Source organism: Longimicrobium sp., from assembly GCA_036387335.1.
GTDB lineage: Bacteria > Gemmatimonadota > Gemmatimonadetes > Longimicrobiales > Longimicrobiaceae > Longimicrobium.
Genome location: DASVTZ010000048.1, coordinates 1 through 46,031 on the forward strand (window position 1 = coordinate 1; position 46,031 = coordinate 46,031).

The following is a 46,031-nucleotide window of genomic DNA, read 5'->3' on the forward strand; positions in this document are numbered from 1 at the left end:
AGGGGCAGCCCCGCGTGGCTGCCCGTGCCCGCCCCCGCACCACCCTGCGCGGCCGACGCGGATGCACGCGAACTGCCCCTCCCCCGGCATTCGGGGGAGGGGCAGCGAAGCAACGAGCGGGGAGGAGGCCCTTAGAACGGAAGCCCGAGCTTCACGTACGCCTTCCAGCCGTCCTCACCGCGGGCGGCGATGATGGTGCCCGTGTAGGCGCGGTCCAGCATCGAGAAGTACAGGCCGCCGCCGTAGGTGGGGTGCCAGCCGCCGTCGGAACGGCCGTCGAAGTACACGCGGCCCGCGTCGGCAAGGACGATGGCGCCCAGGTTGCCGCGCGTCACCGCCAGGTTGGCCGTGCCCAGCGAGGCCCGCAGCTCCGCGTTGCCCCACACCGCGGCGTCACCGGCGAAGCGGTTGCGGGAGAAGCCGCGCAGCGACTCGCCGCCGCCCAGGAAGGCCGCTTCCTGCACCGGGAACTCGCCCCACACCCGCTCGCCGCCGGCACGCATCGCCAGCACGGTGCCGCGCGCCACCGGCAGGTACCCGGCGCCCTCGCCGCGCGCCCGGCCAAAGCCGCCCACGTCGCCGCTCATCCCGCGGTGCCCCTCGGCCGTCACCCGCGCCCAGCCGCCGCGCGTGGGGAAGGCCGCCGCGTCGCGCCCGTCCCACTCCATGGTGGAGCGCAGGCCGGCGGTGGTGTAGGCGTCCGTGCCCAGCGGCGCCACGATGAAGAACGGGGTGTCCTCGTCCGCGCTGGCGCTGCGGTAGCGCACCACCGGGCCCACGCCCAGCCGCAGCCCCGAGCCCAGCTCCTTCCCGACCTCCGACTCCAGCGTGACCACCGTCTGGTCCACCAGGTAGCGGTCGCGCGGGCCGTCGTTGGCGGTCTCGTTGCCGTAGCCGTGGAAGCGGAAGGGGTCGATCTGCGAGGCGCGGGCGTGCACCAGGAGCGAGGTGCCGTCGATGCCGCGGCCGATGTGCTGCACGTCGAGCGCGAAGCCGGTCTGCATCGGCGCGAACTCGGCGCGGATCCGCTGGCGCTGCGCGAAGCCCTCGCGGCGGAAGCCGCGGGTCGTCCAGGTCATGGAGCCGCCCACGATGGGGCCGGCGTCCGCCGTGTAGCCCAGGTGCGGGCCGAAGGCGCGGGTGGTGCCGCGGTCCTGCTCCGCCTCAGGGTTGTCGAAGGTGCGGGCGCGGACCGGCTTCGTGTACGACCGCGTGTCCACTCGGGCGCCGGTCCCCGCCTCGATGGCGTTGTTGCCCTCGCTGTCGTGGAACACGGTCCGGCGCCCCGCCTCGGCCGGCGACTCGTCGCGCAGGGTGTCGTCGCCGGCGCCGCCGATGATGCGCACCAGCGGAGTGATGGGGGCCGCGCCGGTCACGATGGCCGCGTCGTCGCCGCCGGCCAGGTGGATGCGGATCTCGCGCGTCTCGCCGTGGGCGAAGCGGCGGCTGAAGGTGGGCTCGCCGCCGGCGCGCGGGGCGATCTTCACCAGCACGGCGCCGTCGGCCATGCGCTCCACCGTCACGCGCTCCGAGGCGTCGGTGGCGTGCACGTCCACCACGTCGGCGAGCTGGCGGTAGAAGGCGTCGGCCACGGCCGGCAGCTGGTCGCGGCGGGCGCGCAGGGTGTGCGCCAGTGTGGCGCCGGCCTGCGAGTAGTGCTCGCCCGGAAGGCGGCGCACCGCCTCGTCGATGGCGTCGTTGGTCAGGCGCGCCTGGAGCGAGCGGACCGTCGCGTCCCACGTCTCCTTGGAGAGCCCGGAGAGAAGCTGCCGGTCGAGGTGCTGCGCGTTGTCGGTGAGGCCGCGCAGCCCCGCCATCGTGCTGTCGAAGGTCACCAGCTTCGGCATCATGCCGCGGCCAAAGGTGGCCACCAGGCCGCCGTGGCGCGAGAAGGCGTTGTCACGGTCGCGGGCGATCGGCGTCCAGACCTGCGTGCCGCCGCGGTCGAAGCGGGCCCAGCGCCACTGGCCGTCGTGGCGGTCCCAGTCACCCATCACCAGGTCGAGCAGGCGGGCGTTGAGGTAGGCCTCGGCGTCCACGCGGTGGGCGGGGCCGCTGGCGAGCGCAGCCAGCATCTCCTCCGTCGCTTCCACGGCAGCGGCGCCGCCGAAGTTGTCGCCCGGCCGCTCCTCGATCGTCCCCAGACGCCCCGCGAACTCGGCGCGGAAGGCGCCCAGCGCCGCGTCGTCCGGCAGCACCACGAGGCGCGGCGGCGCGTGCTGCACCCCGGCGGCCGTCTGCAGGGCGGAGGCGACGAGCACTGCGCCCGGAAGCGCCACGCTCACCTGGTCCTGCACCACGCGGTCCACCATCGTGTTCTTGAGGTGGGGGTGGAGCCCCTGCGTCACGTCCTTGTCCACCGGGCGGAAGACGTACTCCAGCCCGTCCGCGCCGCGGAAGCGGAGCGAGCGGGTGCTGAAGTCGCCGCCGGTGCGGGTGGGGGTCAGGCCGCCGGCGTAGCTCGCCACGTCCAGCACTTCGACGGAAGCGGGCGTCGCCCAGAGGGAGCGGTACCCGGTCCCCAGCACCATCCGCTGCACGCGGCCGGCGCGGTAGGCGGCGCCCGGCACGGCCTCGGTGGTCAGCGTGGCGCGGGGGGCGGGGGAGCTCGTTCCACCGTTTTCCGTCATGGCGATGCTCTGCGCCGCGAGACCGGCGGGAGCGATGGCGGCCAGCAGGCCGAGGCGAGCCGAGCGGGCGAACGAGGTGGGAGACATGGTCCGCGTCCTTTTCGAGGGTCGAGAATGGGGGTGCGGGGTGCACCGGCCGTTCGTGCCCCAAGATTGTTCGGAAGCGCCCGCGCCACACGGGTAGTTTGACCGGGGTCAGATGACCCGGGTCGGGCGACCCCGGTCATTCGACCGATTCAGGAGGGGGTGGTGCGGCGTACTCTTTCGTCACCTCGCGGGCAGGGTGCCCGGTGAGCGCTGACCAACCGCACAACGGAAGCGAACCATGCGAAACTCTTCCTGGACCACACTGGCCTCCGCGGCGCTCCTCCTTTCCGCCGCCGCGTGCACCTCGGAGGGCGACGCCCGCGAGAGCGCCCCGGCCGTCCGCGCCACCGCCAACGTGGTGACGATCACGGCATCCGACTTCGCTTTCCAGGCGCCGGCCAGCATCCCCGCCGGCCTCACCACCATCAACTTGGTCAACCGCGGCCCCGAGCTTCACCACGTGCAGCTCGTCAGGATCGCCGAGGGGCACACGGTGCAGGAGCTGATGGAGGGGATGAAGCACCACGAGGGGCCGCCGCCGCCGTGGGTGAGCTTCGTGGGCGGGCCCAACACGCCGGTGCCGGGCGGCCAGGCGCAGGCGACGGTGGAGCTCGCCCCCGGCAGCTACGCGCTCCTCTGCTTCATCCCCTCGAGCGACGGGGTGCCGCACCTGATGAAGGGGATGGTGAAGCCGCTGACGGTGACGGCCTCCTCCAACCAGGCGCCCGCCGCGGCGCCGGACGCGCGGATCACGCTGCGCGACTACTCGTACGAGGTCACGCCGGGGATCGCGGCGGGCAAGCGCACCATCCGCGTGGAGAACGCCGCCGCGCAGCCGCACGAGCTGATCCTGGTGCGCCTGGCGCCCGGCAAGAGCGCCGCCGACATGGTCGCGTGGCTGGAGAAGATGCAGGGGCCCCCTCCGGGCGCGCCGGTGGGCGGTGCCACCCTGCTCAGCCACGGCGCCTCCAACGACGTGACCGCCGACTTCACGGCCGGCGAGTACGCGCTCCTCTGCATGGTCCCCGACGCGGGCGACGGCAAGCCGCACGTGGCGCACGGAATGGTGCAGCAGATCACGGTTCGCTGAACATCGAACCACGTGGGCGGCCAACGACGGCCGCCCCGGCACACACGAGAAGGTTCGGAGAGCTGGCCCGCGCGAGCCAGCCAGCCACCGAAACGGCGAAGCCCCGGGAGAGCATCCCCGGGGCTTCGTTCATCGTGGCGGTGCGGAAGGCTATTGCTGCTGCGCTGACACCGCGCCGTCGAAGGCTTCCACGCAGAGGCGGCTGTTGAGGGCGGGGACCCCCGCCCGGCCGCACGCGCGCCGAAAGGAGGTGCGGTTCTCGATTCCCAGGTAGTGCTCCACCTCGCAGCGCTTGACGCCTTCCTGTCGCAGCAGGATCCACGTGGCGCAGCGCAGCGCCGTGAAGAGGTGCTCGGCGCGTGAGAATCCGGTGGAGCGCACCAGCTCCTGCGCACCCTCGCGCGAGAGCGGGGCGAGCGCGCGGCGCAGGTCCGTGAGGCGCGTCATCCGCGCGGGGTCAGCCAGGAATGCCGCCACCAGGCGGCGCGGCACCCGGTTCAGACGCGCGATGTGCAGGATCTGCTCGGCCACACACTCCGCGTCGCTTCCGCTGGTGGCCGAGACCACGGCGCGCAGCAGCGAGGTGGGGGTCAGCCCTTCCAGCTGCAGCGTGCTCGTGTGGAGGCTCTGGATGCGCAGCACCGCCCGGTCCGTGAGCTGCGCTCCGCTCAGGAGCACCACCACGGGGCCGGGAACCTCCGCCGGAACGTCCGAGGCGAGGCGCGAGCCCAGGCAGTACACCGCGCCCGGGGGCCCGGCGAGCAGGTCCGGCACGCGCGGGGGGAATATGCGGTACGGAAAGCACAGCGCGTCCAGGCCGGCGGCGACACGGCGGACGGCCTGAGGCTCCTCGGCCGCGATGATGGCGCGGATGACGCCGGAGGTTTGCGGGGCGGTTGCGGGCACTGCGGAACTCCTTCCAGAAAGCCGAAAGGTTTCGAATCTCCAGACCGCCCGCCGGGCGCCACCCTCAGAGAGATCGGGCGGAGTTGCGGCGCACGGTGAACTGACCTGCGGGATCAGGGCACGCGGGGTACCGGGTGGCCGCCGCGACCGATCGCGGGGTTCCCGTAGGTGCATGGAAAAACCGGCCGGAAGCCGCCGGCGTGCCGTCGCACGCCCGCGGACCCGTTCAAGCTCAGGCGCGCTTCTCCAGCACGCCCGCCATCGAATCGTACGCGTAGATCCGTTCCAGGCCGCCTACCGCCTCCTCGAGGTCTCCATCGGAGATCTCGAGCGCGGCCAGGAGCTCATCGGACTGCTGCTGCGGCGGTTGAGGCGGCGCCGCGGTGCGCGCCGGGCCCGGAGCCCAGCCACGCAAAAGGTTGAAGATGGACACGGCGCTTCCTCTTGGAGGAGGGTGGATCACCACGGCGCGGGGGGCGGCGACGGCGGCGGATCGTCCTCGCCGCCGGCGGCGGCGTCCAGCTGGTCGTCGTCCAGCTCCACCTGGCCGTTCTCCAGGTCCGGGAGCACGATCAGGGTGTCCACGTCCGCGGGCTTCTCGATGAAGCGCAGCCGGTGCGACGAGGGGAGCCGCACGCCGAATGCGTCATAGATCGCCTGCTCCGGCTGGGTGAGAAGACGCTTGCGGAACACCTCGTCGGTGGCGGCGCGAAGCGATGCATCCCGCAACAGTCTGTCGTTGCCTGGATCGGACATGATGACACTCACTGCAAGGGGTGAGGAGCCAGGAACCCACGCGAACAACGTGCAATACACATGCCCGATACAGGCGCAAAACACCTACGTTGGAGGGCCTAACACGAGCTTAATTCGCTCTCCTCGGCACGTTTCAGGTCGCATGCGGAGAGGCATGGGTCATGCTGGGCTGCGCCATGCCGGTTTTACGGCGCACCGCCTGCCTCCATTCCGCCAGCAGGTATCCCTTCGCCTCCGGTACGCGCCCGGGTTCATGCACCAGCTTGATGCAATTGAGCCGGCGGAGCATCACACTTTGCCACAATTCGTGGCGAAGCGTGGCGACGGTATGACCGGACCATTGCGTGAGCCCCGCGCGGCGTTGCGGCGCGCAGAGCCCGAGCGCCACCAGATGGTCGAGGAAGCCGGTTTCCACTACCGTTCCGCGAAGCTGCTCGGGGCGGCGCAGCGTGTACTCCACGCCCACGCGCGGAAGGACTTCGCCGTCCAGGTCCAGGTGCGCCATCCCAACCTCCGGCGCCTCCCCCGCCGCGGCGACGCGGGCCAGGAGCTCTTCCAGCTCGTGCGCGGCGCCGCGCCACCCCGCCCGCCCCAGCACCGAGGGGAGCGCGCCCGCCCCCACGCCGGCCAGGTAGAGGCGCACCGGCTGCACCGCGCGTCCCAGCATGAAGCCCAGGTAGGGGATGCGCGCGCCGGCCGGGCGCTCCGCGATCGCGCGCTGCAGGGTCCGCCGCGTGTCCGCCGAGCCGGGGCCCAGCAGCGCCATCAGCCGGCCCACGAATCCCTCCCACTCGCCCGCGGTGAAGGAGCGGACCACGCGCTCGTCCGTGGAGACGAAGACGGAGGGCTCCGGGACGGCCGGGCCGCCGGGCGCGAGGTCGAACTCCAGCCAGAGGTTGGCGACCGCGCGGCGCAGCCCCGGCTCGTCGGTCCACGCGGCGCAGAAGCGCGCGATCCGCGCCCACACGGGCGACGAGGCCAGCGGCTCCGGCAGGCGGATGCGGGGGTTGCGGCCGGCCAGGATCTCGCGCCCCGCCTCCTCCACCCGTACGATCCAGTCCACCGGCGCGGGCTCCGCGCGCAGGCGGCACTCCAGGTAGAAGGCCTGCGGAAGCGCCGCGGGAAGGTGGCCGCCGAGGGTGCGCACCGCCCGCCACGCCTCCGCGTCCACCAGGCCGGTGGGGACGGCGTCCCGCACCACCTCCATCGTGTCCGCCACCGTGTACTTCATCGCGCTCCCGTGGCGTGTGCCCGCCCGTCCCGAGCCCTTTCCGACACCTCCCGGAGACCCGCCCCGTGACCCCAGCAGCGCTCGCCGCCGACCTGCGGCGCATCGTCCGCGGCACCGTGACCGACGCCGGGGAGGAGCTGGAAGCCCGCTCCTCCGACTACGGCCGCGTGGTCCGGCGCCGTGCCGCCGTCATCGTGCGTCCCACCGACTCCGGGGATGTCGCGAGCGTGGTGCGTTTCGCCGCGCGGCACGGCGTGGCCGTGACGACACAGGCCGCGGGGCACACGCAGGCGGGGCAGTCGCTTTCCGACGGCGGCGTGCTGCTGGACATGCACGGCTTCGGCGCGGTGGAGGAGGTGGACCCCGCGCGCGCACTGGCGACGGTGGGCGCGGGGGTCGTGTGGCGCGACCTGGTGGACCGGACGCTGGATCACGGCCTCGTCCCGCCCGTGCTGACCAACAACCTCTTCACCACCGTGGGCGGCACCGCCGCGGTGGGCGGCGTGGGCTACTCGTCGTTCCGCCACGGGGTGCAGCTGGACAACCACACCGCCCTGGAGGTGGTCACCGGCACGGGCGACGTCGTGTGGTGCTCGGCGGAGGAGAACCCCGACCTCTTTCTGCACGCGCTGGGCGGGCTGGGGCAGTTCGGCGTGGTCACCCGCGCGCGACACCGGCTGCGCCGCCCCGGCACGGAGGTGTCCAGCTCCACCCTCCTTTACGCCGACCCGCAGGAGCTGCTGGACGACGCGCGGCTGCTGGCCGGGGCCGGCGCGGCGGAGCACCTTCGCGGGTGGGCGGCGCACCGCGGCGGGCGCTGGATCTACGCCCTGTCGCTGGACTGCGAGGATGCATCCGCCCCGCTGCCGCACGGGCTCCGCTTCGTGCGCCGCGGCGGGGAGCGCCGCCAGCCCTACCGCGACTTCGTGCTGGCGAACTCCACGCTCGGGCGGCCCGGCTGGAGCCGCGACCGCGCCACCGTAGCGCCCGGGGTGGACGTGATCCTTCCGCGCGAGGCGGGGGGCGCGTTCATCGCCGAGGTGCTGGAGTGGTTTCCGCCCGGCCTGCGCGCCGCCTCCACCATCCTGATGCTCCTGTTGGACCGGGCGTCGCTCACGCGCCCCATGTTCGTGACGCCGGACGCGGAGTCGCTGGTCCTCTTCACCATCGAGCCGGAGGCGGGCGCCGCCGAAAGCGACGCGGTGATCGGACTGCTGGAGCGGATCGACGCGCGCGGCCGCGAGCTGGGCGGCAAGCGCTACGTGCCGGGGTGGCTGCGCTACGGGCCACGGGAGTGGCGCGAGCATTTTGGCAGCCGCTGGCCGCAAGTGGTCCGCATGAAGGAGCGCTTCGACCCGGCGCGCGTCCTCGTCTCCGGCGGCGTACACTTCGCGGACGGCGGATGATCCCTTTCCGCCACACTCCCGCGCGGTCCCGGAGACGGCGGGCCGGGAGTGGTGCACTCCGCATCCTTCTCCTGTATGATGTACGGCGCGGGCAAAAGGTTGTCTTTCGCCTTCCGGCGCCGCGCCCCCAACGCATTGTAATCTGCGGAGGCCCATTGAAAAAGGTTTATCTTTTCGCGGCACTTGCCGTCGCGGGCGGCGCGTGCTCGGCGCCCGCCCGCTCCCCCGCGCCGGCGCCCGTGGCCGGCGCCGCGGCGTGCGTGCGCGACGTGGATTCGGCGGCGGCGGTGGTGCGGCACGACTACGCCGGCTTCGCGGACAAGGCGCGCGGAAAGGAGGGCGCCCTGGCGGCGCTCACCGACAGCGTCCGCGCCGACGCGCGCGCCGCGGCGGATGCGGAGGCGTGCACCGCCGCCCTGCGGCGCTGGGCCGGCTTTTTCGGCGACCGGCACATGTCCGTGCTCGCCTCCGCGCCGGCCCAGCGCCCCGCCGCCCCGGGGCCGCCCGCGCCGCCGGAGGGTCCCTCGGTGCGCTACCCGGACGACAGCACGGCGGTGCTGCGGCTTCCGGACTTCGGGCAGCGCCACAAGCCTGCGATCGACTCGGTGGTGGCGGCGCACCGGGCGCGCATCCTGGCCAGGCCGTACCTGGTGGTGGACGTGCGGGGGAACGGCGGCGGCTGGACCGATTCGTACGCATCCGTCCTGCCGCTCCTCTACACCGGCCCCATCCGCGTCCCCGGGATCTCCGTGTGGGCTTCGGCCGGGAACACGGAGTACCTGCGCGGCATGTCCACCTCGCCCAACCTGCCGGAGGCGATCCGGACGCGGATGGCCGCCCTGGTACCCGCGATGGAGGCGAACCGGGGCGGCTTCGTGCCGATCGACGCGGATCGCGAGATCCGCTTCGACACGGTGCATCCCCTTCCGCGCGCCGTCGCGGTGCTGGTGGACCGCCGCTGCGCCAGCTCGTGCGAGCAGTTCGCGCTGGACGTGCGCCAGAGCCGCAAGGTGGTTCTGCTGGGCGCCGAGAACACGCGCGGCATGCTGGACTACGGCAACCTGCGGACGGTGGCGCTTCCTTCGGGCGAGCGGCGCATCCAGTTTCCCGTGGCGCGCTCTCATCGCCTCCCCGCGGAGCCGCTGGACGCGACGGGCGTAGCTCCCGCGGTGCGCGTTCCGCCGGGCGCGGACGCGGTGGAGTTCGCGCGGAGGTACCTGGCGGGGGCGCGGTAGAGGAGCGAGCCCCCACCCGGCCCCCTCCCCCGCTCGTTCCTCGCGGCCCCTCCCCCAAAACAGCCTGGGGGAGGGGCGTTTCGCGTGTGTCAGTCCGATAATCGGAGACCGCGAGGTGGCTGGTCTCCGGTGGTGAGGCATTCAGTTCAGCCGCGCCAGGATGCGGGGCGCGCCTTCGTCGCTCGCGAGCTCTTCCAGGGTGCAGCAGGCGAGGGCGGACATCAGGCGCGCGCGGCCGGCAGGGGTGCGGGCGGCGGCGGGGAGCGCGGAGTCGGCGGTCTCCAGGTTGAGCGCGGCGCGGCGTACCAGCGACTGGAGCACCGTGACGGCGGCCTCCGACAGCGAGTACGGCGCGCAGTAGTTCTCCAGGCGGCCGCCGGCGCGGTAGGCGGTGGGGTGCTCCAGGCCCATGAAGCGGAGGAACCAGTCCGCCCTGAAGCGGCCCGCCGCGGTGGAGATGCCGGCGTAGTCGGCGATCACCTCGTCCAGCAGGCGGCTGCGCATGGAGCCGAAGACGCGGCGCGTGAAGTAGTGCGCGCACTCGTGCTCCAGCCGGATCACGCGCGAGACGTCGAGCCACTCCTCCTCGCCCAGCCCCATCTCCGCCGCGCCCACGCCGCTGTACGGGCCGCGGCTGAGGAGGACGAAGCGGTCCTGGTACAGCTCCTTTCGGTCGCGCATCCGCTGGAACGCCTCCGGCCAGGGAAGGCCGCGGCACTCCTCCATCTCGCCGCGCTCGTGGGCCGCGCGCAGGCGCGCCACCCGGTCCCAGTTGACGTAGCCGGCCACCATCGCCGCGCCCTGCGACGGCGGGATGTAGGCCGGCTCGTTGCGCCGGGTGAGGGCGCGCACCACCGCCACGAAGTCGGGCCGGTGCTCCACCAGCACCACCGGAATGCGCCCCGCCGCCGTCGGATGCAGAAAGAGCCGGATGCGCTCCGGCGCCTCCAGCTCCAGCCCGGGCACGTCCGCCGGGGGCGCGATGCCGCGGCGGGTGGCCGCGGTGTACTCCGGCGTCGCGCTGATCCCCTCCGCGATGGGAAAGCGGAGCTGGACGAGGCGGTCGCGGAGGGCGGCGGCCGGGGCGGTGGCGTACTCCTCCCACACGGCCACGAAGGGCTCGTCCGGCAACGGGAGCGGACCCGCGGCGCCAGCGGCGAACTCGCTCTCGTTGTAGGCGAGCACTTCGGCCGCCGTGCCCGCGTCGGCGCCGTGGGCGCGCAGCACCTCCAGGCGCGCGGCGGCCTCCACGGTCAGCGCGGCGCCGCGGTCTCGTCCAGGTGGTGGAACGCGCCGTTCCTCACCACCACCTTGCGGATCGGCATGTCCACCAGGCTCCCGCTCTGGTCGAAGGTGAACTTCCCCGTCACCCCCTCCCAGCCGCGCGTGCCGTGGAGGGCCTCCGCCACCTTGTCCGGCGAGGAGGTGCCGGCGGTGCGCATGGCGTTGGCCAGCACGTTCACGGCGTCGTAGCCCAGCGCCGCGCCCGCGTCCGGATCCTTTTGGTAGCGCGCGCGGAAGGCGGAGGTGAAGCGGCGCACCGGCGGCGACGGCGCGTCGGTGTGGAAGGGGCTGGCGATCACCGTCCCCTCGGCGGCGGCCCCGGCGGTGCGCACGTAGGTGGGCGTGGCGAGGGCGTCGCTTCCCAGGATGGCCGCGTTCATCCCGCGGCGGCGCAGCTCGGTCACCAGCACTGCGGCCTGCTCGCTCTGCCCGGCGATGAAGACGGCGTCCGGGTTCAGGTCCTTCCACCCCTCCACCGTCTGCTGCACGTCGCTGAGGTTGTGGGAGAGGCTGGGATCGTACGACTGGCGGTCCAGCACGCGCACCTTCTGCGCGGCGGCGCGCTCCTCGAAGGCGTTGGCCAGCCCGCGCCCGTACTCGTCGCGCGCGTAGTAGACCACCACCCGCTGGTAGCCCCGCTGCACCGCGTAGTCGGCCATCTGCTTCCCCACGTCCACGTCCGAGAAGATGGTGCGGAAGACGCGGCGGTATCCGCGCGCGGTCAGCTCCGAGGTGGTGGCGGTGGAGGAGACGAGGAGGAGGCCGGAGAGGTCGTAGATGGCGGCGGCGGGCACCGTGACGTACGACTGCAGGTGGCCGATGACCGCCACCACGTCCGGGTTCTTGCCGAACTCCTGCGCGATGAGGCGCCCCTTCTCCACGTCCTCGCCGTCGTCGGCGCGCAGGATGCGGATGCGGCGGCCGTTGATCCCCCCCTTGCCGTTGATCTCGGACTCGGCGAGCTCGATGCCCTGCCAGTAGAGCACGTCCTTGTGTGCTTCCCAGGGCCACGCGGCCCCGATCACGATCTCGCCGCGCCCGCTGGCCGCGCGCTTGAGGCGCTCGGCGGAGGGGTCTCCCGCGCCCCCGCACGACGCCAGCGACACGAGCGCCAGCAGGCAGAGGATGGGGCGGATGGGTTGCGTGCGGTGCATGGGACTCCGTGGGAGGGAAGTGCGTTAGTGCGTTAGTGCGTTAGTGCGTTTACGAGTGCAAAGTGCCAAGTGCAAAGTGCCAAGTGCCAAGTGCCGAACCGCGGGCGCCCCCCGCTTTTTGTCATCCTGAGCGAAGCGCCTCTCAGGCCCAGCCCGTGCTCCGACCTCCGGCGCGAAGCGAAGGATCTACTGCGCGTGACGCGGGGCCCGTACGCGACCCACCATGCTCTTGCCTCACCGGCTAGATCCTTCGCTCGCCGCCGGAGTGAAGGTGCGCCGCACGCATCGCGGAGGCGGCTCTCTCAGGATGACAGGACGTGAGTGAACGGCGATCCCGCCGGCCGCCGTCTACCCCCAGCGCACTCACGCACTAACGCACTCACGCACTTTCCGGTCAGACCAGCTGCCGGCGCGCGAGCTCGGCGAACAGTCCGTCGCGGGCGAAGAGCTCGTCGTAGGTGCCGTGCTCCGCCACGCTGCCGTTCTGGATCACGTAGATGCGGTCGGCGTTGCGGATGGTGCTCAGGCGGTGCGCCACCACCACGCGCGTCACCTTGAGCGTGTCCAGGCTGTGGCTCACGATCTCCTGCGTGCGGTTGTCGAGCGCGCTGGTGGCTTCGTCGAAGAAGAGGATGCGCGGGCGGTGCACCAGGGCCCGCGCGATCATCAGGCGCTGCCGCTGCCCGCCGGACAGGGTGCCGCCGCCCGTGTTGATGACGGTGTACATCCCCATCGGCATCTGCTTGATGTCCTCGTCCAGACCCGCCATGCGCGCCGCCTCCCACGCATCGTCCATGGTGGCGGTGGTGGGACCGGTGATGTTGGTGAAGATGTCGCCCGACATCAGCCCCGAGTTCTGCACCACCACGCCGATCTGCCGCCGCACGGCAAGCAGGTCCAGCCCGCTCAGCTCCTGCTCGTCGAACGTGACCGAGCCCGTTTCCGGCGTCTCGAAGCCGAGCAGCATGCGCACGATGGTCGACTTGCCGGAGCCCGACGAGCCCACCAGCGCCACGAACTCGCCCGGCTGCACGCGGATCGACACGTCCTGGAGGACGGTGGGGCCGTCGCCGTGGTAGCGGAAGGTGACGTGCTGCAGCTCCACCGCGCCGGAAAGCTCGCCGGGGTCGTGCTTGCCCGCGTGCACCTCCGGGGTGGCGCGCAGGATGGGGGCGACCTGCTCGAACAGGGGGATGACGACCAGCGCCCCGATCAGCGCGGTGCTGCTGGAGAGCATGGCGCCCAGCGAGAAGTTGAACGCCGCCACGAAGGCCAGGAAGTCGCCCGTGGCGAGCGCATCGGGGACCGGCGCGCCGCCCGCCCCAGGTCCGCCGGGTCCGGCCGGCGCGGCGGACCAGAAGAGGACCAGCGTGGCCAGCACCGGGAAGGCCGCGTTGAACACCGAAAGGAGGTTGCCCAGCGTGCGCGCCCGGTACTGCTGCACGCGCTGGTCGCTGAAGAGCCGCGCCCACAGCGCGAACGCCTGTGGCTCCGCGCCCACCAGCCGCAGCTTGGAGAGCCCGGTGAGCAGCTGCAGGACGAGGCCTGAGTTCTTGGCGCGCAGCTGCAGGATGGCGCGCTGGCTGCGGAGCTGCGCGTAGCTCACCACCCCCGTGGTGAGCACCGCCAGGGCGATGAGGAAGGCCGCCAGCTTCGCCAGGTGCGGGCTGTAGTAGAAGAGGAGCCCGAAGTTGGCGAGCGAGAAGAGCCCGCCCAGCAGCACGGTGACCACCGCGCCGGAGAGGATGCGCCGCATCTCCTCGATCGCCATGGCGCGGTCCGCCAGGTCGCCCGCCGCGTAGTCGCGAAAGAACGGCAGGGGGAGCGAGAGGAGCCGGTCCAGCACCGCCGCCTGCAGGCGCGGCCCCACCTTGCTCTCGATGCGCAGCAGCGCGAAGCCGCGCGCCACCTGGAAGAGGACCGAGGCGAGCGCCGCGATCACCAGCCCGATGGTGAGCTGAAGGAGCTGCGCGCGGTCGGCGCCGGGAATGACCACGTCGTACAGCATCCCGATCGCCATGGGCGTCACCAGCCCCAGCAGGGCGACCCCGGCGCCCGCCAGGATGGCCGTGGTGCGGTCGCGCCGGATGTTGTGCTGGCCGAAGCGCCACAGATCGCGCGCGTTCAGCGGGTCGGGCGCAAAGGGCGAGTACAGCGTGAAGGCGAAGTGCCCGATCGTCTCCGCCACCTTGTCGTCCACGCGCGTCTCGGTGCGCGCGAAAGGGTCCACCAGGTTGTAGCCGCCGTCCGGAAGGGGAAAGAGCGCCACCGCGCGCGACCGCTCCGCCAGCCGCCCCAGGAGGGGGCCGTTGTCGCGCTTCCACCACTCGCCGCGCAGCGTGACGCGGCGGGTGCGCACCCGGTACGCGCGCGCCACCGCCTGGATGGGGTCGCTGGACTGGAGGAGCTCGTGCCCCCTGGGAAGGTGCCCCACCTCGATCCCCTCCGCCGCGGCGACCAGGCGGAAGGCGGCGAGGAGCGACTCCTCCTCCTTCTCGTCGCCGGTGGGGCGGGCGCGGAGCAGGGCGCGCTTCACCGGCTTCTGCATGGTGAGGGCGAGGCGCGCCACGGCCGAGGTCATGGCGTCCTGGCTGGCCTTCTTCTGCTTGCGCGCCCGCTCGCGCTGCTCGTGCTCGGCCGCCACCAGCCGGTCGGCCACGCGCTCCAGCACGCGAAGCTGAAGGTGGTCGAGGGCGTCCCACGCGGCGGCGGGGTCCCATCCGTCCTCGCCGGAGAGGAGCTCTTCGGTGCTCACCAGGCGCAGGGTGGCGGGGCCGGCCGCCTGCACCCACGCGCGCCGGGTGATGGGGAGGAGCTCGCCCTCGCCGAGCGCCACTTCGGCGCCGCCGGCCAGCGACACGCTCCCCGCGGTGGGCTGGATCCACGAGAGCTGCGGGGTGGGGCGCACGCAGGCGCCGGCCTCCACTTCCAGCATCGAACCCGGGTCGAGCGTGCGGTGGCGGGGGATGCGCCCTTCCAGCGCGAGCGTGTCGTACAGCCGCTCCACCCACCCGTGCAGCGCCTTCGCAAGCCGCGGGCGCGCGGCGGCGTCGGGGGCGCGGTCGCGGTAGGGCGCCAGGTCCACCTCCAGCAGCGTGGTTCCCGGCGCGCCCACGCCCAGCAGCGCCATTCCCGCGGCCTCGCCGGTGCCCACCATGGACTCGCCGGCTGCCACGCGGAAGAGGTGGGTGCGGCTCCCGGAGGGCTCGCCTCCCTCCATGCGCGTGGCGAAGACGTCGATCCGCCCCGTCTGTACGAGCCAGGCGCGCCCGTGCTCCAGCAGGAGCGGATGGGCGTTGGTGGCCTCGCGCACCGCCGTGCCGGCGGCGGCCCTCTGGAGCGGCGTTGAGTTGCTCATCTGGCCTTTGTGGTGCGTGGTGCGGGGGGCCCTCACCCCCGCTCGTTCCTCGCTGCCCCCTCTCCCGATAACGGGAGAGGGGGCGGTACCGAATCCCGCGGCCTTACTCCATCGCGATCAGCTGGCTGTAGGCGCCGCCGCGAGCCTTGAGCTCGTCGTGGGTGCCGCGCTCCACGATGCGGCCGCGGTCCAGGACGACGATCTCGTCGCAGTCGCGGATGGTGCTCAGGCGGTGCGCCACGATCAGGCACATGCAGCCGCGGCGGCGCAGGTTGTCGTCGATCTCCTTTTCGGTGATCGGGTCCAGGGCGCTCGTGGCTTCGTCCAGCACCAGCAGGGTGGGGTTGTTCACCAGGGCGCGCGCGATCTCCAGCCGCTGGCGCTGCCCGCCGCTGAAGTTGCGGCCGCCCTCCTCCACCTTCCCCGAATAGCCGCCGGTGCGCGCGCTGATCTCGTCGTGGATGCACGCGTCGCGGGCCGCCTGCACCAGGTCCGCGTCGGAGACGGTGTCGTCCCACATCGTCAGGTTCTCGCGGATCGTTCCCTCGAAGAGGAAGATGTCCTGGTCCACCACCGCCAGGCTGCTGATGAGGGTGCGGCGCGCGTGCCCGGCGCGCGGGAGCCCGTCCAGCAGCACCTGCCCGGCCCACGGGTCGTAGAGGCCGCTCACCACCCGCGCCACGGTGGACTTGCCGCTCCCCGAGCCCCCCACCAGCGCCACCCGGCTCCCGGGCTTGAGGGTGAGGTTGAAGTCCTGGATGAGCGCGGGCTCCAGCCGGCTGTAGCCAAAGGACATCCGCTGGATCTCCAGGTGCCCGTCGAGCTTGGTGCGGTGCGCCTCCTCGTCGGGCGCCTCGTGGGTGTAGCGCACCTCGGCGCGCAGCACGTCGTCCAGCCGGTTCAGATCGCTCCCCACCTCGTGCAGGGTGCTCCCCAGCGCCACCAGCCGGTTGACCGGGGTGAGGAAGGCGAGCATCAGCGCCTGGAACGCCACCAGCATCCCCATGCTCATCTCGCCGTCCATCACCCGCTGCCCGCCCAGCCCCAGCACCAGCGTGCTGCTGAGCGCCATCAGCAGGGTGGGGAGCACGGAAAGGAGCTGCGTCTGCCCGCCCAGCTCCTGCTTGGCGTTCACCACCTTGGCGTACTGCCCCGCCCAGCGCGCGAAGAAGTCGCTCTCCGAGCCGGTGCTCTTGAGCGTTTCGATGTTCATCAGCCCGCCCATGGTGGTGCCCACGGAGCGGCCGTAGTCCTTGGCCAGGCGGTAGCTGAGGTCGGTGCGCCTGCGCGACACCGCCACGAGCGCCACGATGTTGAGGGCGGCGGTCGCCACCACCACGGCCGTCATCCACAGGTCGTAGCCGGACATGAGCACGGCGTAGAACGCCACCACCACGATGCTGAGCAGCGTCGTCGCCAGCTCGCCCGAAAGGACGTGCGCGGCGCGGTCGTTGAGCCCCACGCGCGACGCGATCTCGCCCGGAAAGCGCTGCGAGAGGAACTGCATGGGAAGGTGCAGGACGTGCCAGAAGAAGCGGGTGGAGGCCGTGAGCGACAGCTTCGTCTCCAGCCGCAGCAGGTAGAGCTGCTGCAGCCAGGTGAGCGCGGCCATGAAGAGCGCGGTGACCCCCATGGCCGCCAGGAGCGGCGTCACCCAGTCGCTCAGCCCGCGGATGAGCACGGCGTCCACGTACACGCGTGAGAAGGTGGGCACCACCAGCCCCGGCACCACCAGCGCCAGCCCCGCGAGCACGATGAAGGCGAGCGCGGCGTGCGAGCGCGGCAGGCGGCGACGCAGCGCGCTCACCAGCGAGCGCCCTTCGCCGCCGGGCTTGAACTCGGGCCCCGGCTCCATGACCAGCGCCACGCCCGTGAACGACTCGTCCAGCTCCTTGTCCGACACGACGCGAGGGCCGTACGCCGGGTCGTTGAGGAAGACCCGCCCCCTGGACCCGAACCCCTCCAGCACCAGGAAGTGGTTGAAGTTCCAGTGCACGATCATGGGGAGCGGCATGCGGCGCAGCGCCGCGGGCTCCAGCTTGTACCCCTTGGAGGTGAGCCCGAAGGTGCGGGCCGCGCGCACGATGTTGCTGGCCTTGCTCCCGTCGCGCGAGATGCCGCAGGCGATGCGCAGCTCCTCCAGCGGCACGTAGCGCCCATGGTGGGCCAGGATCATGGCGAGCGAGGCGCCCCCGCACTCCACCGCCTCCATCTGGAGCACGGTGGGCACGCGGCGGCGCCGGGGCGAGGGTGGGGCGTCCTCGCCGCCGGCGCGGCCCCGCGCGCGTTCCAGGAGCGCGGTCATCGCCCGGCTCGCGACGCGAGGTCGGCCGGCCCGGCGGCGCCGATCCCCAGGAAGCGGCGGAGCTGCGGCACCACCAGCAGGATGGGCCGGCGGCGCTCCACCACGATGTTGGCGTCGGCCAGCGTGCCGCTCTGGATGCGGATGGGCGGGCCGCTGGACGACGACCAGCGGTACTGCGTGGCGCTGGCCGCGTCGGGAATCAGGTCGGCGTGCACCTCGTAGGGCGCGTCCTGCCCTGAGAGCGCCGTCACCAGTTGAGCGTTCTTGAGCACGCGCTGCATCCCCTGCGGCGTGCTGGGGAAGTCGGAGGCGTACGTCACCCGACCCAGCAGGTAGCCGTACTCCTCCTTCTTGACCGTGGAGGGGACGATCTGGATCTCCATCCCCGGCTTGATCTTCTTGCCGTGCAGCGAGGGGACGTAGACCACCGCCTCCAGGTTCTTGACCGCCTTGCCGGCCAGGCTCACCGTCATGATGGGCTCGCCGCGGTCCACCAGACCGCCCTGCTCGGCCATCACCTCCAGCACGCGCCCCGTGTACGGCGAGGTCACCTCGGACTGCAGGCGCAGGTCGTTCTCCAGCTTTTCCAGGTTGCGCTCGGCCTCGTGCAGCTGGTTGCGGCTGGCGAGGAGCTCCTGCTCCTTCTGGTTGCCGGCCTGCAGGCTCTCCACGTTCAGCTGCACCAGCTGGCTGCGGTCCGCGCGGATGCGCTCCTTCACCGTCTCGTGCTCCTGGCGGGAGCGGAGGAGGTTCTGCCGCGTCATCAGCCCCTGCTGCACCAGCCGCTCCTCGTTGGCGATGCGCTCGGTGAGCGCCGCCAGCGTGGCCTCGGAGGCCTGGATCGACTGTTCCAGGTTGGTGCGGCGCTGCGCCTGCGAGGCGGCCTGCAGCTGCCGGTCGCGGTCCACGAACGACCCCACGCGGCGGTACTGCCCCTCCAGCTCGGCCACGCGCGAGCGGGCGTTCCTCACCTGCTCGCTCAGCTCCGGCTGCGACAGGCGGGCGATGACCTGCCCCTCGCGGATGGTGTCGCCCACGCGGATGGAGAGGTCGGATACGAGGCCGCCGCTCTGGGCGACCACCTCGTACACGCCGCCGCTGCGCAGCAGGATGGCCTGCGCCGCGATGCGCTCGGGGATGCTCCCCACCACGCTCCACGCGATGGCGACCACCAGGAGCGCCGCCAGCCCCGTGAGCGCCAGCCACCCCTTGGGCGTGGCCACCTGCATGAGCTCGTCGAGCTGGTCGGGCGAACCCAGGCGGTCGAGCGCGACCTTTCGGAAGATGTCCGGCTTGGCCATAACACCGTTCGTGGGCTGATGGTGAGCGGGTGCGCTACTGCCGCGGAGCGGCGGGCGCCCACGACGTGATGCGTTCCGGGTCCGCGGCGGCCTCTCCGTCGCCGTCGCCCAGCAGGGCGCCGGTGTGGAAGCGCAGCTGGGCGACCGCCACCGCGTAGCGCCGCCGGGTGCCGATCCAGCCGAGGAGCGCGCCGGTGCGCCCGTCCTCCACCTGGATGACCTCCAGGAGGGTGGAGGTGCCCAGCTTGAACTTCTCGTTCTCGCTCTCCACCGAAAGCCGGTGCAGCCGCACCGCCTCGCGCGAGATCTCCAGCTCCTCAACGGCGCGGCGCAGCGATTCGGCCGCGAGCGCCGCGTCCAGCGCGATCTGCCGCGTGAGCTCGTCCAGGAAGAGGGATGCGCGCCGGTCCGCGGCGGTGCTCCGCATCACCTGCCCCGCCGCCACGTTGCGCGTCAGCGGCAGCGCGTACGACAGCGCCACCTGCGCGTTGAAGCCGTGCGTGCTGGCGTAGAAGGGCGAGAAGAGCCGCTCGAACTGCGCCCCGCTCTCCAGCCCGGTGTAGCCCACGCCCACGCTCAGGTCCACGCGCGGCGCCGCCTCGCTGCGGCTTCCGCGCAACGACGCGCGCGCGGCGGCCACGCGGCTGCGCGCAGCATCCAGGTCCGCGCGCCGCTGCAGCGCCTCGGCCACGCTCGCCTCCTCGGCGGGGACGGCGGCGGCACCGCCCGGCGGCGCGATGGGGAGCGAGTCGGCCGGGAGCGGCAGCGTGGCGAAGCTCTCCGCGCCGAGCCCCACCGCCCGCACCAGCGCCTGCCGCGCGGACGACACCGACCCCTCGCCGCCCAGCCGCGCGGCGCGCTTGGAGGCCAGGCTGGCCTGCACGGCGAGCCGGTCCGACGCGGGGCGGGCGTCGGCCGCGATCAGCGTCTCCGTCTGCCCGACCAGCGTGCGGGCCCGCTCTTCGGACTCACGCAGCACGTCCAGCGACTGGAGGGCGGCCACGTAGCCCCAGTACGCCGTGACCGCGTCCAGCACGCGCAGCGCCTGCAGCTGGCGAAGCTCGCCGCGGCTGGCGTCGAGCGAGGCGGAGGCGGCGCGCTCGCCGGCGCGCAGCCCTCCCCCGCCCCGCCCCCGCCCCAGCGGCACCAGCAGGTCCAGCCGCGCCACCCCGGTGTTGCGCGTGGGCGCCCCCTCCGCGTCGATCCCCTGGCGGTTGTAGGAGAGGCTGGGCGAGAGCACGAGCCCCGGCCGCAGGCGCCAGTCCACCCCCGCCGTGTAGTCCAGCCCGCGGCTCTGTGTGGTGGAAGGCCCCGTCTCCGCGTTGCCGAGCGAGGGGTTCCCCGCGCGCTCGCTGGTGACGCTGGCGAGCGCCTGCGGGTCGAAAGCGCCCCTGGCCTGGCGGAGCGTGCCCTCCTGCGCGTGCACGTCCCACTGCCCCAGCGCGATGTCCGCGTTGCGGGCCAGGGTGGCGCGGACCACTTCGGCCAGGGTGAGGCGCGGGCCGGGCGGGGCCTGCTGCGCGCGCAGGGGCGCGCTCCCGGCGCCCAGGGCCAGGAGGAGGATGCCGAACCGGCTCGCCGCGTTGCTCATCTCGCACCTGCCCGGAGCTGGGGTATCTTCGTCGGCGGGCATCCCCGTCCGATTCGCCGCATCATCGTTCACCCTCGCGGAGCGGGCGAAGGCCACTGAGCCGCGCGAGATCCGCCCTCGGGTGCATCCCTCGACCGCCTTTCCGTCGTCCCGACGCGCCACTTCGTGGCGGCCGCGCCGCCTCACGCGAGCGGAGCCAGCGCCGGCCGTACGCGCGGGGCGAGCTGGTGCCAGGCCAGCGGGAGCCACGCGGTGAACGTCTCCGGGTAGTCGCGGAGGGCGGCTTCCAGGGCGTCCACCGGGCACCACCGCCAGGCGCCCACCTCGGAGGGGTCGGGAAGCGGCACGCCGCTCCAGACGCCGGAGAATACGTGGTCGAGCTCGTGCTCCACGAGGCCGTTGCCCAGCTCGGCGCGGTAGGTGAAGTGCCCGGCGCCGGCCAGCGCGCAGTCGAAGCCCATCTCCTCGCGCAGCCTGCGGTGCGCCGCATCCTCCACCGCCTCGCCGGGGCGGGGATGGCTGCAGCAGGTGTTCGACCAGAGGCCGCCCGAGTGGTACTTGCCGTCCGCGCGCCGCTGCAGGAGGAGCGAGCCCGCCGCGTCGAAGACGAACACGGAGAAGGCGCGGTGAAGGAGCCCCTCCTGGTGCGCCCGCAGCTTTCCCGCGGTGCCCACCGGGGCATCGTGCGCGTCCACCAGCACCACCTCGCCGTCCAGGTCGCCGTGCATGTCAGACGGCCACGGCGAGCGGCGCCTGGGCGGCCTGGCGCGCGCGATTGCGCACGCCCACCGCCGCGGCCTCGGTGCGCGCGCGCTCCATGTAGCCCCGGAAGACGGCCAGCCACTCCCGCCAGTCGTCCAGCGGCAGGTGCGCCACGAGGGCATCGGCCGCGTCCAGGTGCGCGATGGAGACGTCCAGCACCTTCTCCGCCTCGCCGTCGCAGTAGAGGGCGCGGGCGAACGCGGAGGGCTCCTCCGCCTCGCGCAGCTCAGGCCGGGCGGAGAGGACGTGCCCCACCACCAGCGAGGGGCCGCGCTCGCGCAGGTCCTTGCGCCAGTCCTTGAGGTCGTCCCAGTAGTACGAGGCCATGTCGAAGTGCTCGATCGACTTCGCCAGCGCCTCCACGTTGCTCTGGTCGCCCGCCAGCGCGGCCATCCCGTGCACCACGATGGCGGCGAAGGGAAACTTCCCCTCGGCGATGCGCACGGACATCTCGCGGGTTACCAGTGAGCGGTCCTCGCCGCCGGTGCGCAGCCTGCGCTCCAGCCCGCAGGCGCGGGTGTACAGGGCAAAGGTCTCGCGGAAGCGGTCCCAGAAGGGCGAGTCCGCGGGAAAGAGCCCCTGGAAGAGGCGGTACGCCTCGAACTGCATGGCCACGGCGCGCAGGTAGAGCTGGCCGTGGTCGTAGTTCTTGTGGCCGTCCACGATCTTGTCGGCCATGAAGGCGGACTCGAAGTAGACGCGGCACGCCAGCGCGAAGCGGCTCACCGCCTCCTCGGGCACGCTCGGAAAGACCGGGTGGAGGATGAAGGGATAGGCCTGGTACAGCACTCCCTCGTTCCCCTCGATCCAGAGGAGGATGTCGTCGGGCCAGTGCCGCTGCAGCTCCAGCAGGAGCGGCTCGGCGGCGTTCCGCTTCGCGCGCAGACGGGCGACAGGGGTCATGGCTGGCTCCTTCCGGGTACGTGTGGGTGGAAGCGTCGCCGCCCTGCGCGGCCCCGCGGACCTTGGTTCCGTCTGGCGGACCGAGGCCGGCACGGGGCGCGCGGCGTCCGCGCGCTCCACCGGCCCCCGCTCCCGCCCCAGCCTTTCCAGCAGCCCCGCCGCCGCGCCGAAGCCGTCCCTCGCGCCGAACGCCGCACGCGCGGCGCGGGCACCCCGGCGCAGCGGCTCGCTCGTCATGGCTGCGCCGATCGCCCGCCGCAGCCCCTGGCCGTCCACCTCCGCGGGGACCCCCGCGCCGCAGCCGGCCCTCTCCGCCCAGTGGGTGAGGGTGACGGACTCGCTGCTCACCGGCACCAGCAGGCTGGGCACTCCGTGGGCGGCGGCGCCCAGCACGGCGGTGGTGGTGGATCCGCACACCACCGCCGCGGCGCGGGGGAGCACCAGCCCCTGCGGCACGTGCGGCTCGGCGATGAAGTTGGGCGGCAGCGGCCCGGCGGGTACGTCCATCCGCGCCGTGGAGGCCACCACCTGCACCGGCCCGCAGGCGAGCGCGTCCACCAGCCGGGGCCAGAAGCCGGGCCCGCCGAAGGAGCGCCCCGCCTGCGCGTAGACCAGCGGCGCGTCCGGCGCGGCGAAGCGGGCGCGCAGGGCGGCCCACTCGGCGGCTTCGTCGCGCGGCGGCTCCCACAGGCAGGCGCCCGCCGCGTGCACCCGCGCGGGGAAGGCGGCGAGCTCCGGCTCCAGCCGCGGCACCGTGCGCAGGAGGAAGAGGTCCCCCAGCAGCGGGTGGTCTTCCGGGCCCCACTCGCCGGGGGCGAGGCGGCAGAGCGCCCGCACCTCGTTGAGCAGGCGGAGGTTGTCCACCAGGTGGCCGTGCCGGCGCGACTCCACCTCGCGCGGGGCGGCCGCTTCGCCGCGGCGCGCGGCGGGCCACAGGTACGACGCCGTCCCCATCACGGCCAGCGGCAACCCGCTCCGCTCGCGCGCCACCAGCGCGGACTGGCAGAGCTGGTGCGTCACCAGTACGTCGGGCCGAAAGCGGCGGGCCGCCTCCTCCACCTGCTTCACTCCGAGGACGGCGGCGGGGGCGAGCCCCCACACGCGGATGTCGAAGCACCGCTCGTCGTCGCCGTGCTGCGCCAGGCCCGCCTCGTCCAGCAGCGGCCGCGCGGAGGGGCCGGTGACGAAGGCGGCCTCGTGCCCCCGGCGCCGAAGCTCCAGCGCCATCCCCGCCATGGGGAAGAGGAAGCCCGGGGTGGTGAACGAGCAGAACAGGTAGCGCACGGGTCTCCCGGTGCAGGTCGCGATGGCGCGGGGACCCCCCCGGCCAGCCCTCTCCCCTCAGCCCCTCGAGTGCGACGGCCCACGTTCGTGGTGAAGGCCGGCCCCGTGGGGCCGGCCCCCCTTGCATCACTACTGGATCGACTGCTGCTCTTCGAACGACTTGTTCGTGCCGCAGGTCATGTCCCAGCACCCGCCGGCGGCTTCCTCCAGGCTCTGGTCGTCGAGCTCTTCCACGTCGAGGTCGTCGGCGTTGAGGCTCACCAGCTCGTCTTCGGGCTTGCCCTGATTCGCTTCGCTCATGGATCCACCTCCGAGAGGGTTGAAGGGGCGCTCGCCGGAGCCATGCGCCCCGTCGCGTAGACCGCCCCAGCACTGCTGCTACCCGAAAGCGGAGCCGCTGCCGCAGTCACATTCGCGGCACCCGCCGGCGGGGGCGCCGGCGCGGGGGCTGATCAGCTCGTTTTCCGGCCCTTCCCCGCCGCCCCCGTGGGAGCGGCGGGCCCAGCACCGCCGGGGCCCTGTCACGGACGCCAGCGACTCAGACCGCCCGCTGCTCCTCGAACGAGGAGTTGCTGCCGCAGGTCATGTCCCAGCATCCGCCGGCCGCTTCCTCCAGGTCCTGATCGTTGAGCTCTTCCACGTCGAGGTCGTCGGCGTTGAGGCTCACCAGCTCGTCTTCGGGCTTGCCCTGATTCGCTTCGCTCATGGATCCACCTCAAGGAGAGGGTAGAGGGTGCGCGGCGGAACGTGCTCCGCGGCGGCACCGGGACCCGCGCCCGCCACCGCGGAAGTGCGATGCGGCGGGATCCTGCACTGGTCCGGGCTCGTTCACGGACGTATCTCGAATGGAACCCGGGCTGCTGCTCCCGGGTGCGGAGGGCGGTCTACAGGTCGCAGACGCGCGTGTCCTCCACGATGGCGGCGCCGGCCACGTGGTCCAGGTACGCCTGCGCCACCGAGTGGCGGAAGCGGTCGCCGTAGCCGTCGCAGTAGTTGGAGTAGAACTTCCCGTTCTGCCCCTCGGCCAGCACCGCGCACCCCCCGCCGCAGTGCAGGGCGTAGCGGCACTTGCGGCAGGTGGGGTTGCTGGCGGGGGTGCGGCTGCGCCACATCTTGGTGAGCCCCGCGTTCATCTCCACCCCGCCGTCGTCCAGCACGCGGCCGATGCGCACCTTCTCGTCGCCCGTGCGCTCCCAGCACGCGTAGATGTCCCCGAACTGGTCGAAGATGTACATCCCCGTGTGCGCGCCGCAGAAGCTGCTCTTGAGGTGCGGAAGTCCGTGCGCGCGGTCTTCGAACAGGCGGCGGGCGCGGGCCTGCAGCCCGTCGTCAGGCCGGCCGATCACGCGCATGTCCGGGAAGGCGATGCGCAGGTCGTCGATGGTCTCGTCCAGCTCCCAGGTGGTGGCGAAGCCGGTCTGGAACTTGGCGTTGGCGTTGCCGTGCACCACGCGCGCGGTGTACACCGAGAAGCCGCGCCGCCGGTCCCACCCGCGCGCCACGATCTCCTCGGCCAGCCGCGGCACGTGCAGGATGTTGGTCTTGTCCAGGTTCATGCGCACGGAGACGATGGCGCCCCGGTCCAGGCACAGGTCGATGTTGCGCGCGATCTGGTCGAACGAGCCGCTGCCGTCCGCGTGGATGCGGCGCTTGTTGTGCTCCTCCGGCGGGCCGTCGAGCGTGATCTGCACCGAGGCGATCCCCTCCGGCCCCAGCAGGTCCTCGTAGGCCTCCAGCTCGGTGGCGTTGCTCACCGCCCAGAAGCGCACCGGGCCCATGTCGCGCGCGCCCTTGATGATGTACTCGATGATCGGCCGGTTGACGGCCAGAAAGGGCTCGCCGCCGTAGAAGCCGATGTTGCGCGTGAACTCCACGCCCTCTTCCCAGCCGTGCTCCGCCTCCAGGGTGGGCATGGCGGCGAAGATGCGGTCCACCATCTCCGGGGTGATGACGTTGAGGAGGCGCGCGTACTGCGGGTCCGTGCGCATGTGGTCCTGGAAGCAGTACGGGCAGCGCAGGTTGCAGTTGTAGGTGGGCATGAAGATGTACGACGTGCCCTGCTGCAGGGCGCGCTGGTGCCGCTTCTTGGCCGTGCGCGCGAAGAAGCCCTCCTCTTCCTCGAAGTCCATCACCGTCATGTAGCCGCGCTGCTTCAGCAGCTCCACGGTGCGGTCCGACGGCGCGTACGTGCTCACCGGGCGCTCCGCCGCCGGGTCCGACTTCCACTCGCCGTGCAGCGGCTTGTGCGCGGGCCCCCGCTCCTGCGAGCGGAGGTAGTCGCCCACCGTGCGCGAGACCTTGTCGTAGGCGCCCGTGTAGCCATGCACCAGGAGCATTTCGCCGGCGTCTTCCGGGATGTCCACGTAGATGGTGTAGCTGCTCGTCCGAAGCATGGCGGTCTCCGCTGCGTGGGTGGTCAAGAGAGGGTGAGGGCGGAGCGGCGCTCCGCCGTGTCTTTTCACTCGGGTTCAGCTCACCAGCAGCGGCGCCTCGGCGCGCGGAGCGGCGGGGGCGGGTCCGGCCACCACCACCAGCCCCTGCCCCACCAGCTTGCCCAGCAGGCTGCGTACTGTGTCGCGGTCCACCTGGCCGGCCGCTTCCGCCACCACCCGGGCGATGCTCACCGGCTGGCCCTGGAGGAGCGGCTCCACGATGGGCCGCGCGGAGGGGGCGAGCCGCAGCCGCTTGCCCGCGGCCACCAGTTGCACCCGGCCGTCGGGGGTCTCGGTGAGGGTGGCGTCGCGCGCGGCGGGGAGCTGCACCAGGAAGTCGTCGGTGGGGGGGAGCCCCTCCGCCATGGCGCTCCACGGGAGCCCGGCCGTCTGCTGCGGCCGCGCGCGGCTCTCCAGGTGCGCGTAGAAGCGGTCCACCAGGTCGGGAGTCAGCTGCGCCAGCAGGTCCTGGCGCAGCAGCTCCACGTGCTCCGCGCGCGCCGCCGCCGTGGCGAAGCGCGGCAGGTCCTTGCGCGTGACGGCCGACGCGGCGCAGAGCTGGTCCACCATCCAGAGGAGGAGGTGGCGCCCGTTGTGGACGTCCACGCCGAAGGTGAGGTGCAGCGACGGCTCCTCCATGGGCACCGCCACGTGCCACCACCCGCGGGGGATGTACAGCAGCTCCCCCTCGCCCAGGATGCCGTCCCACACCACCTCTTCGGGCGGCGGGTACGACCCGTCCAGCGCGTGCGAGATGGGGTAGGGCCGGTTGTCGCCGTAGACGCGCCAGTGCTTGCGCCCCGCCACCTGTAGCACGAACACGTCGTGCTCGTCCCAGTGCAGGTCGAACCCCTTGGTGGAGCGCCACCCGGCGTACATGTTGACGGTCACGGGCTCGCGGAAGGCGCGCGAGATGGCCTCGGCCAGCTCCCCGATGGGGGCGTACATCTGGTCGATGCGGTTGATGTTGAGCGTGGCCCCCTCGCGCAGGTGCCGCGTGAGCGCGGACGGCACCACCCGCGGAAAGGGCTGCTCCTGCACGTACGCCGTCCGCGCCACCGGCTTGCCGTCGGTCACCAGCCGCAGCCGCTGCGCGTCGAAGCTGTGCTCCGCCAGGATGCGGTTGAGCGCGTCCCACGGAAGGAGGTCGGCGAACTTCCCCGGCCAGCCCGGGACGTGCTCGAAGCGCTTGCCCCAGGAATCGCGGATGAACTCGTCCACGGTGTGGGGCGCGAAGAGGCGGTCGATCAGCATGCGATGGTTCCAGGTAGCGGGGGCTCTGCGCGACGGGGGCGTACGGTGGGGCGCCGGCGCCGCGGCGGCCCCGTGTCGCCCTCGCCGCGCGCGGCGCGCCGCCGGGCCACCATCGCCTCCACCGCGGCCACCACGCGCCGCGCGTCCAGGCGGTCCCACAGCGCCTCGGCGAAGGCCACGTGGGCCGGGTGGTCGCTCACGCCCCGCCCCAGCAGCGGGTTGTCCTCAGGCTGAAGCGCGATCCCCTCCACGTACGGGTAGTACGCGGTGCGGCTCTCGGGCGTCATGGAGGTGAAGAGGACCACGGCCGGCACGTCGAAGGCGTCGGCCAGGTGGTAGGCGCACGTGTCGGTGCTCACCACCATGTCCGCCCGCGCCACCAGGTGCGCGAAGTGGTCGAAGGTGCGCGAGTGCGCCGACCAGTCCAGGAAGCGGGGATGGTCCACCGCCAGCGGCACCGCGCTCGCCACGCGCCACCCGGTGAGCTCCAGCAGCTCGTGGACGAAGCGGGCGGCCCGCTCCGCCGGAAAGGTGCGGATGGGGGTGGAGCTCTGCGGGTGGAAGAGGAGCACCGGCGCGCCGCCGCCGTCCGCCGCGAGCCCGTTCGCCAGCTCCGCCGCGACGGCCGGCGACGGGGGGAACGACATCCGCTTGCGCGACGCGGGGACGGCGCGGGGGTCGAGCCCGCAGGCGTCCATGCAGATGTCTACCCAGTGCGCATCGGCCGTTACGCGCTCCCCCGTGAGATCCAGGTACGCGTCGTAGCCCGTGAGGAGCTGCACGGGTGCGGGAAGAAAGTGGATTCCGTCGATCAGGCCGGAGCGGCGGAAGAGCGCTTCCGCCTCGGCGTTACATCGGTGCTGCACCAGGTCAAGCGTGACCTCGTCGAAGCGCGCTTCCAGGGTGGCGCGCAGCTCGCGGAGGGCGCAAAGGCCCAGCAGTGTGTCGCCGAAGGCCAGGTGGAGGATGTTGACGACGGCCACCCGCACCGCGCGCCGCCCCTGGAGCAGCTCCAGCGCGCTCGCCAGCGGCGCGAACTCGCCGGTGGCTCCCAGGCGTCCCACGCGTGCCGGCATCCCGCGCTGCGCCAGCAGCTTGGCCTGCGCCCCGGCGGAGAGCACCTTGAGCACGTCCGGGCATCCGCGCGCCCGCGCGCGCCTGGCGTACTCGTTGAGCGCGCCGAAGAAGACGGGCGAGTTGGCCAGGTGCACGTCGCGCCCGGTGAGGCGCCCGTCGCGCGGGGCCTCCAGGCGGAGGGCGAGCTCGCCGGGGGCGGCGGGGGGCGCCTCTCCCGCGGGGTGGATGGAGTACACGGAGACGTCCGACCCGCGGCCGTAGTAGCGCACCCGCACGTCCAGCGGCTCGGTGACGTAGAAGAGCGTCGCCGAACGGGCGTCCGGGGGGAGGACGCCCGCGGAACGCCTCGCACCCCGTTCGAGCGTGTCTGCTGTGCCGGCGGGGCGAGCGTTCATCCTGCTTCCTGGCGGTGCGGAGACCGGGACGGGGGACCGAAGATCGGTCGTGAAGGGCGTGCCCGGCGGGGGTGCGCCCCAGGCACGCGGCCCTGGCACGACATCCCTACTGAGCAAGATAGATCCGAAAAAACGTTCTTCAAGATACCGTTCGAACGGAAACGGGCGCCGAACAAACGTCGCGCTCCGGGCCATGCGGGCGGCGGCGCGTCTACTCCGCGCCCCTTCCCAGCATGCCCGTGACTCCCCCCAGCCAGGGGTTGATGACCCGCCGCCTGCGCGCGCGCTCGTCGGTGTCGCGGCGGGGCGCGCGCAACACGTACTCGCGGATAACGGGAAGGATGCGCTCGTCGGCAGGCCTCCACTCCACCTCCGGCAGCAGCCCCGCCGGGATGGGCGCGTGAAGGATCTCGCGCGTCAGCCGCAGCGTCACCGCCACCAGCTTGGCCGCGTTCCAGGCGCGCGCCGTCGCCTCCACCCGCTCCCAGTCCACCCGCGGCTCCGCGCGCGCGGCCCAGGCGATGTCGCACAGCTTCTGGACGGTGATGTTGAAGCCGTGGTGAAAGGAGGCGTGCAGGCACAGGTGGAGGAGGAGGTCTTCGGGCGAGAACGCCAGCAGCTCCGCGTCGTGGAAGCCGGCCGGCCGCACCCGCGCCCACAGGTCGTCCATGCGCAGGGTGAAGGGGCTCGCCGGCGGTCCGCCCCCGCGCGGGTGCCCCACCGCGTCGATCGACCAGTGCAGCTCCACCTCGAGCTCCCCCTCCTTCTGCATGGGAACGAGGTGGTGGTTGCACGCGTACACCGGCTCCAGATGGGGGTGGTTCTCCGGACGGTAGCCCAGCTCCAGCAGGACGCGGTACGCGCGCTCGATGTCCGGGCGCGGCACCAGCAGGTCCACGTCCTCCATGCAGCGGAAGGCGGGGTCGCCGTACACGCCGCGCGCCAGGTACGCCCCCTTGAGCACCACCGCGGGGATTCCCGCCCCGCCCAGCTCGCGGGCCACTTCGGCCAGCCCCCGGTACATCCGCGCGTTCGAGCTCGAGGTGGCCGCGTACGCCTCCTCCATCGCCCGGGCGGCGGCGGGGGGCACCGCCAGCCCCGGCTCGTCGGCGAGCCGCGCGCCCACCAGCGGGGCCACTTCGTGACGGAGCGCCCGCGCCACCAGCACCTCCCATTCGGCGGCGGTCAGCGCGGCGAGCCGCTCCACGAGGGGCTCACCGGCTCGCAGCGACAGGCAGGCGGCCAGCAGGTCGCGGGGAGTGCCGCCCGCCACGTCCGCGTCCACCGGCTCGGCCAGCAACGGGATCTGCGCCATGGGGATACCTCTGTTTCGGTGGCCGGGTCACGCATCCCAGCCGCGCGGGCGGAGGGGGGCGGGAGCAAGAACTGGGGCGGGGCTACACTCATTGATCGTCGGGAGGAGGGGTGTGTCGCAAGCCACCGTTCGAACGGCGTGGGGCACCGAACGAACGCCCTACGTTGGCCGCGGGGCGCACGGAATCCGACGCTCGACACGGGGTCGACCGTCCTTTGTGGAACGAGCGTGCGCGCGCCGCACGCCCGCCCCGCCACGCCTTCCCACCCCGCCCGATGCGCCCCTACGACGCGGACGAGTTCGGCACGCTATTGCTGAAGCCGGACGGTGTGGAGTGGGGGATGGAGGGGGAGATGGCGCTGGCGTCGCTTCAGGCCTGATCCGCCGGCGGGTCAGTGCAGACGAGCATCCAGGGGCGGTCGGAGACACGGGTGAGGACGACGGTGGCGGCGCGGGCGCCGGTGAGCTTCAGCTTGCGCTGGATCTCGTCCACGTCCACCGCCGAGCCGCGCTTGCGGATGTCCACCACGCCGATGCCCGCCTCGCGCAGCACGTGGCGGAGCTGCTTGAGGTTCCAGGGGAGCGACGCCTCCACCCGCAGCGTGCGCCCGAACGGGGTGCGCACGTCGCGGTCGCAGGAGAGGAAGGCGATCTGCTCGTCGATCTTCCAGCAGTCCAGCGAGCGCGCCAGCTCTTCCACCGTGCCGGAGCGGGTTACGGCGGGGTCGGGGTCGATCAGGTAGTCGCCGGGCAGGCGGACTTCGACGGCGGGGCCATCTTCCGGCACCAGCGTGTCGCCGGAGGGGAGGAGGGTGGCGCGGCGGGCCACCGTGGACAGGGCGGGCGACCAGAGGACGGACTCCTTGAGCTCGCCGCCCTCGGACACGAACTCCACTTCCCAGCCGTCCGGCGCCAGCTCCAGCGGAAGTCCGGGCGCGGCCTTGATGCCGAGCGCCGTGCCGCGGGCGGCGAGGTCGAAGCACCATTCCAGCGACGGCTCGCCGCTCCCCGTCTGGAAGCGGCGTCCGCCGGCGCGGCGGGCGGGGTCCACGAAGGCGGCGGGGATGCCATCCAGCGAGAGGTCGCGCACGTCGGCGCAGACGCACTCCACCGACGCGCCCACGCCGTTGGCCTCCGCGTTTATGCACGCCAGCCGGCTGTGCACCGGGTCCAGGTCGGCGGCCAGCACCGAGCGCCCCTCCGCCAGCGCGATCAGGTCGCCCCCGATGCCGCTGCACAGGTCGGCCATGCGGTCGAAGCCTGCGTAGCGGCGCGCGTGGTTGCGCGCCATCCGCTCGGTGGAGGCCTGCTCCAGCGCGGGCGCGGTGAAGTACATCCGGTCCGCGTGGGTGAACTTCGCGCGGGCGCGGGCGCGGAGCTTCGCCTGCCCCACCGCGGCCTGGACGAGCTCCGGCGGATGCTTGTCGCGCAGACGCATGATGAGGCGGATCTCGTTGGCTGCCGTCAGCGGCTCCGCGGCGAGCTCCGCCATGAGCTCCTGCCCGGCGGGCGCCAGCAGCGCGCCGATCCACCCGGTCGGATCGTCCATCGGAGTCGCCTCGTGCGTCAGGCCGGCTGCTTCCTGTCCGACCCGCCGCCGAGCCGGGACAGCACCGCCTCCTGCTCGGCGGCGCGCTGCTCCAGGCGCGAGCGCTCCAGCACCAGATCGGTCACTTCCACGCTCACGCTCAGCACGCCGTTCACCCGGCCGTCCACCGAGAAGAGGGGCTGGTAGCTGAAGTTGAAGAACCCGTGGTGCAGGGTTCCGTCGCCGTTGCGGTCGAAGGCGATGGGGACCTCGCTGCCCTGGAACGGCTCGCCGGAGGTGTACACGCCGTCCAGGATCTCGAACAGCCCCTGACCCTCCAGTTCCGGGAGCACCGAGCGGACCGTCTTCCCCTCCAGGTCCCGTCCACCCAGCAGCTGCCGCGCGAACTGGTTCACGATCTCCACGCGGTGGTCGGGGCCGCGAATGACGCTGATGGCCACGGGCGCCAGGTCGATCACCTCGCGCACCGCTTCGCGCACCGTCTCCTGCTGCCGTGCGCGGGTCACGTCGGTGACGTCGCGCATCACCAGGAGGATGCCGTCGCCGGAGGGGATGGCCGTCACCTCGTGCCAGGCGTAGCGCGGCGGGTGGAAGACCTTGAAGTGCCGGGCCAGCCGCCCCGTGGCCACCGCGCGCAGGTCCCGCTCGGCCGGCGAGCCCACCAAGTAGGGAAAGATCTCCCACCACCCCTGCCCCACCAGGTCCGCGCACCGCTTCCCCAGCAGGAGCTCGGCGCGCCCGTTGGCGTACGCTACGCGGAACTCAGCGTCCAACCCGACCACGCCATCCGACACGTGCTCGAGCGCGTCCTCGATCTTCATCTCGTCCCTTTGACTTCGTGGCCCGCAACGAGACGCGAAGTTGGCCCCGCGGGGCACCGGGGGCAAGGGCGGGCCCCCCGCGCGGAGGGTGTCGCCGGTCCGGCCCCCGACTTGCCATCACCCCGGCGTCCGGCATCGGCGGGACCGAAATCGATCAACGGAGTGAACCAGTGGACATCAAGGTATTGCCGGGGAGCCGCTCCCCTTTGGGCGCTACGTGGGACGGCGAGGGAGTCAACTTCGCCCTCTTCTCCGAGAACGCGACGGACGTGGAGGTCTGCCTGTACGACCCGGCCGACCACAACGTGGAGACGGCGCGCGTTCGCCTGCGCGACACCACGGCGCACGTGTGGCACGGCTACATCCCGGGGCTGAAGCCGGGGCAGCCGTACGCCTTCCGCGTGGAGGGGCCGTACGAGCCGGCGCAGGGGCTGCGCTTCAACCCGCACAAGCTCGTCCTCGATCCCTACACCCGCGCCGTCGCCGGCAAGGTGGACTGGGCCCCGGAGGTCTTCGGCTACCCCCTGGGCGACCCCGCCGAGGACATGGCGCGCGACGAGCGCGACAGCTCCGCGCAGATGCCGCGCGGCATCGTGGTGGACCCGGCGTTCGACTGGAAGGGCGACCGGCGGCCCCGCACCCCGTGGCACCGCACGGTCATCTACGAGGCGCACGTCAAGGGACTCACCGCCCTGCATCCTGACGTGCCTGAGGAGCTGCGCGGCACCTACGCGGGCGTGGCGCACCCGGCCGTCGTGGAGCACCTCAAGTCCATCGGCGTCACGGCGCTGGAGCTGCTCCCCATCCACGACTTCGTGGACGACGGCTACCTGATCGACAAGGGGCTGACCAACTACTGGGGGTACAGCACCCTCAACTTCTTCTCGCCGGACGCGCGCTACTCCGGGAGCGGCGACCGCGGCGGGCAGGTGAACGAGTTCAAGGAGATGGTGCGGGCGCTGCACGCGGCCGGCATCGAGCTGATCCTGGACGTGGTGTACAACCACACCGCCGAGGGGAACCACCTGGGGCCGACGCTGTCGTTCAAGGGAATCGACAACCCCACGTACTACCGGCTGATGAAGGACGATCCCCGCTTCTACATGGACTACACGGGGACGGGCAACTCGCTGAACGCGCGCCACCCGCAGGTCATCAAGCTGATCAACGACTCGCTGCGCTACTGGGTGCAGGAGATGCACGTGGACGGCTTCCGGTTCGACCTGGCGTCCACGCTGGCGCGCGAGGAGCACGCGGTGGACCGGCTGTCGTCGTTCTTCGACGTGATCCACCAGGACCCGGTGCTCAGCGAGGTGAAGCTGATCGCGGAGCCGTGGGACATCGGCGAGGGCGGCTACCAGGTGGGGAACTTCCCCGTGCTGTGGACGGAGTGGAACGGCAAGTACCGCGACGACGTGCGCACCTTCTGGCGCAGCGAGCCGGGCACCATCAACGAGATGGCGTACCGCCTCACCGGCTCCAGCGACCTGTACGGCGACGACGGGCGCAAGGCGTACGCGAGCATCAACTTCATCACCGCGCACGACGGCTTCACGCTGCACGACCTGGTGTCGTACAACGAGAAGCACAACGAGGCCAACGGCGAGGAGAACCGCGACGGCCACGACCACAACATCTCCTACAACTTCGGCGCGGAAGGGCCCACCGACGACCCGGCGATCCTGGCCGAGCGCGAGAAGCAGAAGCGCAACTTCCTGGCGACGCTCCTCCTGTCGCAGGGCGTCCCGATGATCTGCGGCGGCGACGAGATGGGGCGCACCCAGAACGGCAACAACAACGCCTACTGCCAGGACAACGAGATCTCCTGGCTGCACTGGGACCTGGACGAGAACAACCAGGACCTGCTGGAGTTCACGCGCCGCGTGGCGACCCTGCGCCGCGAGCACCCGGTGTTCCGGCGCCGCCACTTCTTCCAGGGCCGCAAGATCCGCGGATCGGAGCTGGAGGACATCCGCTGGCTGCGCCCGGACGGCGAGGAGATGACGGACGAGGAGTGGAACAGCGACGTGCGCGCGTTCGCCATCCTGCTGGGCGGCGACGCGATGATGGAGTGGGACGAGCAGGGCGAGCGGGTGGTGGACGACACCTTCCTCCTTCTCTTCAACGGCGCACCGGAGCCGGCCGCCTTCACCCTTCCGGGCACCCCCACCCCCGCGAACTGGGAGGTGATGGTCGACACCAGCCGCCCCGCCGCGGAGCAGGAGCCCCGCAAGCAGGCCCCCCAGTCGTCGCTGGAGATGCCCGGCCGGTCGATGATGGTGCTGCGGAGGCTGGAGGAGCGGTAGGGGGCCCTCACCCCCGCTCGTTCCTCGCTGCGGCCCCCACCCCCCGGCCCCCTCCCCCGCCTGCGGGGGCGCAGGGCGGGTGAGGGGGAGAACACCTGTCCGCCATGCGCAGATTCGGTAGGTAGGGGCGCGATTCATCGCGCCCGTGCCTGCCGCCACGCCAACGCCCGCCGCCGCAAACCGCCACCCGGTAGGGGCAGACCTGCGTGTCTGCCCTCCCTTCTCGCCCCGCAATCCCGACTACGCGCGCCGTGCCCGCTGTTCCACCGTTCCGCCGCTGTCCCCAATGGCGCTCTGCGTAGCGACCCGCCACATTTCCGGCGCGGGCGAGGGCAACGCAAAATCACGCGAGGAGCAATGAATCTGGAGATCGTAGGCGCCCTGATGGATTTCGGTTCGGGGCGCCGTGGGGTGGACATGGGGCCGAGCGCAATTCGATACGCGGGGCTGCAGGAGCGGCTGGAGGCGCTGGGGCACACGGTTACGGACCGCGGCAACATCGGGGTGCCGCCCAGCGAGACGCTGCAGACGGGCGACCCCAAGCTCAAGTACCTGGAGCCGATCCTCTCCGTCTGCCAGCGGCTGGCGGATCAGGTGGCGGAGAGCACGCGCCAGGAATCGGTGACGCTGGTGCTGGGCGGCGACCACGCCATCTCGCTGGGGAGCGTGTCCGGCGCGACGCGCGGGCGGAACCTGGGGCTGATCTGGCTGGACGCGCACGGCGACTTCAACACGCACGAGACCACGCCCACCGGCAACATCCACGGAATGCCGCTGGCGGCGCTCTGCGGGATCGGGCACGAGCACCTGGTGACGCTGGGCGGCACCGCCGACACCACGCCCAAGATCCTCCCCAAGAACGTGGCCGTCGTGGGCGCGCGCGACCTGGACACCACCGAGCGCGACCTGATGCGCGAGGCCGGGATCGCCGTGTACTCCATGGAGGCCGTCGACCGCTACGGCATCGGCGAGGTCATACGCCGCGCCATCGACAGCGCGTCCCTGGGCACGGACGGCATCTACGTGAGCCTGGACCTGGACGTGATCGACCCGATGTACGCCCCCGGCGTGGGCACCCCGGTCCCGGGCGGCCTCACCTACCGCGAAGCCCACCTCGCCGCCGAGATGCTGGCCGAGACGGGCCGCATCGTGGGCCTGGACCTGGTGGAGGTCAACCCCATCCTCGACCGCAGCAACGCCACCGCGGACCTGGCGGTGGAGCTGGCGTTGTCGGCGCTGGGGAAGCGGGTTTGGGGGACGGTGTAGGGGGGAAGTGCGTTAGTGCGTGAGTGCGTTAGTGCGGAACGGCGGAGGAGCGGGCGCGGGAAGGCGGGGGTCGGCGTGCGGGCGGGCACGGGCAGCCACGTGGGGCTGCCCCTACGAATTCGGGGTGCTGGGGCAGGCGGTGGTGCGAAGTCGGGCACGGGCGCGATAAATCGCGCCCCTACAAGACCCGTGCGTTCCATAGCCCCCTCTCTCGATAACAGCGAGGGCGCAGCCCTCTCCTGTTATCGGGAGAGGGGGCAGTCGAGTGTAACGAGACGGGGGTGAGGGCCCTCCGCCCTCCTCACCCAAACCCCTCCACCTGCTCCAGCACCTTTTCCGGCTCCGCGGCCAGGATCACCACCACGTCGCCGTCGCCGATCATGCGCAGCGCGTGGGAGATGGCCTCGGTCTCGTCGAGCACCGTTTCGTAGCGCTCGGGGGGGAGGCCGCCGGATTCAAGCCCTTCGGCCAGGATGCGCATCGCGTCGCCGACGGGGCGTCCGCGGCGGTAGGCCTCGTTTTCCTTGAGGACGACGTGGTCCAGGGCGGCGAAGATGGAGCCGATCTCGCGCATGTCCTCGTCGCGCCGATCGCCGGCGATGCTCAGGACGCCGATCCGCCGCCGCGCATCCATGCGCACCACGAAGTCGATCAGGCCGCGCACGCCGGCCGGGTTGTGCGCGTAGTCCACCACCACCTTGCCGCCGCGCACCGGCAGCACGTTCAGCCGCCCCGGCGTCGCGGCGCGCGAGGGGACGAAGGTGCGCAGCGCTTCCGCGATGTTGACGGGCGGGACGGCCTGCGCGTGCGCCACCGCAGTCGCCGCCAGGATGTTCTCGAGCTGGAAGCGCGCGGCGCCGCCCATCGTCAGCGGCACGTCCGCGACCGCGACCACCGGGAGCCGCTCCGAGCCCAGGCGCAGCACGATGCTCTCCCCCCCATCCTCCGGCTCGACGGTGACGGCCGCGCCGCCGGATGCCAGGTGCTCGGCCACGGCGGGGTTCTCCTCACCTTTGATCGAGATTAGCACCACGTCGCCGCGGGTGCGGGAGCGCATGGCGAGGACGAGCGGATCGTCCGCGTTGAGCACGGCGTGGCCGCCGGGGGCGACGGCGGCGGCGATCACCGCCTTCACCTCCGCGAGCTGCTCCAGCGTGTGGATGCCGCGCTGGCCCATGTGGTCGGCCGACACGTTGAGCACCACGCCCACGTCGCAGCTCTCGAAGCCCAACCCCGACTTCAGGATGCCGCCGCGCGCCGTCTCCAGCACCGCCACGTCGACGCGCGGATCGGAGAGCACCACGTTGGCGGCAAAGGGGCCCGTGAGGTCGCCCTCCATCAGCAAGACGTCCTGGTAGTAGACGCCGTCCGTGGTGGTGAAGCCGACCCGCCGCCCCGTGTGCCGGAAGAGGTGCGCGATCAGGCGCGTTGTCGTCGTCTTCCCGTTCGTCCCCGTGACGGCGATCACCGGGATGCGCGTCTCGCTGCCCGGCGGGTAGAGCATGTCCAGGATGGCGCCGGGAACGTCGCGCGGCGTGCCCACGTCCGGGTCGGTGTGCATCCGGATGCCGGGCGACGCGTTGACCTCGATGATCGCCGCGCAGTTCTCGTCGAAGGGGACGCCCACGTCGTCCGTCAGCACGTCCACGCCAGCGATGTCCAGCCCCACCGCCGCCGCCGCGAACTCGCACAGGGCGCGGTTGCGGGGGTGGATCTCGTCGGTGCGGTCGATGGAGGTGCCGCCGGTGGAGATGTTCGCCGTCCCGCGCAACTGCACCTGCTCCCCCGCTTCCGGAACGGAGTCCAGCGTGCGGCCGGTGCGCGCCAGGAAGCGCTCCGTGAGGTCGTCCAGCGGGAGCGGGACGAGGGGCGATGCGGGATCGTGCGGGTCGCGCTTGGGGTTGCGGTTCTCCTCCTCCGCCAGCTCGCGGATGCTGCGCGTCCCATCCCCGACGACGTGTGCGGGGACGCGCTCCGAGACGGCGACCACCCGCCCGTCCACCACCACGACGCGGTGGTCGCGCCCGGTGACGAAGCGCTCCACGATCACCCGCGGATGCTCGGCCACGACGATGGTCCACGCGGCGCGCACGGCGGCCTCCGTGTCCAGCCGACCCGAGATGCCGCGGCCGTCGTTCGCGTCCAGCGGCTTGAGGAGGACGGGATAGCCGAGGTCCTCCGCCAGCTCGACCGCGTCGTCCAGCGAGGTGACCACCTCGCCCTCAGGGACGGCGAGGCCAATGCGCTCCAGGATCTCCTTGGTGCGGTGCTTGTCCGAGGTGATGTCGGTGGCGATGACGCTGGTGAAGTCCGTCATCGCCGCGTCCAGCCGCCGCAGGTTGCGCCCAAGGCCGAGCTGCACCACGCGGTCGCCGGGCGTCCGACGCACCGGGATGCCGCGGCGGCGCGCTTCCGCGATCAGCACCGAGCCGGTGGGGCCGGGGTGCGAGCGCGCGTACACGCCGCGCAGCTCTTTGACCACTTTGTCCACTCTCACGCTCTCGCCGCGGATGCACTCGCGCACCACGGCGGCGGCTTCGCGCAGGGCTTCGATGCCGAGATCCTCTTCGTCGAAGCCCAACGCCAGCACGGCGGGGTCGTCGCCGGCGGCGGGGGCGATGCGGCAGAAGGCAGGCGGCGAGCCGGCCTGCGCCTGGAGCACCGACGCCACGCGCGCGATCACCTCGGGCCAAGTCGATCCATCGCCCGCCTCTACGGAGGGGAGAACGGTGCGCAGCCGCTCCGCGAAGCCCTCCACCGCCGCGCACGTCGTCCCGACGAGCTCGCCCTCCTCCACCTCGGCGACGGCGGCGGGGCCGGGCGACCACAGGCTGCGGCCGCGCAGGGCCCCGACGCCGCGCAGCCGGAGCCCGTCCGCCAGGTCGCGCGGATCAGACGGCATCGGCGGGCTCCCGCTCGTCCGCGCCGCGCAGCACGCCCTCGCGGATCACCGCGACCTCGTCGCTTCCCGGGTCCGCGCCGCGGCGCACGGTGTACGATGCGGGGAGCCCCTCCTCCAGCGACGTGCGCCCCGCGTCGTCCCGCTCCATCGCCTCGGGCTCGGGGTGGACGAAGCATCCATCCGCCTCCACCACCACCCGGGCCGTGTAGTCCGCCAGGTCGCCGACCGACGCGGTGGCGCCGCCTTCGAGGTCGAGCGGCGTGGCGAAGTTAGCGCCGACGTCCGCGCGAAAGGGCTCCAGCCCCGGCACCACCACGCTCCCGCCGCGCACGAGCAGGTCGAAGACGTGGGTGTCGTTCTCCTCCAGCGTCTCGTACTCCTCCACCGGCACCTGCTCGTAGCTCCCGTCCGCCAGCGCCTCCAGCGCGGTCAGGACGGCGACGAAGCTGAGCTTGCGCAGGAACTGCTTCTCCGGATCGCCCGGCCAGTAGCCGCACTCCAGCAGCAGAGAGGCGGCGCCGGAGCGCTGGGTGTACTCGCCCGAGCCGGTGGGGTTGTATTCTTCCTGGAAGCGCGCCACGCGTCCCTCCGCCAGCGGCTCCACGGCGCGGCGGATGGCGCCGCACAGCCGCTTCGCGCGGATGCGCCGCTCGTCGTCCTCCATCTCCGGATTGCCCGGCGTGGCCAGCATGGCGAGCGCCGTGATCGCGCCCTTCTTCCCCACCCGCTTGCGCACGTCCTGGTCGTGCAGGGTTAGGACGAAGCCGGGGCGGAAGTCGTCGTGGAAGCGCTTGAACGCCTGCATCTCCGGGGTGCGCCAGGCGCGGGCGTCGCGGTTGATGTCGATCCCCTGCGCGTTGGTGCGGATGAAGCGCTCGGCGCCATCGGGGTTCAGCATGGGGATGGCGGCGATCGTCAGCCCCTCGGCGATGCGGTGCACCCGCTCGTCGTCCGGCTCGCGCGCGAAGTAGCAGAGGAGGTCGGCGAGGCCCATCGTGTGGCTCGGCTCGTCGCCGTGCATCTGGCTGAAGAGGAGGACGCGCAGGGGCCCGCTTCCGAAGCGCACCGCGTAGAGCGGCCGGTCCTCCGCCGAGCGCCCGATCTCCTCGCGCGAAAGGCACCCGGCCTCCTCCACCAGCGTGCCGAGGATCTGCCACAGCTCCGCGTGCGTGAACTTGCGGTGGGTCAGTGCGGGAAGGGCGTACGCTTCGTGGAGAAGGTCCCGTTCTGCGTCGAACGTCATCCGGCTCGTCTGCTGGGGGTGGTCAGGGCTCGCCGTGGAGCTTGGTCCAGCGCGAGGAGGGGCCGGGCGCTCTGATCCCGGCGAGGATCGCGCGTCCGCGCCGCTCCAGAAAGGCGAGGAGGCTCGCCAGCTCGTGCTCGCGCTCGCCGGCGTCCTCGGCCCAGGCGCTGCGAGGGTACGCGGCTCCGCAACGGGCGCACGCAACCGTGCACGCGCCGCGGCCCTCGCCGTGGAGCGTCCAGCTTCCGGTGCAGTCCGGGTGCGAATGGTCCAGCAGCACGAGATCCTCCTTTTGATGCGCTTCGCCGCTCGCAATCGCACCGGGCATGCCCCGTCCGTATCAGCGCCAAAGGCCGGCCCCTTCCTGGGACCGGCCTCTTTAACTGCAGGCTCACGCGGAGACGCGGAGACGCAGAGGAGAGGGCGCGAAGTTCTCTCTGCGCCTCCGCGCCTCCGCGTGAGACCGCTTTTCGGTTGGACGGCTCAGAAGCGGAGGTTGAGCCCCACGCCGATCGTCACGTAGTCGAGCTCGTCGATGTTGCGGTAGCGCACCATCGGGGTCAGCGACAGGTTCTGCCCGACCGGGTAGAAGCCGCCCAAGCCCGCCTCGATCCCCGTCTCGTCGTCCTGAAAGAGCGCGCCGATCTGGAAGTACGGGTTGTAGATCCCGCCGCCGGTTCCCAGCGTCACCCGTCCGCCCAGCTCGAAGCCGTCCGACGTGAGCTCGTCGTCCAGGTCATCGACGTCGAACTCGAAGCTGCTCCACCCGCCGTACAGCCCGAAGAGCGGGGTGAGCTGGAACGCACCCGTGATCCCGAACCCGACCCCCGGCTCCAGCACGTCCGCCGCGTCGCCGACCGGAACGCCCAGGTCGAGGCGCCCCTCGACGGAGATCGGAATCGTGCTCTGCGCCTGCGCGCCCCCCGCCCCCGCCAGCGCCGCCGCCGCGATCACCAGCCCCGCAAAGATTCCCTTCTTCATGTTCCCCTGTCCCTTGTTGGTAGAAGTGACCGTCCGCCGTGGAGGACAGACCCGCGCCCACGCGCCGCACCCCCGCGACTCGCAACCATAATCGCCGCAACGACATCGCCCCAAACGACGAATCCCGGCGCATGCGCGTCGGGATTCGAAATGGGCAAGAACCGGGCTGAAAGGCAGTGCTTGGCAAGGCCCGGCGACTGAAGTCGCGGCAACAACAGCAGGAAGTCCGCCTTCGCGGACTCGCGCCGCCGATGTCGGGCCCGGACCCGCAGTTCTCCCCCTCCCCCACGCTCCCCCGCATTGCGGGGGAGGGGGTCGGGGGGTGGGGGCCCTCCCCTACCGCACCACCCCGCTCAGCACCCGGTACAGATACTCCGTCGCCCACCCCAGCGCGGCCACCGGCACGCGCTCGTTGTCGCCGTGCATGCGCAGCTCGTCCTCGTCGGCGAGCGGCATGGGGAGGATGCCGTAGGTGGGGATCCCCGCGCCGCGCAGGATGGCGCCATCCGTGGCGCCGGTGGACATGAAGGGGAGCACCACCGCGTTCGGCACCATCGCGCGCGCGGCCGACTCCATCGAGCGGTACAGGTCGGTGGAGACGGGCGAGGGGTCGGGCGCGGGGAGGGGGTCGCCCTCCAGCTCGAAGCGCACCGAGGGCTCGCCGCCCACGCGGTTCATCTCCGCCACGATCTGGCGGATGTCGTCTCCGGGGATGATGCGCACGTTGAAGGTCGCCTTCCCCTCGGACGGGATCACGTTGGCGCGGAAGCCGCCGTTCAGCAGCGTCAGCGACGCGCCCGCGCGGAGCACCGCGTTGTGCAGCGGCTCGCGCGACAGCGTGGCGGCGGCCGCGTCGATCTGCGCCTGCGTGGCGCCGGGAGCCGTCAGCGCCTGCATCGCCGCGCGCATCTCCGCGTCCGGCTCCGTGGCCGCGAGGCGGTTGAAGTAGAGGCGCGTCGTCTCGATGAGGCGCACGGGCGGCTTCCACTCGTGCACGCGGTTCACGGCGCGGGCGAGGGCCGCCAGCGCGTTGCCGGGGAGCGGGACGGAGCCGTGCCCGCCCGTTCCCGTCGCCGTGGCCACGACGTTGTAGTAGACCTTTTCGGTCGTCTGGATGTTGACGGTGCGGATGGCGCCGTCGCGCACGCGGATGCGCCCGCCCTCGTTGAGCGCGAACTCGGCGTTGCCCAGCAGCTCGCGGTGATGCTCCACCACGCTGTCGATCCCCACCGGTGGGCCGCCCTCCTCCGCCGCCGTCGCCAGGAAGATGACGTCGCGCGTCATCCGCCCGCGGTCGCGCGCCAGCTCCTGCATGGCGACGAGGGCGGCGGCGAGCATCCCCTTGTCGTCGATGGCGCCGCGGCCGTACAGGTGCGCGCCGCGGATGGTGGGGACGAAGGCGTTCGTCTCCCACTTGGTGCTGTCGGCGCCCACCACGTCCATGTGCCCCATGATGACGACGGGCCGCTTGGTGGCGCGCCCCGCGCGGAGCCGGGCCACGAAGTTGGCGCGCCCCGGAGCCACGTTCAGCACGTGCGTCTCCACGCCGGGCACGGTGCGGAAGACGGAGTCGAAGTAGGCCGCCGTCAGCGCCTCGTTCCCCGGAGGGTTCTGGGTGTTGATGCGGATCAGGTTCTGGAGGTGCGCCAGCGTCGCGCGCCCGGTCGCCGCGCGGTCGAAGCGGGCGGGCGCCGGGGCGGCGACGTCGTACTGCGCCGCGGCGGGCGCGGCGAGGAGGGCGGCGAGGCCGGCCGCCACGAGGGTCTTCTTCAGCATCGATCTTCCGCGTTGGGGGTGTGGCGGATGTGTACGCCGCGGGGCCCCGATGGGTCCAGCGTCAGAGCGTGTCGCGCTGGATCAGCAGCGGGACGCCTTCCAGCGCGGAGGTGGTCAGCGAGCCCAGGATCGCGTGGCGGTTCTCGCGCAGCACGGCCGGCGTCGACCCGCTGGCCTTCGCGATGGTGTCCCGCCGGAACGCGGCATCGAACGTCAGCGGCACGAACCCGGGCGCGCTGAGCGTCAGGTCCACGTTGGGAAAGCCGAAGACGCCGTCCACCCGCACCTGCACCGTCTGCCCCCGCACGCGCACCGTGCCGCTCCCGGAGATGTCCTCCTCGCTCTGCGTGAGATCGAGGTCGAAGTCGTAGCGCGACGTGTCCGCGAGCGTGGTCCCGGTCCAGCGGCCGGTGACGTCGTACTGGCCGGGATCGAAGTCCTCTCCGCCGCACGCGGCCAGGAGGACGATGAGGGCGAACCCCGCAAAGAAACGCATTCTGATGTCCATCGGGTGAAGGAAGAACGTGTCCCCGCCAAGTTTACCCGCGCGCCTCCCCCACAACAAGCGGTGACCCGCTCCCGGCAGCGTTCTTGCCGAAAACGGGGCGCATGTTCAAGAAGCAGATCCATCAGACAACGCGCTCCGAGGGACCGTGGGGCGGCGGGCGGAGGATCGTGGTGGACTTCCGCACCACGGGCGATCCGGTGCCGGCGGTCCTGCTGGTGCCCCGCGACCGCACGCCCGCCCCGGCCGCGCTGCTCCTGCACGGCTACACGTCGCGCAAGGAGCACATGAGCGAGGGCGTGGGCGCCGCGCTCCTCAAGCGGGGGATCGCCTCGCTCTCCATCGACCTCCCGCTGCACGGCACCCGCAACGACCCCGTGCAGGCGCAGGCGAGCCGCAACCCGCTGGCGCTGATGAAGATCTGGCGCCAGGCGGTCTCCGAGTGCTCCCTCTCGCTCCGCTACCTGGCCGCCCGCCCCGAGGTGGACGGAAATCGGCTGGCGGTGGCGGGATACTCGCTGGGCTCCTTTCTGGCGGTGCTGCTGGCGGCGCAGGATCCCTCCGTCCAAGCCCTGGTCCTCGCGGCCGGCGGCGACCTCCCGTCCGGCACGCCGTTCGCCGCCGTCGCGCGCACCGTCGCGGACCCGCTGCGCGCCATCCGCAAGCTGGACGGCCGCCCTTTGCTGATGGTGCACGGCCGCGGCGACCGCACCATCCGCCCGGACCAGGCGGAGCGCCTCTTCGCCGCCGCGCAGGAGCCCAAGGAGCTGCGCTGGTGGAACGCCGGCCACATCCTCCCCCCCGACGCCATCGCCTACGCCGCCACCTGGCTCGCCGATCGCCTGTGCGACGACCCGAAGCGCACGGGGACGGACGGGTGATCCCAGGGTTGCGCGATCCCACTCAGGGGGCGTCCGGGAGGCTGGCACCGCCTGTGCAATCACATGCGGTCCACGATCGGCGGGCGCGGGGGGTTACAACGAAGGCGAAAGGACGGATGGCGGATCAGCAGGAGCACCCGGAAGGACCTGAGCAGCAGCCGGAGGAGCGCGTGCCGCGCCATGCGGGAGAGAAGCCCATCGCGCTGGTGGACGGCTCCAACGTCGCCCATTCCGGCGAAGGCGAGCGGGCACGGCTGCAGAACATCGACATCGTGGTCGAAAAGCTGATCGAAGAAGGATACCGGCCGATCGTGGTGGTGGACGCGGCGCTCCGCCACCAGATCGACAACCGGCCCCTCTACGAGCAGCAGGTGGGCGATGGCAAGATCCGCCAGGCCCCCGCCGGCACCGACGCGGACTACTTCCTCCTCGCCTTCGCCCGCGAGTTGGATGCCTCCATCGTCAGCAACGACCGCTTCCGCGACCGCCAGGAAGTCTTTCCCGAGGCGCACGAGCGCATGATCCGCTACATGATCGTGGCGGACGAAGTCGTCTTCGAGCGGCGCAACAAGCGGCGGTAGTACAGAAAAGCCTCACACACAGACGCGGAGGAAACGGAAAGGGCACAGAGAACCCCTTCTCTGTTCTTTCCGTACCCCTCTGTGGCTCTGTGTGAGGCTTTCATCAGCTCCCGAACTGCGCGAAGCCAACCAGGTTCCCCGCGGGCTCGCGCACAAAGATCTCATCGGCGCCGTAGGGCGTCTTCCTCCGCGGCACCACCTGCTCCACCCCTTGCAGCGCGCGCTCCACCGCGTCCAGGTCGTCCACCTCGATGAAGAGGAGCGAGCCCTCCATCGTCAGCCCTTCCGCGACGGCGGGAGCATCGGCCTGGACGCTGGCGCGCGTCTGGTACATCACCTCCACGCCGTCCTTTTCCAGGATCAGGAAGCCGAGATGCTCCTCATGGGGCACCTCGGCGGTTCGCTCGAAGCCCAGGCGGTCGACCCAGAACGGGATCGCGGGCTCGATCCGCTCGACGTAGAGGATCGGGGTCAGCTTCTTCATGGTGGGCATAGGCGTCGTTTCGGTTCAGGTGAGTGGGATGATCGCATTACCTTACGGCGCCCCCGCCGCGGTCGCTTGTACGGATGCGACACGCTCGGCGCGCCAAACGTGCGGCGCCACACCGGCCAGCCGCGCGAACTCGCGGTTGAAGTGCGCCTGGTCGTAGTAGCCCGCCCGCAGCGCCACGCGCCCCAACGGAAGCTCCGCGCGCGCCATCAGCGCGATCGCTGCATTGAGCCGCGCCACGCGCGCAGCCTGCTTGGGGGTGAGCCCCACGTGATCGTGGAAGATGCGCTGCAGCCGCCGCTCGCCCACCCCGAGCTGCGCCGCCAGCTCGCGCACGGGGAGCGCGCCGGCCGTCGAGCGCAGGCGCGCCCACGCCGCGGCAGCGATCGGCTCAGGCGCGTCCCGGAAGCGCGCGGCGAGCACCTCCTCCAGCACCGGCACGGCCGCGAGCGCGGAGCCAGCGTCCAGCACCGGCGCGCACAGGGAGCCCAGCCCCAGCTCGTCCAAACCCGCGTCCAGGTCCGTTAGCTCGCCCGCGGGTAAGCCCAGCGCGGCGCCGCCCGGCCGGAAGCGCACTCCCACGATCTCCACGCGCCCCGCCACGTGCACGGGAACCGCGCGCGTCATGGCGCCCACCGCATAGCCGCGCGGGCGATCGCCGAGGTCGAAGATCAGGTCGATGCACCCGTCCGGCAGCACGCGGTTGAGCGCGGGGGCGGGCAGCGGCCCGTCCGAGCGCAGCGTCCACAGGCACTCCACGCGGGCGGCGAGGGCGGGCGGTGGATCGTGTTCGAGGTACAGGGGCGCGGTCATGGGGGGACGATAAGGTGAGCCCGCGCGGTGGACAACGGGGACGGCGTGCGGCGGGGTGCTTGTGGCCGGGGAGCGGCTTCGGTTACAATGGTAGGCCCGCACCGACCTCGCGGGCGCCTTCCCCGCACCGCCACGCAAGAGCCATCCGTTGAGAGATGTAG

The 46,031-nt window shown here is 72.2% G+C and carries 36 protein-coding genes; 7 read left to right on the forward strand and 29 right to left on the reverse strand.

Translation table 11 applies throughout. The annotated features are described in order from the left end of the window. Nucleotides 1–131: 131 nt before the first annotated feature. Nucleotides 132–2,717, reverse strand: coding sequence for a BamA/TamA family outer membrane protein (locus VF647_04440; protein HEX8451322.1), 2,586 nt, complete (start codon nt 2,715–2,717; stop codon nt 132–134). A gap of 238 nt (nt 2,718–2,955) precedes the next feature. On the opposite strand from VF647_04440, the gene VF647_04445 reads away from it, so the two are divergent. Beyond that, nucleotides 2,956–3,807, forward strand: a complete 852-nt coding sequence (locus VF647_04445) for a hypothetical protein (GenBank protein ID HEX8451323.1) — start codon at nt 2,956–2,958, stop codon at nt 3,805–3,807. A gap of 150 nt (nt 3,808–3,957) precedes the next feature. Here the strand turns inward: VF647_04445 and VF647_04450 are convergent, their stop codons facing one another. The 4 genes from VF647_04450 to VF647_04465 all read right to left on the reverse strand — a co-directional run bounded on the left by VF647_04450 (nt 3,958) and on the right by VF647_04465 (nt 6,700). Further along, nucleotides 3,958–4,713: a hypothetical protein gene (locus tag VF647_04450; GenBank protein HEX8451324.1), complete on the reverse strand. Its 756-nt coding sequence runs from the start codon at nt 4,711–4,713 to the stop codon at nt 3,958–3,960. Between the two features lie 232 nt (nt 4,714–4,945). After that, entirely contained in the window at nt 4,946–5,146 is a 201-nt protein-coding gene (locus VF647_04455) for a hypothetical protein (protein HEX8451325.1), read from the reverse strand. Between the two features lie 26 nt (nt 5,147–5,172). Continuing rightward, a complete protein-coding gene (locus VF647_04460; GenBank protein HEX8451326.1) occupies nt 5,173–5,469 on the reverse strand; it encodes a hypothetical protein in 297 nt (98 codons plus the stop codon). A 133-nt stretch (nt 5,470–5,602) separates the two neighbouring features. Next, nucleotides 5,603–6,700, reverse strand: a complete 1,098-nt coding sequence (locus tag VF647_04465; GenBank protein ID HEX8451327.1) for a hypothetical protein — start codon at nt 6,698–6,700, stop codon at nt 5,603–5,605. Nucleotides 6,701–6,765: 65 nt separating this feature from the next. On the opposite strand from VF647_04465, the gene VF647_04470 reads away from it, so the two are divergent. Both VF647_04470 and VF647_04475 read left to right on the forward strand, forming a co-directional pair. Further along, the gene (locus VF647_04470) at nt 6,766–8,106 is read left to right on the forward strand and encodes an FAD-binding protein (protein HEX8451328.1); all 1,341 of its coding nucleotides are present in this window, start codon (nt 6,766–6,768) and stop codon (nt 8,104–8,106) included. Between the two features lie 155 nt (nt 8,107–8,261). Beyond that, nucleotides 8,262–9,341: a S41 family peptidase gene (locus VF647_04475; protein ID HEX8451329.1), complete on the forward strand. Its 1,080-nt coding sequence runs from the start codon at nt 8,262–8,264 to the stop codon at nt 9,339–9,341. Nucleotides 9,342–9,482: 141 nt separating this feature from the next. Here the strand turns inward: VF647_04475 and VF647_04480 are convergent, their stop codons facing one another. The 16 genes from VF647_04480 to VF647_04555 form a co-directional block, all read right to left on the reverse strand. Then, nucleotides 9,483–10,592 carry a hypothetical protein gene (locus VF647_04480; protein HEX8451330.1) on the reverse strand — a complete coding sequence of 370 codons (1,110 nt, stop codon included), beginning with the start codon at nt 10,590–10,592 and terminating at the stop codon, nt 9,483–9,485. 2 nt (nt 10,593–10,594) lie between these two features. Continuing rightward, nucleotides 10,595–11,779, reverse strand: coding sequence for a penicillin-binding protein activator (locus tag VF647_04485; protein HEX8451331.1), 1,185 nt, complete (start codon nt 11,777–11,779; stop codon nt 10,595–10,597). A gap of 394 nt (nt 11,780–12,173) precedes the next feature. Next, the gene (locus tag VF647_04490) at nt 12,174–15,137 is read right to left on the reverse strand and encodes an NHLP bacteriocin export ABC transporter permease/ATPase subunit (protein HEX8451332.1); all 2,964 of its coding nucleotides are present in this window, start codon (nt 15,135–15,137) and stop codon (nt 12,174–12,176) included. Nucleotides 15,138–15,240: 103 nt separating this feature from the next. Further along, a complete protein-coding gene (locus VF647_04495; GenBank protein HEX8451333.1) occupies nt 15,241–17,442 on the reverse strand; it encodes an NHLP family bacteriocin export ABC transporter peptidase/permease/ATPase subunit in 2,202 nt (733 codons plus the stop codon). Beyond that, nucleotides 17,439–18,743 carry an NHLP bacteriocin system secretion protein gene (locus VF647_04500; GenBank protein HEX8451334.1) on the reverse strand — a complete coding sequence of 435 codons (1,305 nt, stop codon included), beginning with the start codon at nt 18,741–18,743 and terminating at the stop codon, nt 17,439–17,441. Before VF647_04500 ends, VF647_04495 begins: the two co-directional genes overlap by 4 nt. Nucleotides 18,744–18,777: 34 nt before the next feature. Next, a complete protein-coding gene (locus tag VF647_04505; protein ID HEX8451335.1) occupies nt 18,778–20,334 on the reverse strand; it encodes a TolC family protein in 1,557 nt (518 codons plus the stop codon). Nucleotides 20,335–20,516: 182 nt separating this feature from the next. Beyond that, nucleotides 20,517–21,062, reverse strand: coding sequence for an isopentenyl-diphosphate Delta-isomerase (gene idi / locus VF647_04510; GenBank protein ID HEX8451336.1), 546 nt, complete (start codon nt 21,060–21,062; stop codon nt 20,517–20,519). Between the two features lies 1 nt (nt 21,063). Continuing rightward, nucleotides 21,064–23,283, reverse strand: a complete 2,220-nt coding sequence (locus tag VF647_04515; GenBank protein ID HEX8451337.1) for a hypothetical protein — start codon at nt 23,281–23,283, stop codon at nt 21,064–21,066. Between the two features lie 129 nt (nt 23,284–23,412). Further along, the gene (locus tag VF647_04520; GenBank protein ID HEX8451338.1) at nt 23,413–23,583 is read right to left on the reverse strand and encodes a hypothetical protein; all 171 of its coding nucleotides are present in this window, start codon (nt 23,581–23,583) and stop codon (nt 23,413–23,415) included. 238 nt (nt 23,584–23,821) lie between these two features. Continuing rightward, the gene (locus tag VF647_04525) at nt 23,822–23,989 is read right to left on the reverse strand and encodes a hypothetical protein (GenBank protein ID HEX8451339.1); all 168 of its coding nucleotides are present in this window, start codon (nt 23,987–23,989) and stop codon (nt 23,822–23,824) included. Between the two features lie 178 nt (nt 23,990–24,167). Then, nucleotides 24,168–25,676: a radical SAM protein gene (locus VF647_04530; protein HEX8451340.1), complete on the reverse strand. Its 1,509-nt coding sequence runs from the start codon at nt 25,674–25,676 to the stop codon at nt 24,168–24,170. Between the two features lie 75 nt (nt 25,677–25,751). Then, nucleotides 25,752–26,969, reverse strand: a complete 1,218-nt coding sequence (locus VF647_04535) for a cupin domain-containing protein (protein ID HEX8451341.1) — start codon at nt 26,967–26,969, stop codon at nt 25,752–25,754. Then, the gene (locus tag VF647_04540; protein HEX8451342.1) at nt 26,963–28,441 is read right to left on the reverse strand and encodes a glycosyltransferase family 9 protein; all 1,479 of its coding nucleotides are present in this window, start codon (nt 28,439–28,441) and stop codon (nt 26,963–26,965) included. Before VF647_04540 ends, VF647_04535 begins: the two co-directional genes overlap by 7 nt. Nucleotides 28,442–28,652: 211 nt before the next feature. Beyond that, nucleotides 28,653–29,756, reverse strand: a complete 1,104-nt coding sequence (locus VF647_04545; protein HEX8451343.1) for a nucleotidyltransferase family protein — start codon at nt 29,754–29,756, stop codon at nt 28,653–28,655. Between the two features lie 370 nt (nt 29,757–30,126). Next, complete coding sequence (locus VF647_04550) at nt 30,127–31,305, reverse strand: class I SAM-dependent methyltransferase (protein HEX8451344.1); 1,179 nt, start codon at nt 31,303–31,305, stop codon at nt 30,127–30,129. 17 nt (nt 31,306–31,322) lie between these two features. Continuing rightward, a complete protein-coding gene (locus tag VF647_04555; protein HEX8451345.1) occupies nt 31,323–32,126 on the reverse strand; it encodes a PAS domain-containing protein in 804 nt (267 codons plus the stop codon). A 170-nt stretch (nt 32,127–32,296) separates the two neighbouring features. Between VF647_04555 and glgX the strand changes: the two genes are divergently transcribed. Both glgX and rocF read left to right on the forward strand, forming a co-directional pair. Then, nucleotides 32,297–34,432 carry a glycogen debranching protein GlgX gene (glgX, locus tag VF647_04560; GenBank protein ID HEX8451346.1) on the forward strand — a complete coding sequence of 712 codons (2,136 nt, stop codon included), beginning with the start codon at nt 32,297–32,299 and terminating at the stop codon, nt 34,430–34,432. 357 nt (nt 34,433–34,789) lie between these two features. Then, nucleotides 34,790–35,698 (forward strand): arginase, encoded by a 909-nt coding sequence (gene rocF / locus VF647_04565; protein ID HEX8451347.1) that lies wholly within the window; start codon nt 34,790–34,792, stop codon nt 35,696–35,698. 301 nt (nt 35,699–35,999) lie between these two features. On the opposite strand, the gene cphA is transcribed toward rocF, so the two are convergent. From cphA to VF647_04595, 6 genes are all read right to left on the reverse strand, one after another. Then, nucleotides 36,000–38,600 (reverse strand): cyanophycin synthetase, encoded by a 2,601-nt coding sequence (cphA, locus tag VF647_04570; GenBank protein HEX8451348.1) that lies wholly within the window; start codon nt 38,598–38,600, stop codon nt 36,000–36,002. Next, nucleotides 38,590–39,843, reverse strand: a complete 1,254-nt coding sequence (locus VF647_04575) for a M14 family zinc carboxypeptidase (protein ID HEX8451349.1) — start codon at nt 39,841–39,843, stop codon at nt 38,590–38,592. The genes cphA and VF647_04575 overlap by 11 nt, the downstream gene beginning before the upstream one ends. A 22-nt stretch (nt 39,844–39,865) precedes the next feature. Continuing rightward, nucleotides 39,866–40,171 (reverse strand): hypothetical protein, encoded by a 306-nt coding sequence (locus tag VF647_04580; protein HEX8451350.1) that lies wholly within the window; start codon nt 40,169–40,171, stop codon nt 39,866–39,868. Between the two features lie 155 nt (nt 40,172–40,326). Further along, nucleotides 40,327–40,824, reverse strand: coding sequence for a hypothetical protein (locus VF647_04585; protein HEX8451351.1), 498 nt, complete (start codon nt 40,822–40,824; stop codon nt 40,327–40,329). A gap of 336 nt (nt 40,825–41,160) precedes the next feature. Further along, nucleotides 41,161–42,600 carry a M20/M25/M40 family metallo-hydrolase gene (locus VF647_04590; GenBank protein ID HEX8451352.1) on the reverse strand — a complete coding sequence of 480 codons (1,440 nt, stop codon included), beginning with the start codon at nt 42,598–42,600 and terminating at the stop codon, nt 41,161–41,163. A gap of 61 nt (nt 42,601–42,661) precedes the next feature. Beyond that, the gene (locus tag VF647_04595; GenBank protein ID HEX8451353.1) at nt 42,662–43,096 is read right to left on the reverse strand and encodes a hypothetical protein; all 435 of its coding nucleotides are present in this window, start codon (nt 43,094–43,096) and stop codon (nt 42,662–42,664) included. A gap of 113 nt (nt 43,097–43,209) precedes the next feature. Between VF647_04595 and VF647_04600 the strand changes: the two genes are divergently transcribed. Together VF647_04600 and VF647_04605 are read left to right on the forward strand one after the other, a co-directional pair. Next, on the forward strand, nt 43,210–43,986 hold the full coding sequence (locus VF647_04600) for an alpha/beta fold hydrolase (GenBank protein ID HEX8451354.1): 777 nt from the start codon (nt 43,210–43,212) through the stop codon (nt 43,984–43,986). 116 nt (nt 43,987–44,102) lie between these two features. Next, nucleotides 44,103–44,567, forward strand: a complete 465-nt coding sequence (locus VF647_04605; protein HEX8451355.1) for a hypothetical protein — start codon at nt 44,103–44,105, stop codon at nt 44,565–44,567. 103 nt (nt 44,568–44,670) lie between these two features. On the opposite strand, the gene VF647_04610 is transcribed toward VF647_04605, so the two are convergent. Beyond that, entirely contained in the window at nt 44,671–45,060 is a 390-nt protein-coding gene (locus tag VF647_04610; protein HEX8451356.1) for a VOC family protein, read from the reverse strand. Nucleotides 45,061–45,102: 42 nt separating this feature from the next. Then, nucleotides 45,103–45,870, reverse strand: a complete 768-nt coding sequence (locus tag VF647_04615; protein ID HEX8451357.1) for a helix-turn-helix transcriptional regulator — start codon at nt 45,868–45,870, stop codon at nt 45,103–45,105. Nucleotides 45,871–46,031 lie beyond the last annotated feature (161 nt).

What these genes read in the sequence shown, in the direction of transcription:
- VF647_04440 (HEX8451322.1), bottom strand. Translation starts at nt 2,717, where the DNA reads ATGTCTCCCACCTCGTTCGCCCGCTCGGCTCGCCTCGGCCTGCTGGCC.
- VF647_04445 (HEX8451323.1), top strand. Translation starts at nt 2,956, where the DNA reads ATGCGAAACTCTTCCTGGACCACACTGGCCTCCGCGGCGCTCCTCCTT.
- VF647_04460 (HEX8451326.1), bottom strand. Translation starts at nt 5,469, where the DNA reads ATGTCCGATCCAGGCAACGACAGACTGTTGCGGGATGCATCGCTTCGC.
- VF647_04465 (HEX8451327.1), bottom strand. Translation starts at nt 6,700, where the DNA reads ATGAAGTACACGGTGGCGGACACGATGGAGGTGGTGCGGGACGCCGTC.
- VF647_04485 (HEX8451331.1), bottom strand. Translation starts at nt 11,779, where the DNA reads ATGCACCGCACGCAACCCATCCGCCCCATCCTCTGCCTGCTGGCGCTC.
- VF647_04490 (HEX8451332.1), bottom strand. Translation starts at nt 15,137, where the DNA reads ATGAGCAACTCAACGCCGCTCCAGAGGGCCGCCGCCGGCACGGCGGTG.
- VF647_04495 (HEX8451333.1), bottom strand. Translation starts at nt 17,442, where the DNA reads ATGACCGCGCTCCTGGAACGCGCGCGGGGCCGCGCCGGCGGCGAGGAC.
- VF647_04500 (HEX8451334.1), bottom strand. Translation starts at nt 18,743, where the DNA reads ATGGCCAAGCCGGACATCTTCCGAAAGGTCGCGCTCGACCGCCTGGGT.
- VF647_04505 (HEX8451335.1), bottom strand. Translation starts at nt 20,334, where the DNA reads ATGAGCAACGCGGCGAGCCGGTTCGGCATCCTCCTCCTGGCCCTGGGC.
- idi (HEX8451336.1), bottom strand. Translation starts at nt 21,062, where the DNA reads ATGCACGGCGACCTGGACGGCGAGGTGGTGCTGGTGGACGCGCACGAT.
- VF647_04520 (HEX8451338.1), bottom strand. Translation starts at nt 23,583, where the DNA reads ATGAGCGAAGCGAATCAGGGCAAGCCCGAAGACGAGCTGGTGAGCCTC.
- VF647_04525 (HEX8451339.1), bottom strand. Translation starts at nt 23,989, where the DNA reads ATGAGCGAAGCGAATCAGGGCAAGCCCGAAGACGAGCTGGTGAGCCTC.
- VF647_04530 (HEX8451340.1), bottom strand. Translation starts at nt 25,676, where the DNA reads ATGCTTCGGACGAGCAGCTACACCATCTACGTGGACATCCCGGAAGAC.
- VF647_04535 (HEX8451341.1), bottom strand. Translation starts at nt 26,969, where the DNA reads ATGCTGATCGACCGCCTCTTCGCGCCCCACACCGTGGACGAGTTCATC.
- VF647_04540 (HEX8451342.1), bottom strand. Translation starts at nt 28,441, where the DNA reads ATGAACGCTCGCCCCGCCGGCACAGCAGACACGCTCGAACGGGGTGCG.
- VF647_04545 (HEX8451343.1), bottom strand. Translation starts at nt 29,756, where the DNA reads ATGGCGCAGATCCCGTTGCTGGCCGAGCCGGTGGACGCGGACGTGGCG.
- VF647_04550 (HEX8451344.1), bottom strand. Translation starts at nt 31,305, where the DNA reads ATGGACGATCCGACCGGGTGGATCGGCGCGCTGCTGGCGCCCGCCGGG.
- VF647_04555 (HEX8451345.1), bottom strand. Translation starts at nt 32,126, where the DNA reads ATGAAGATCGAGGACGCGCTCGAGCACGTGTCGGATGGCGTGGTCGGG.
- rocF (HEX8451347.1), top strand. Translation starts at nt 34,790, where the DNA reads ATGAATCTGGAGATCGTAGGCGCCCTGATGGATTTCGGTTCGGGGCGC.
- cphA (HEX8451348.1), bottom strand. Translation starts at nt 38,600, where the DNA reads ATGCCGTCTGATCCGCGCGACCTGGCGGACGGGCTCCGGCTGCGCGGC.
- VF647_04575 (HEX8451349.1), bottom strand. Translation starts at nt 39,843, where the DNA reads ATGACGTTCGACGCAGAACGGGACCTTCTCCACGAAGCGTACGCCCTT.
- VF647_04580 (HEX8451350.1), bottom strand. Translation starts at nt 40,171, where the DNA reads ATGCCCGGTGCGATTGCGAGCGGCGAAGCGCATCAAAAGGAGGATCTC.
- VF647_04585 (HEX8451351.1), bottom strand. Translation starts at nt 40,824, where the DNA reads ATGAAGAAGGGAATCTTTGCGGGGCTGGTGATCGCGGCGGCGGCGCTG.
- VF647_04590 (HEX8451352.1), bottom strand. Translation starts at nt 42,600, where the DNA reads ATGCTGAAGAAGACCCTCGTGGCGGCCGGCCTCGCCGCCCTCCTCGCC.
- VF647_04595 (HEX8451353.1), bottom strand. Translation starts at nt 43,096, where the DNA reads ATGCGTTTCTTTGCGGGGTTCGCCCTCATCGTCCTCCTGGCCGCGTGC.
- VF647_04600 (HEX8451354.1), top strand. Translation starts at nt 43,210, where the DNA reads ATGTTCAAGAAGCAGATCCATCAGACAACGCGCTCCGAGGGACCGTGG.
- VF647_04605 (HEX8451355.1), top strand. Translation starts at nt 44,103, where the DNA reads ATGGCGGATCAGCAGGAGCACCCGGAAGGACCTGAGCAGCAGCCGGAG.
- VF647_04610 (HEX8451356.1), bottom strand. Translation starts at nt 45,060, where the DNA reads ATGCCCACCATGAAGAAGCTGACCCCGATCCTCTACGTCGAGCGGATC.
- VF647_04615 (HEX8451357.1), bottom strand. Translation starts at nt 45,870, where the DNA reads ATGACCGCGCCCCTGTACCTCGAACACGATCCACCGCCCGCCCTCGCC.